53 protein-coding genes and 6 tRNA genes (1 of these 59 only partly in view) are annotated in these 55,680 nt (G+C 68.4%); 30 read left to right on the top strand and 29 right to left on the bottom strand.

Annotation, left to right across the window (positions count from 1 at the left end; translation table 11 throughout):
* Positions 1–299: the 5' end (the start) of a CDP-diacylglycerol diphosphatase gene (locus tag AC1DGC_RS13085; protein WP_478048186.1), read on the bottom strand. It extends 493 nt beyond the left edge of the window; only the first 299 of its 792 coding nucleotides appear in the window; the start codon lies at positions 297–299; its stop codon lies off the left edge, out of view.
* A gap of 19 nt (positions 300–318) precedes the next feature.
* Positions 319–942 (bottom strand): decarboxylase, encoded by a 624-nt coding sequence (locus AC1DGC_RS13080; RefSeq protein WP_394162246.1) that lies wholly within the window; start codon positions 940–942, stop codon positions 319–321.
* A gap of 123 nt (positions 943–1,065) precedes the next feature.
* Between AC1DGC_RS13080 and AC1DGC_RS13075 the strand changes: the two genes are divergently transcribed.
* Complete coding sequence (locus tag AC1DGC_RS13075; RefSeq protein ID WP_478048033.1) at positions 1,066–1,836, top strand: M949_RS01915 family surface polysaccharide biosynthesis protein; 771 nt, start codon at positions 1,066–1,068, stop codon at positions 1,834–1,836.
* Positions 1,837–1,843: 7 nt separating this feature from the next.
* Here AC1DGC_RS13075 and AC1DGC_RS13070 read toward each other — a convergent pair whose 3' ends face one another.
* Complete coding sequence (locus AC1DGC_RS13070) at positions 1,844–2,338, bottom strand: DUF1543 domain-containing protein (RefSeq protein ID WP_259202895.1); 495 nt, start codon at positions 2,336–2,338, stop codon at positions 1,844–1,846.
* Positions 2,339–2,447: 109 nt separating this feature from the next.
* On the opposite strand from AC1DGC_RS13070, the gene AC1DGC_RS13065 reads away from it, so the two are divergent.
* Positions 2,448–2,753: an I78 family peptidase inhibitor gene (locus tag AC1DGC_RS13065; protein ID WP_449334428.1), complete on the top strand. Its 306-nt coding sequence runs from the start codon at positions 2,448–2,450 to the stop codon at positions 2,751–2,753.
* Positions 2,754–2,818: 65 nt separating this feature from the next.
* Here the strand turns inward: AC1DGC_RS13065 and dld are convergent, their stop codons facing one another.
* From dld to AC1DGC_RS13035, 6 genes are all read right to left on the bottom strand, one after another.
* Positions 2,819–4,528, bottom strand: coding sequence for a D-lactate dehydrogenase (gene dld / locus AC1DGC_RS13060; protein WP_478048032.1), 1,710 nt, complete (start codon positions 4,526–4,528; stop codon positions 2,819–2,821).
* Positions 4,525–5,685, bottom strand: a complete 1,161-nt coding sequence (lldD, locus tag AC1DGC_RS13055; protein ID WP_394162254.1) for an FMN-dependent L-lactate dehydrogenase LldD — start codon at positions 5,683–5,685, stop codon at positions 4,525–4,527. The genes dld and lldD overlap by 4 nt, the downstream gene beginning before the upstream one ends.
* 5 nt (positions 5,686–5,690) lie before the next feature.
* On the bottom strand, positions 5,691–6,455 hold the full coding sequence (gene lldR / locus AC1DGC_RS13050) for a transcriptional regulator LldR (protein WP_478048031.1): 765 nt from the start codon (positions 6,453–6,455) through the stop codon (positions 5,691–5,693).
* Positions 6,456–6,706: 251 nt separating this feature from the next.
* The gene (locus AC1DGC_RS13045) at positions 6,707–7,144 is read right to left on the bottom strand and encodes a VOC family protein (protein WP_259202900.1); all 438 of its coding nucleotides are present in this window, start codon (positions 7,142–7,144) and stop codon (positions 6,707–6,709) included.
* A complete protein-coding gene (locus tag AC1DGC_RS13040) occupies positions 7,141–7,599 on the bottom strand; it encodes an MgtC/SapB family protein (RefSeq protein ID WP_310439164.1) in 459 nt (152 codons plus the stop codon). The genes AC1DGC_RS13045 and AC1DGC_RS13040 overlap by 4 nt, the downstream gene beginning before the upstream one ends.
* Positions 7,600–7,727: 128 nt before the next feature.
* Positions 7,728–8,486: an SDR family NAD(P)-dependent oxidoreductase gene (locus AC1DGC_RS13035; protein ID WP_478048030.1), complete on the bottom strand. Its 759-nt coding sequence runs from the start codon at positions 8,484–8,486 to the stop codon at positions 7,728–7,730.
* Between the two features lie 212 nt (positions 8,487–8,698).
* On the opposite strand from AC1DGC_RS13035, the gene AC1DGC_RS13030 reads away from it, so the two are divergent.
* On the top strand, positions 8,699–9,796 hold the full coding sequence (locus AC1DGC_RS13030; RefSeq protein WP_259202904.1) for an alkene reductase: 1,098 nt from the start codon (positions 8,699–8,701) through the stop codon (positions 9,794–9,796).
* 200 nt (positions 9,797–9,996) lie between these two features.
* Here the strand turns inward: AC1DGC_RS13030 and AC1DGC_RS13025 are convergent, their stop codons facing one another.
* The 3 genes from AC1DGC_RS13025 to AC1DGC_RS13015 form a co-directional block, all read right to left on the bottom strand.
* Positions 9,997–11,892, bottom strand: coding sequence for a CocE/NonD family hydrolase (locus AC1DGC_RS13025; RefSeq protein ID WP_478048029.1), 1,896 nt, complete (start codon positions 11,890–11,892; stop codon positions 9,997–9,999).
* Between the two features lie 94 nt (positions 11,893–11,986).
* Entirely contained in the window at positions 11,987–12,337 is a 351-nt protein-coding gene (locus AC1DGC_RS13020) for a DUF4440 domain-containing protein (RefSeq protein WP_478048028.1), read from the bottom strand.
* A 59-nt stretch (positions 12,338–12,396) separates the two neighbouring features.
* The gene (locus tag AC1DGC_RS13015; RefSeq protein WP_394162267.1) at positions 12,397–13,752 is read right to left on the bottom strand and encodes an MFS transporter; all 1,356 of its coding nucleotides are present in this window, start codon (positions 13,750–13,752) and stop codon (positions 12,397–12,399) included.
* Positions 13,753–13,859: 107 nt separating this feature from the next.
* On the opposite strand from AC1DGC_RS13015, the gene AC1DGC_RS13010 reads away from it, so the two are divergent.
* Positions 13,860–14,756, top strand: a complete 897-nt coding sequence (locus tag AC1DGC_RS13010; RefSeq protein WP_449334435.1) for a LysR family transcriptional regulator — start codon at positions 13,860–13,862, stop codon at positions 14,754–14,756.
* Between the two features lie 111 nt (positions 14,757–14,867).
* On the opposite strand, the gene AC1DGC_RS13005 is transcribed toward AC1DGC_RS13010, so the two are convergent.
* Positions 14,868–17,690: a beta-glucosidase gene (locus tag AC1DGC_RS13005; protein WP_478048027.1), complete on the bottom strand. Its 2,823-nt coding sequence runs from the start codon at positions 17,688–17,690 to the stop codon at positions 14,868–14,870.
* A 269-nt stretch (positions 17,691–17,959) separates the two neighbouring features.
* Positions 17,960–18,403, bottom strand: coding sequence for a winged helix-turn-helix transcriptional regulator (locus AC1DGC_RS13000; RefSeq protein WP_478048026.1), 444 nt, complete (start codon positions 18,401–18,403; stop codon positions 17,960–17,962).
* Positions 18,404–18,479: 76 nt separating this feature from the next.
* Between AC1DGC_RS13000 and AC1DGC_RS12995 the strand changes: the two genes are divergently transcribed.
* From AC1DGC_RS12995 to AC1DGC_RS12960, 8 genes are all read left to right on the top strand, one after another.
* Positions 18,480–19,658 (top strand): MFS transporter, encoded by a 1,179-nt coding sequence (locus AC1DGC_RS12995; protein WP_478048025.1) that lies wholly within the window; start codon positions 18,480–18,482, stop codon positions 19,656–19,658.
* A 243-nt stretch (positions 19,659–19,901) separates the two neighbouring features.
* Positions 19,902–20,519, top strand: coding sequence for a translesion DNA synthesis-associated protein ImuA (imuA, locus tag AC1DGC_RS12990; protein ID WP_394162277.1), 618 nt, complete (start codon positions 19,902–19,904; stop codon positions 20,517–20,519).
* A gap of 10 nt (positions 20,520–20,529) precedes the next feature.
* Positions 20,530–21,945 carry a Y-family DNA polymerase gene (locus AC1DGC_RS12985; RefSeq protein WP_478048024.1) on the top strand — a complete coding sequence of 472 codons (1,416 nt, stop codon included), beginning with the start codon at positions 20,530–20,532 and terminating at the stop codon, positions 21,943–21,945.
* Entirely contained in the window at positions 21,942–25,043 is a 3,102-nt protein-coding gene (locus AC1DGC_RS12980) for an error-prone DNA polymerase (RefSeq protein WP_478048023.1), read from the top strand. Before AC1DGC_RS12985 ends, AC1DGC_RS12980 begins: the two co-directional genes overlap by 4 nt.
* 180 nt (positions 25,044–25,223) lie before the next feature.
* Positions 25,224–25,730, top strand: a complete 507-nt coding sequence (locus AC1DGC_RS12975) for a hypothetical protein (protein WP_478048022.1) — start codon at positions 25,224–25,226, stop codon at positions 25,728–25,730.
* Between the two features lie 64 nt (positions 25,731–25,794).
* The gene (locus AC1DGC_RS12970; protein WP_478048021.1) at positions 25,795–26,574 is read left to right on the top strand and encodes a YggS family pyridoxal phosphate-dependent enzyme; all 780 of its coding nucleotides are present in this window, start codon (positions 25,795–25,797) and stop codon (positions 26,572–26,574) included.
* Positions 26,575–26,626: 52 nt separating this feature from the next.
* Positions 26,627–27,055, top strand: a complete 429-nt coding sequence (locus tag AC1DGC_RS12965; protein WP_394162287.1) for a hypothetical protein — start codon at positions 26,627–26,629, stop codon at positions 27,053–27,055.
* A 78-nt stretch (positions 27,056–27,133) separates the two neighbouring features.
* Positions 27,134–27,547: a hypothetical protein gene (locus tag AC1DGC_RS12960; protein WP_449334443.1), complete on the top strand. Its 414-nt coding sequence runs from the start codon at positions 27,134–27,136 to the stop codon at positions 27,545–27,547.
* A gap of 16 nt (positions 27,548–27,563) precedes the next feature.
* Here AC1DGC_RS12960 and AC1DGC_RS12955 read toward each other — a convergent pair whose 3' ends face one another.
* Positions 27,564–28,460: a LysR substrate-binding domain-containing protein gene (locus AC1DGC_RS12955; protein ID WP_394162291.1), complete on the bottom strand. Its 897-nt coding sequence runs from the start codon at positions 28,458–28,460 to the stop codon at positions 27,564–27,566.
* A gap of 99 nt (positions 28,461–28,559) precedes the next feature.
* On the opposite strand from AC1DGC_RS12955, the gene AC1DGC_RS12950 reads away from it, so the two are divergent.
* Positions 28,560–28,769 (top strand): hypothetical protein, encoded by a 210-nt coding sequence (locus AC1DGC_RS12950; protein WP_478048020.1) that lies wholly within the window; start codon positions 28,560–28,562, stop codon positions 28,767–28,769.
* Between the two features lie 24 nt (positions 28,770–28,793).
* Here the strand turns inward: AC1DGC_RS12950 and AC1DGC_RS12945 are convergent, their stop codons facing one another.
* Entirely contained in the window at positions 28,794–30,971 is a 2,178-nt protein-coding gene (locus tag AC1DGC_RS12945) for a translocation/assembly module TamB domain-containing protein (RefSeq protein ID WP_478048019.1), read from the bottom strand.
* Between the two features lie 210 nt (positions 30,972–31,181).
* On the bottom strand, positions 31,182–31,574 hold the full coding sequence (locus AC1DGC_RS12940; RefSeq protein WP_449334445.1) for a RidA family protein: 393 nt from the start codon (positions 31,572–31,574) through the stop codon (positions 31,182–31,184).
* A gap of 129 nt (positions 31,575–31,703) precedes the next feature.
* Between AC1DGC_RS12940 and AC1DGC_RS12935 the strand changes: the two genes are divergently transcribed.
* From AC1DGC_RS12935 to AC1DGC_RS12925, 3 genes are all read left to right on the top strand, one after another.
* Positions 31,704–32,630: a LysR family transcriptional regulator gene (locus AC1DGC_RS12935; RefSeq protein ID WP_394162299.1), complete on the top strand. Its 927-nt coding sequence runs from the start codon at positions 31,704–31,706 to the stop codon at positions 32,628–32,630.
* A gap of 34 nt (positions 32,631–32,664) precedes the next feature.
* A complete protein-coding gene (locus tag AC1DGC_RS12930; RefSeq protein ID WP_478048018.1) occupies positions 32,665–33,054 on the top strand; it encodes a hypothetical protein in 390 nt (129 codons plus the stop codon).
* An 82-nt stretch (positions 33,055–33,136) separates the two neighbouring features.
* On the top strand, positions 33,137–34,618 hold the full coding sequence (locus AC1DGC_RS12925; RefSeq protein WP_478048017.1) for a hypothetical protein: 1,482 nt from the start codon (positions 33,137–33,139) through the stop codon (positions 34,616–34,618).
* Positions 34,619–34,776: 158 nt separating this feature from the next.
* Here the strand turns inward: AC1DGC_RS12925 and AC1DGC_RS12920 are convergent, their stop codons facing one another.
* Positions 34,777–35,109: a winged helix-turn-helix transcriptional regulator gene (locus AC1DGC_RS12920; protein ID WP_478048016.1), complete on the bottom strand. Its 333-nt coding sequence runs from the start codon at positions 35,107–35,109 to the stop codon at positions 34,777–34,779.
* Positions 35,110–35,244: 135 nt separating this feature from the next.
* On the opposite strand from AC1DGC_RS12920, the gene gstA reads away from it, so the two are divergent.
* The 3 genes from gstA (at position 35,245) to AC1DGC_RS12905 (ending at position 37,487) form a co-directional block, all read left to right on the top strand.
* On the top strand, positions 35,245–35,889 hold the full coding sequence (gstA, locus tag AC1DGC_RS12915) for a glutathione transferase GstA (RefSeq protein WP_394162309.1): 645 nt from the start codon (positions 35,245–35,247) through the stop codon (positions 35,887–35,889).
* 192 nt (positions 35,890–36,081) lie between these two features.
* Positions 36,082–36,825, top strand: a complete 744-nt coding sequence (locus AC1DGC_RS12910) for a hypothetical protein (protein ID WP_394162311.1) — start codon at positions 36,082–36,084, stop codon at positions 36,823–36,825.
* Positions 36,822–37,487: a hypothetical protein gene (locus AC1DGC_RS12905; protein ID WP_394162313.1), complete on the top strand. Its 666-nt coding sequence runs from the start codon at positions 36,822–36,824 to the stop codon at positions 37,485–37,487. Before AC1DGC_RS12910 ends, AC1DGC_RS12905 begins: the two co-directional genes overlap by 4 nt.
* A gap of 68 nt (positions 37,488–37,555) precedes the next feature.
* Here AC1DGC_RS12905 and AC1DGC_RS12900 read toward each other — a convergent pair whose 3' ends face one another.
* A complete protein-coding gene (locus AC1DGC_RS12900; RefSeq protein WP_259202940.1) occupies positions 37,556–37,930 on the bottom strand; it encodes a hypothetical protein in 375 nt (124 codons plus the stop codon).
* Between the two features lie 185 nt (positions 37,931–38,115).
* Between AC1DGC_RS12900 and AC1DGC_RS12895 the strand changes: the two genes are divergently transcribed.
* Positions 38,116–39,240, top strand: a complete 1,125-nt coding sequence (locus AC1DGC_RS12895) for a sensor histidine kinase (RefSeq protein WP_478048015.1) — start codon at positions 38,116–38,118, stop codon at positions 39,238–39,240.
* Positions 39,237–40,022, top strand: coding sequence for a LytR/AlgR family response regulator transcription factor (locus tag AC1DGC_RS12890; protein ID WP_478048014.1), 786 nt, complete (start codon positions 39,237–39,239; stop codon positions 40,020–40,022). Before AC1DGC_RS12895 ends, AC1DGC_RS12890 begins: the two co-directional genes overlap by 4 nt.
* Positions 40,023–40,039: 17 nt before the next feature.
* On the opposite strand, the gene map is transcribed toward AC1DGC_RS12890, so the two are convergent.
* The 3 genes from map to AC1DGC_RS12875 all read right to left on the bottom strand — a co-directional run bounded on the left by map (position 40,040) and on the right by AC1DGC_RS12875 (position 41,517).
* The gene (map, locus tag AC1DGC_RS12885) at positions 40,040–40,807 is read right to left on the bottom strand and encodes a type I methionyl aminopeptidase (RefSeq protein WP_478048013.1); all 768 of its coding nucleotides are present in this window, start codon (positions 40,805–40,807) and stop codon (positions 40,040–40,042) included.
* Positions 40,804–41,016 (bottom strand): ParD-like family protein, encoded by a 213-nt coding sequence (locus AC1DGC_RS12880; protein WP_038687903.1) that lies wholly within the window; start codon positions 41,014–41,016, stop codon positions 40,804–40,806. Before AC1DGC_RS12880 ends, map begins: the two co-directional genes overlap by 4 nt.
* A gap of 69 nt (positions 41,017–41,085) precedes the next feature.
* A complete protein-coding gene (locus AC1DGC_RS12875; protein WP_478048012.1) occupies positions 41,086–41,517 on the bottom strand; it encodes a RidA family protein in 432 nt (143 codons plus the stop codon).
* A 145-nt stretch (positions 41,518–41,662) separates the two neighbouring features.
* On the opposite strand from AC1DGC_RS12875, the gene AC1DGC_RS12870 reads away from it, so the two are divergent.
* On the top strand, positions 41,663–42,127 hold the full coding sequence (locus AC1DGC_RS12870) for a DUF3806 domain-containing protein (protein ID WP_478048011.1): 465 nt from the start codon (positions 41,663–41,665) through the stop codon (positions 42,125–42,127).
* Between the two features lie 118 nt (positions 42,128–42,245).
* Here the strand turns inward: AC1DGC_RS12870 and AC1DGC_RS12865 are convergent, their stop codons facing one another.
* From AC1DGC_RS12865 to AC1DGC_RS12835, 7 genes are all read right to left on the bottom strand, one after another.
* Positions 42,246–43,148, bottom strand: coding sequence for a cation diffusion facilitator family transporter (locus AC1DGC_RS12865; protein WP_478048010.1), 903 nt, complete (start codon positions 43,146–43,148; stop codon positions 42,246–42,248).
* 28 nt (positions 43,149–43,176) lie between these two features.
* The gene (locus AC1DGC_RS12860) at positions 43,177–45,465 is read right to left on the bottom strand and encodes an Orn/Lys/Arg family decarboxylase (protein ID WP_478048009.1); all 2,289 of its coding nucleotides are present in this window, start codon (positions 45,463–45,465) and stop codon (positions 43,177–43,179) included.
* A 21-nt stretch (positions 45,466–45,486) separates the two neighbouring features.
* The gene (gene adiC, locus AC1DGC_RS12855) at positions 45,487–46,833 is read right to left on the bottom strand and encodes an arginine/agmatine antiporter (RefSeq protein WP_259202955.1); all 1,347 of its coding nucleotides are present in this window, start codon (positions 46,831–46,833) and stop codon (positions 45,487–45,489) included.
* Between the two features lie 51 nt (positions 46,834–46,884).
* The gene (locus AC1DGC_RS12850) at positions 46,885–48,345 is read right to left on the bottom strand and encodes a DcaP family trimeric outer membrane transporter (protein ID WP_449334454.1); all 1,461 of its coding nucleotides are present in this window, start codon (positions 48,343–48,345) and stop codon (positions 46,885–46,887) included.
* 380 nt (positions 48,346–48,725) lie between these two features.
* A complete protein-coding gene (dsbG, locus tag AC1DGC_RS12845; protein WP_449334455.1) occupies positions 48,726–49,544 on the bottom strand; it encodes a thiol:disulfide interchange protein DsbG in 819 nt (272 codons plus the stop codon).
* Positions 49,545–49,584: 40 nt separating this feature from the next.
* On the bottom strand, positions 49,585–50,385 hold the full coding sequence (locus AC1DGC_RS12840; RefSeq protein WP_478048008.1) for a TlpA family protein disulfide reductase: 801 nt from the start codon (positions 50,383–50,385) through the stop codon (positions 49,585–49,587).
* Positions 50,386–50,562: 177 nt separating this feature from the next.
* Positions 50,563–51,630: a GlxA family transcriptional regulator gene (locus AC1DGC_RS12835; RefSeq protein WP_259202959.1), complete on the bottom strand. Its 1,068-nt coding sequence runs from the start codon at positions 51,628–51,630 to the stop codon at positions 50,563–50,565.
* Between the two features lie 219 nt (positions 51,631–51,849).
* On the opposite strand from AC1DGC_RS12835, the gene AC1DGC_RS12830 reads away from it, so the two are divergent.
* The 8 genes from AC1DGC_RS12830 to AC1DGC_RS12795 all read left to right on the top strand — a co-directional run bounded on the left by AC1DGC_RS12830 (position 51,850) and on the right by AC1DGC_RS12795 (position 55,644).
* A complete protein-coding gene (locus AC1DGC_RS12830; protein ID WP_478048007.1) occupies positions 51,850–52,248 on the top strand; it encodes a heavy metal-responsive transcriptional regulator in 399 nt (132 codons plus the stop codon).
* On the top strand, positions 52,245–54,671 hold the full coding sequence (locus AC1DGC_RS12825; RefSeq protein ID WP_478048006.1) for a heavy metal translocating P-type ATPase: 2,427 nt from the start codon (positions 52,245–52,247) through the stop codon (positions 54,669–54,671). The genes AC1DGC_RS12830 and AC1DGC_RS12825 overlap by 4 nt, the downstream gene beginning before the upstream one ends.
* Positions 54,672–54,774: 103 nt before the next feature.
* Positions 54,775–54,850: transfer RNA gene (locus tag AC1DGC_RS12820), tRNA-Ala, on the top strand.
* Positions 54,851–54,902: 52 nt separating this feature from the next.
* Positions 54,903–54,978, top strand: a tRNA-Glu gene (locus tag AC1DGC_RS12815).
* Positions 54,979–55,124: 146 nt separating this feature from the next.
* Positions 55,125–55,200, top strand: a tRNA-Ala gene (locus tag AC1DGC_RS12810).
* 50 nt (positions 55,201–55,250) lie between these two features.
* Positions 55,251–55,326: transfer RNA gene (locus AC1DGC_RS12805), tRNA-Glu, on the top strand.
* Between the two features lie 118 nt (positions 55,327–55,444).
* Positions 55,445–55,520 (top strand) — tRNA-Ala (locus tag AC1DGC_RS12800).
* A 48-nt stretch (positions 55,521–55,568) separates the two neighbouring features.
* Positions 55,569–55,644, top strand: a tRNA-Glu gene (locus AC1DGC_RS12795).
* Positions 55,645–55,680: the final 36 nt, after the last annotated feature.

The following is a 55,680-nucleotide window of genomic DNA, read 5'->3' as shown; positions in this document are numbered from 1 at the left end:
TAATTGGGCGCGCCGGCGCGCAGCAACGCGGGGTTCTCGATGCCGCTCACCTTGTCCAGCGGCATCAGCAGGAACTGGTAGTCCCCGTGCGCGTCCTTGAACACCACGTCGCGGCGCGCCGGCGCTGTCTCCACCGCCAGGCAATCGCCCCGGGGCGTGCCCGGCCCGATGCAGTCGCGCTGGATCAACCCCCACAGCGCATCCGGGTTCGGTGGCGGCTTGGCCGGCGCCACCGGCGCGGGCGTGGCACAGCCCACCAGCCACGCACACGCGATCAACCACACCGAACGTACCCTCACCATCGACCCCCTCGCCCGCTCAGTAGGTACTGAACGGCACTTCCACCACCAGCGCCGGGGCGCTGCCGGCGGGCTGCAGGGTATAGCGGTCGAGCGCACCGTTCTCGTCGGCGAACGGCAGCGACGTGAACTGCAGGCGGTAGCGGTCCGCGCCCAGGGTGAGCGTGCCGGACGCGTCCATGCCGGCATCGGCCGGCAACAGCAGCCCGCCCAGATCGCTGTAGGCCTCGGGTGCATCGCTGTAGGCATAGTCGACCAGGTCGTCCACGCGCTTCATCGCGTAGACGTGCGGTTCGCCACGGCGACGGTTGTAGGCCTCGTCCCCGGTCAGGTCGGCGATCCAGACGCCAGGCAGGCGGTAGCGGGTTTCAAGCGCGATCGCGTCCAGCCGCGGGCTGTCCACCACCAGGCAGCACACCACGCGTTTGGACTCGCGGTCCAGGATGGCGAAGCGATCGCCCTCGGTCGCCGCGCGCGGCAACACCGCGAACGGCACGTCGCGCAGCATCGGCTCGGCCCCACTGGCCGAATGCAGGTTGCGCCAGCCGCCCACCAGCGGCTCGGCCGCCGACGCGGCGGAGGTGCCCACCAAGGCAGCAGCCAACAGCAGGGCCAGGCGGCCTGCGAACATCCCCTCGAACATCATCATCATCCATCGCGTCTTCACATTGCCGCGACACTATGCGCCAGCGGCTCGGAGGGAGCAATGCTGGCGTGCCGGGCACCGTTCGCGCGATCATCGGCGCTGCCACGCAACGGATTGCCCATGCCCCTTCCCCACCCGCTCCGGATGCGACTGCATCCCGCCTGTCTGTCACTCACCGCGGCGATGCTGCTTGCCAGTTGTGGTGCGGCACCGTTGCCGCCGCCGGCGCCGGCGACAGTGCCCGCCGGGGCCGCGACCGTGCCCGCGACTGCGCCCGCCAGTGCGGCCTTCCAGACCTTGCCTGGGTTGTCCGCCGCCCAGGCGCAGGCGCTTGGCCTGGGCGGGAAGCGCATGCCGGTGCGCTTCCGCGATCGGCATGGCGAGGGCCTGCTGGTAGTGGAACGCGCCGACCGCGAAGAAGCCGACCCGGACACCCCCGGCGACACCCTCGCCGTCGCCGTGCTGAGCGCCACCCTGCTCGAGCGCACCGACGCGCCGGGCTACCGCCAGCGCTGGCAGCGCGAGATCCGCGTGCCCTGCCCGGGGCTGGACCTGGACGCCGGCTGGCTGCTGGACCAGGTGGGCGCCACCGATCTGGACGGCGATGGGCAGGCGGAAATCACCCTGGCCAGCCACACCTTCTGCGGCGGCGGCGTGGACCCGCAGGCGATCCACATCACCCTGATCGACGGCGCGCGCAGCTACGGCATCGAAGGCGAGTCGCTGGTCAGCGTCCCCGGGGAGGAACCGTTCGGCGGCGAGCGCCAGGACGACCCCGCGCTGGCCGCGGCGCCGATCGCGTTCCGCCAGCACCTGGACGCCGTGTGGGACGCGGTGCGGGTGCTGCCGGTGCCAGACGGCGACAACGACGGCAACGGCGACGCCCCGTAAGCGCCCGTCAGCCGATCACGATGTAGTCGCTGGCCAATGCGATGCCCAGGTGCGGGCCGGGCAGCAACTGTACGTAGCGGCCGCCGACCTGGTCGATGGCGATGCAGTCGTCCACGTCCAGCAAGGCGTCGGTATGCGGCTTGATCCAGCTTGCATCGCGGCGCTGCCGGGCCTTGCGCCGGGCCTCCCCGTCGTCGTCGGCGACCAGCAGCAGGTAGTCGTGCGCTTCGCCGAGCGAGTGCGGCACGTAGCCGCCCAGGTTGACGAAGTACAGGCGCGGCGCGCCTGCGGCCGGCGCGGCATCGCCGAAGCGCACCTGGTAGCCGTCGATCCCGTCCACCGCCAGCCAGCCGTCCACGTGCAGGCCCTTGGCCTGGCCGAACCAGTCGCGGCGCAGCTGCGGGTAGGCGTCCTCGATCCGCTCGACGTTGGCGAAGGCCACGTCATGGATTTCGATCCGCGCCTGGGGGTGGCGCCCGCCCAGCATGAACACGTGCAGCACTGCGCTGTCTCCCGGAGTGTTTCCAACGGGCCGTAGTGTAGCCCCGCGCCCACGCGACGCAGGGGCCGGCGGTGGTATCTTCGGCAGCAGACCCCGCAGGAGCGACCGCATGCCAGCCCTTCCCCGCCTCGTGGCCCCCACCCTCGCCGCCCTGTCCAGCCTTGCGCTGGGCGCCTGCGTCAGCACCCCCGGACCGGAGGTCAAGGGCCCGGGGCTGTGCAAGGGCGCCGGCCTGGACTGGGCCGTCGGCCAGCCGGCCAGCGAAGCCACCATGCGCAAGCTCTCCGCACAGAGCGGCGCCGGCCTGGTCAATCCGATCGGCCCCGGCACGATCACCACCCGCGACCTCCGCCAGGATCGCCTGCGCGTGTTCATCGACAAGGACAACGTGATCACCGCCGTACGCTGCGAGTAGCGCCACGCCACGCGTGGCTGCGCCATCCGGCGTCGGCGATCCCCCGCGGCCCCCAAGGGGCGGCGCTACGGCTTGCAGCCGCCCCAGCCGTGCGTCTTCGGGGTCTGGCCGATGCCGGGATTGAACACGTTGGTGGGGTCCAACCCGCGGTAGAACGCCGCCAGCGCCGGCTTGGCCGGATACAGGTGGCCGACATTGTGCTCGGCCGGGTATTCCGCGCCGCGCTGGTCCAGCAACGCCCACATCGCGTGTTCGATCGCCAGCGGATCTTCGCCCTTGCGTACGATGTAGTCCTGGTGGAACACGTGGCAGAAGAAATGCCCGTAGTACAGCTTGCCGGCCAGCCGCGCATCCAGTTCGGCCGGCAGCTGCTCCACCCACTGCCGGTCGTCGCGGCGCAGCGCCACGTCCAGCGCCACGATGTCCTGCACCGTATCGCGATGCACCGCGCGATAACGCACCGCCGCGCCGGCGACCGCGAAACGATGCAGGAAGGCCTTGCGTCCTTCCTCGGGCGTACAGCGGAAGAAGTCACCCTCGCGCTGCTCCAGGCAGCTGCGCAGGAACGCCTCGGTGGCCGCCGCATCCAGCGCGGAGACCTTCAGCAGCAGGTGGTGCTCGTAACGGTCACGGAACTGCGTCATGCGTGGCGGCAGGTGGTCCGGCAGCCGCCGTACCAGCGCCTGGATCACCCGGTCGGTGACGCCGCGCAGACCGATCGACTCGAACGCCCCGTCGATCCGGCTCTTCAGCGCGAATGCCGCCGGCACCCGCGCCGTGCCCAGCCGATCGATCAGCAGGAAGGTGTCCTTGCCATAGCGCGCACCGATGTCGAAGGCCTCCCGATGCAGGTATTCGCCGGAAATCGGCAGGCGCTCGAAGGCGGTCAGCAGGTGCCGGCGGATCCCGGTCAGATCCTCCATCGCGTTGCTGCCGATGTAGAACACCTCCGCCGGCTCGCGCGCGAAGGTATCCAGGCGCACCGCGAACACCGCCAGCTTGCCAGCCGAACCGGCCGCTTCGTAATGGCGCGAGGGATCGGCGTTGTAACGGGCCGGCGTGGGCGCGTCGACCTGGCGCACCTGCGCGGCGTACCGCGGATCGGCGGCGGCGCGTCCCGTGGCATTGTCGACATCGGCCTCGCGGTAGTCGCCGCGCTGCAGCCGGTCCAGGATCTGCTCCGGTTCATCACCCAGGGCGATGCCCAGGTGGTTGACCAGCTGCAGCCGCCCCTGCGCATCCACCTGGGCGAACAACGCCATCTCGGTGTAGGCCGGCCCGCGCCGCACCAGCGCACCACCGGAGTTGTTGCAGACCCCGCCCAGGACCGAGGCGCCGATGCAGGACGACCCGATCACCGAATGCGGCTCGCGGTCCAGCGGTGCCAGCACCTGCTCCAGCCGGTCCAGGGTGGCACCGGGCAGGCACACCACCTGGTGGCCCGCGTTGAGCAGCTGGATGCCGGTCAGGCGCAGCGTGTTGATGATCACCACCGGGCGATCGTAGTCGCTGCCGTCCGGCGTGGAGCCGCCGGTCAGCCCGGTATTGGCGGCCTGCATGATCACGATTGCCTGGGCCGCCACGATCGCCTGCAATACGCGCCACTGCTCCACCAGCGTGCCGGGGCGCACCACCGCCAGCACCGGGCCGTCGCCGAAACGGTAGCCCGTGCGGAACCGCCGGGTCGGCCTGTCGCCGCTCAACACGTGCGCGGCGCCGACGATGTCGCGCAATCGCGCCAGCAATCCCGCCGTGCCGTCGCCCGCACCGCTCATGGCGCACCTGCGGCGCGGCGGCTGGCGTCCACCAGGGAATCCCGACTGATCTCGGCGATGGTGCGGGCGCCGGTCAGCGTCATCGCCACGCGCATCTCCCTGGCGAACAGGTCCAGCAGATGGGCCACGCCCTCCTCGCCCCGCGCCGCCAACGCGTAGACGAACGCGCGACCCAGCAGCACGCTGTCGGCCCCCAGCGCGAGCATGCGCACTACGTCCAGCCCGTTGCGGATGCCTGAATCGGCCAGGATCTTCAGCTCGCCCTTGACCGCATCGGCGATCGCCGGCAGTGCCCGCGCACTGGACAGCACGCCATCGAGCTGGCGCCCGCCGTGGTTGGAGACCACGATGCCGTCAGCGCCGAAGCGCACCGCATCGCGCGCATCCTCGGGATCCAGGATGCCCTTGATCACCATCGGCCCGGTCCAGAATGCGCGGATCCATTCCAGGTCCCGCCACGAAATGGAGGGGTCGAAGTTGTCGCCCAGCCAGCCGATGTAGTCGGCCAACCCGGTCGGGCTGCCACGGTAGGTGGAGATGTTGCCCAGGTCATGCGGGCGGCCACGCAGGCCCACGTCCCAGGACCAGCGCGGATGGGTGAGCGCCTGCAGCATGCGCCGCGCCGCGGCGTTGCGACCACTCATGCCCGAGTGTGCGTCGCGGTAGCGCGCGCCCGGCGTGGGCATGTCCACGGTGAACACCAGCGTGGTCACCCCGGCCGCCCTGGCTCGCTCCAGCGCGTTGCGCATGAAACCGCGGTCCTTGAGCACGTACAGCTGGAACCACATCGGCCGCTCGATCGCCGGGGCCACTTCCTCGATCGGGCAGACCGACACGGTGGACAGGGTGAACGGGATGCCGCGGCTGGCCGCCGCACGCGCCGCCTGCACCTCACCGCGACGCGCATACATGCCGGTCAACCCGACCGGCCCCAGTGCCACCGGCATCGCCAGCCGCTCACCGAACAGCTCGGTCTCCAGGCTCAGCGCGCCCATGTCGCGCAGCACCCGCTGGCGCAGCGCGATATCGGCCAGGTCGGCCACATTGCGGCGCAGCGTGTGTTCGGCGTACGCGCCACCGTCGATGTAATGGAACAGGAACGGAGGCAGCCGGCGCTGGGCGGCGGCACGGTAGTCGGTGGAGGCGGAGATGATCATGGCGGTCAACGGTGGGCAGCAGGGAGCCGTGAGGCGCGTGCGCGCCGGGCGTCGTTGTCGTCGAGCGTGCGCAGCGCGGCGTGCACGTATTCCAGGTGCGCATGCGCGGCGGCACGCGCACGCTCGGGGTCGCCGGCCAGCACCGCCTCCATCATCTCGCGGTGCTGCGCCGACAGCGGCTCGGACGTGCGCGGGGAGGCAAAGAGCATGGCGCGGCTCTGCGAGATATTGGTCTGCAACAGCTCGAACAGGCCGCGCATCACCTGCAGCAGCACCAGGTTGTGCGCCGCCTCGGCGATGGCCAGGTGGAACCCGGCATCGGCGCGCGCCTCACCCGCCGGATCGTCCCGGCCATGCGCGGCCATGAGCGTGTCGAACGCGGCGCGGATACGCGCATGATCGGCATCGGTGGCGCGCAACGCGGCATGCCAGGCGGCCGCACCTTCAAGCGCGTGGCGGATCTCGAGCACGTCGAAACGGTAGGCTGGATCGCCCTGGAACACCGGCAGGTACGGCAGCAACGGGGCATCGATGGCCGCGCGCGCCTGCGCCGTCGGCTCGCTCACGAACGTGCCGCCGCCCACCCGGGCGGTGAGCAGGCCCTGGCTGGACAGCTGCGCGATCGCCTCGCGCAGCGCGGTGCGCGACACGCCCAACTGCACGGCCAGCGTGCGCTCGGCCGGCAGCCGGTCGCCGGGCTGCAACTGTTGCGCGTGGACCAGCGAGCGCAGCTGCGCGGCCACCCTGTCGGAGACGCGATCGGCCTTCATGCCCGCACCGGCAGGCGCGTGCGTCCATGGCTGGGAGGGGTCACATCCAGGACGTGGCGGGACTGCATCGGCGGATCTCATCAGAAACGGAGGGCGGCCGGTGCGCGAGGACACCGGCCGGGATGCCCGCCGGGCCCCGTCATTGGTATTACCAATAATCCGCGTTACCCGGGGGGCGCCCGCGAAGCATGTCGACTTCGCGGCACCCACCCATTAAACCACAGCGCAGTCGCCCGTTATTGGTAGGACCATTAACTACAGCCGCAGTCGCTCGCCGGCCCTTTCAACTCCACGCCATTGCCGTCGGGATCGCGCAGGTAGACCGACACCCCATCCCCTTCCGCGCCGAAGTGGCTCTCCGGCTTGCCGCTCAATGCCACCCCGTGCGTCTGCAGGTGCGCCCGCAATTGCTCCACATCGAAGGGCTCCACGCGCAGGCACACATGCTCCAGGTTGCGCCCCTCGGCACCCGCCGCCGCCCCGCCCGGCTTGCCCAGCTTTCCATCGATGCCGATCAGGTCGATCATCGATGCCCCGGCATGCAGGTGCACCATGCCCAGTGATGGCCGCTCGCGCGCCACCGTGCAGCCGAGCACATCGCGGTAGAAGGCCACGGCACGGGGCAGGTCCTGCACGCGCAGCACCACGTGGTCGATACGTTGGATCTCGAAGGGGCGATCGCTGCTCATGAGGACTCCAGTTTCTTGGCGACACGGCTGAAGACCGCCAGCACGATCAGGCACAGGATGCTGACGCCGATGGCGATCACGTACTCACCGATACCCACCGCGATGCCGATCGCGGCGGACATGATCAACGAACTGGCCGTGGTCAACCCACTCACCTGGTCATCGCGCGTGCCGCGCAGGATGGTGCCGGCGGCGACGAAGCCGACGCACGCCACCACCGCTTCGATCAGTCGCACCGGATCAACCTGCAACAGGTCGCGGTAGCGCTCCTGCTGGAAGTGTTCGGCAATGCTGTCGCCCAGGCCCACGATCAATGCCGCAGCGCCGGCGATGAGCATGTGCGTGCGCAAACCCGCCGCATGCTTGCCCATCTCGCGCTCGATGCCGATCAGCCCGCCGAACACCATCGCTGCACCTATCCGCAGCAATATCGATAGATCCTGTTCCCATCCCATCCGCACGTCCTCGCCTGTTCGCTCCAGCCTTGCGCGAGCGCCGTGGCAAGCCCGTGAAGGGACGTGTGAGGTAGGCGTGCACGGTCATGCGGCGTTGTGGCTGAAGCATGACCGGTGCGGGACCCGGCTTACTGCGCCAGGTAGCCGCCGTCGATGGCGTAATAGGTGCCGGTGGCGAAGCTCGCATCGTCACTGGCCAGCCAGGCCACCAGTGCCGCCACCTCGTCGGGCTGGCCGAGCCGGCCCAGCGCATGCTTGCCCTCCAGCGCCTTCTTTACCGTCGGGTCCATCTTCTCCAGCAGCGGCGTGGCGATGAAGCCCGGGCCCACCGCGTTGACCCGGATCCGGTCGCCGGCATGCTCCCAGGCCGCGGTCTGGGTCAGCCCCACCACACCATGCTTGGCCGCCACGTAGGCGGCCGAATTGTTGAAGCCCACCTGGCCCAGGATCGAGGCCATGTTGATGATGCTGCCGCCCTTGCCGGCCGTGCGCATCGCCTGGATCTGCGCGCGCTGGCACAGGAAGACGCTGGTGAGGTTCACATCGATCACCCGCTTCCAGCCGTCCACCGGATAGTCGCCGCTGCTGGCGGACGGACCGCCGATGCCGGCGTTGTTGACGGCGATGTCCAGCCCGCCCAAGGCCTGCACGGTCTGCTTGACCGCCGCCTCGACGGCCTGCTCGTCGGTGACATCCAGTGCGATGCCGATCGCCTTGGCACCCTTGGCGCGCAGCGCGTCGGCCGTCTTCTGCACCGCGTCGTCCTTCAGGTCCCACACCGCCACCGCCGCGCCGGACGCGGCCAGCAGTTCTGCGGCGGCCAGGCCGATGCCCGACACCCCGCCGGTCACGATCGCCACCTTGCCCGTGAGCTGATAATCAATCATCGCGTTGTACCTCTGGTTGGAAACTGCCGGCAGGCATCGCCTGCACCTGGCACGACGGTACGCCTGCGAGGCGTTACAGAACGTGCACGCGGGACGTCGCAACAATGCTTCCCATCGCTGCAACGCAGCTGCCCCTATGCTGGTTCGCGTACATCCACATCCTGTCTGTCCACGCTGCACATCCGGCAGCGCCCTCCCCCAAGGTATTGCACATGACTTCTTCCAGTGACGGCCCGTTGTTCACCCCCACCCGCCTCGGCGCGATCGCGGTGGCCAACCGCATCGCGATGGCACCGCTGACCCGCAATCGTGCCATCGAAGGCCGAGTACCCAATCCGCTCGCCGTCCAGTACTACGCCCAGCGCGCCAGCGCCGGCCTGCTGATCGCCGAGGCTACGCAGATCAGCCCGCTCGGCCAGGGCTATCTGGACACGCCCGGGATCTACAACCAGGCCCAGATCGATGCGTGGAAGAAGGTCACCGATGCGGTGCACGAGACTGGCGGCAAGATCGTGCTGCAGCTGTGGCACGTGGGCCGCATTTCGCACACCAGCCTGCTGCCCGAAGGCCAGGTGCCGGTGGCGCCGAGCGCGCTGCAGGCCAAGGCGAAGACCTTCACCGCCAAGGGCTTTGAGGATGTCTCGGTGCCGCGCGCACTGGACCTGGCGGAGATCCCGGCGTTGATCCAGGACTACCGCCAGGCCGCACGCAATGCCATCACCGCCGGTTTCGATGGCGTGGAAGTGCATGCGGCCAACGGCTACCTGATCGACCAGTTCCTGCGCGACGGCAGCAACCATCGCACCGACGCGTACGGCGGCAGCATCGAGAACCGCACCCGCCTGCTCGATGACGTCGTGCGTGCGATCGCCTCGGAAATCGGCGCCGAGCGCACCGGCGTGCGCCTGTCCCCGGTGACCCCGGCCAACGACGCCCACGATTCGGACCCGCAGCCGCTGTTCGAGCGCGCCGTCGAGCGCCTGGACGCGATCGGCCCGCTGGCCTTCATCCACGTCATCGAAGGGGCCACCGGCGGCCCACGCGACAACATCGCGTTCGACTACGCGGCGCTGCGCGCGAAGTTCAAGGGCGCGTGGATCGCCAACAATGGCTACACCAAGGACACCGCCGAAGCCGCCATCGCCTCCGGCTATGCCGACGTGATCGCCTTCGGACGCCCCTTCATCGCCAACCCCGACCTGGTCGAACGCCTGCGCCTCGGCGTAGCCCTGTCCGAGCTGGACCCGGACACGCTGTACGGCGGTGGCTCGCACGGCTACACCGATTACCCGAGCGTCTCAGGGGCATGACACGGCCCCAGACCCCGTAGAGCCGACCGTTGGTCGGCTGCGCCCATAAAGCCAACCGTCGGCCGGCCGTACCCCGTAGAGCCGACCGTTGGTCAGCTGTACCCGTAGAGCCGACCGTCGGCCGGCCGTACCCCGTAGAGCCGACCGTTGGTCGGCTGCGCCTATACCCGCAAAGCCAACCGTCGGTCGGCTCTGCGCACTCAATACACCGGCAGCGAAATGAAACTCGCCTGCTGCGGTGCGTGCCACACCTGCTGCGTCGCCTTCTGGTAATCGCCCGGCTTGGCCAGGTAGATGTTCGGCACGAAGGTCTGCGGATTGCGGTCGTACAGCGGGAACAGGCTGGACTGCACCTGCACCATCACCCGATGGCCCGGCTGGAACACATGGTTGGCCGTCGGCAGGCCGAATCGGTAATCCAGCACCTGGTTGCTCGCAATCGCCTTCGGATCGCTGAAGCTCTCCCGATAGCGCCCCCGGAAGATCGCCATCGACACCGCCAGTTCGTAGCCGCCCATCTCCGGCGTGGACGGCGTCTGGTCGGGATACACGTCGATCAGCTTCACCACCCAGTCGGCATCGGTACCGGTGGTGGAGGCCTGCAGGTTCACCTGCGGCGCGCCACCGATGCGCAGCGGCTCGGTCAGTGGTTCGCTCACGAAGGTCAGCACGTCCGTGCGCCCATCCACGAAACGCTGGTCCTTGACCAGCCAACTGGTCCACATGTCACGATCGGCGAAGCGCACCGGCCGCGGCACGAACGGTACCGGCTTGGCCGGGTCGGCCACGTACGCCTCGTAGGTGGCCTCGCCTGGCTGCGGTGCCTCGAACGACAGCTTGCCGCCGGCGCGCAGGTACAGCGGCTTGCTCTGTGCGGCGGTGCGCGGCCACTGCTGCAGCGTGTCCCAGTGGTTTTCACCGGTGTTGTAGATCAGCACCGGCGGCGTATCGGCCTTGGCCGCGCCATCCACCAGGTATTGGTCGAAGAACGGCTTGAGCACGTCGCGCCGGAACTGCAGCGCGGTATCGCCCTCGAACTTCAGCGCGCCCAGGTTGCTGCCGTCGTAGTTCACCTGGCTGTGCCGCCATGGGCCCATCACCAGGTAATTGAGCGTGTTGCTGCTGTCGCGTGGTTCCATCGCCGCATAGCTGTGCACCGCGCCCCACATGTCTTCCTGGTCCCACAGGCCCTGCAGCCACATGGTCGGTACCTTCAGCGGCGTCTTGGCCATCTGCGCATCCAGCGCCTGTTCCTGCCAGAACGCGTCGTACGCCGGGTGTTCCACCAGTTTGTGCCACCACGGCAACTGGTCCAGCCCGTTGGCCTTGGCGTAGTCCCCGGCCGACCCGGCACGCAGGAAGGTGGTGTAGTCGTCGTAGCCCACGCTGGGAATCGACGGACCCTTGCCGCGTTTGGCGAGTTGCCCGGTGAAATAGCCGAAGTTGACCTGGCGGAACGCACCGTAGTTGAGCCAGTCGTCGCCCATCCAGCCGTCGATCATCGGGCTCTGCGGCGCGGCCACCTTCAACGCCGGGTGCGGGTTGGTCAGCGCCATCACCACGGTGAAGCCTTCATACGATGAGCCCAGCATGCCCACCTTGCCGTTGCTCTCCGGCACGTGCTTGACCAGCCAGTCGATGGTGTCCCAGGCGTCGGTGGCATGGTCCACCTTGGTGCCGTTGAGCGGGCCGCGCAGCGGCCGGGTCATCACGTAATCGCCCTCGGAGCCGTATTTGCCGCGGATGTCCTGGAACACCCGGATGTAGCCGCCGTCGACAAACACCTCATCACCCTGCGGCAGGATGTCGCGCATGTTGGGTGAGTCGATGCGCTTGGCGCGGTTGGCCGCGTCGTAGGGCGTGCGGGTCAGCAGGATCGGGGCGTTCCTGGCGCCCTTGGGCACCACGATCACCGTGTAGAGCCTGGTGCCGTCGCGCATCGGCACCATCACCACGCGCTTGTCGTAGTTGTCGTTGGCCGTGGGCGTCACGAAGCCCTTGGCCGGGATGTCCGGGGTCATCGGCGAGGTCTGCGCCGACACACTGGCGGCAACCATGAGACTCAACAACACGACAGGCACGACACGGACACGCATGGGCTCTCTCCCGGCAGGTGGTGACGACGAACCTTGGCAGCCTAGCGCCGGGCGCGCCGCCCGGGTAGGTGCCAAAGGTCGCCGTTAGGCGCATTCAGCCGCCAACCGACGTTTCCTGCAAAGCCGTCCAGTGCAGTTCACCCCCGGGGCCGATGACCAGCACCGCCAATGCCTCGCGCCGCGTCGATAGCCCCGCGGCGTCGGTCTGGTCTTCCCGGTAGCGCACCGCACAGGCGTCGCCCGGCAACGCGATCGCCGCCAGCTCGGCCACCTCGATGCGAAGGCCTGGCCGTCCGCCATGCGCGCTGGCGAAGAAGCGCGCCAATGCCGGCTTGTCCAGGCGCATCCCGCCGATGCCGACCATGCTGAAGTCATCGCTGAAGCGCGCCAGCAATCGTTCCAGATCACGGGCCGGCACGCGCGCGTTGAACCAGTCTTCGATCATCACGTGCAGCAGGCGCACCTCGTCGAAGGCGGCGTGGGAGAGAGCATGCGTTGCAGGGGTCATGGTGTGGCTCGCAGGGAAAGGGACGCTGCCGGTATCCGCCACAGCAGCGGCAGGGGCAGCAGGGTCATGCCGCTGGCCAGCAGCAGCGTGAGGGCAAACGCGTGTCCGGGCAGCACGGCGGTCAATGCACCCAGCACGCACGCCAGCAATGCGGCGGCCAGGCAGAAACTGAGCTGGCGATTGAGATTCCACAGCGCGCTGCCCGGCATCAGTTCTTCATGCGCCAGGCCCTGGAACGCCAGCGTCTGCGCGGTGCTGCTGCACAGGCTGCCGCCCAGCCCCATCAGCACGAACGCCAGCACCGCCAGCAGCGGTTGCGACGGCTGCACCGCCAGCAGCAGCGCGATGCCGATGGCCTGGCAGGCCATGCCCGCGCTGAGCAGCACGCGCGGTCCGATCCGCGGCAACGCGCTGCGGGTGGTGGCGATGGCACAGGCCGAGGCCAGCGCCCATGGCAGCATGAAGCCGCCGATGCTGGCCGGGTTGTAACCGAGCCGGCTGAGCAGCAGGGTGGCCACCAGCTGGGTGCCGATGAAGGTGCCGGGCACCAACAGGTAGATCAGCATCGCCAGCCGCAACGAGGGATGCCGCAGCAGCGTCCACTGCAGCACCGGCTCTGCGGTGTGCCTGGCCGTGCGTGCATAGACGATCAGAATGCCTGCGGCCGCGGCCAGCATCGCAACGCCCAGCGCACGTTGCGGCGCCTCGGCGATCAGGCTCAGGGCCACCAGCAGCAGGCTCAGGCCCAGCGAGCCCAGCACCAGCCCGCGCCGGTCCAGGCGCGGCAATGCCAAGGGCGGTTCGGACCGAATCCACAGCGCCGCCAGCACCAGCGCCAGCACCGCCAGCGGAACGCTGGCCCACAGCACCCAGCGCCACGATCCCAGCCCGACCAGCCACCCGCCCAGTGCAGGCGACAACGCCGGCACCAGCAGCGCTACCGCCATGATCCGTGCGGTCAGCCGGCCGCGCTCGGTCGGCGGGCAATGCCGATAGGCCAGCGCCTGCCCGACCGGTATCAACAGCCCGCCGCCCAACCCCTGGAGGAAGCGCCAGCCGATCAGCGCCTCGATGCTCGGCGCACTGCCGGCCAGGATCGCCGCCAGCGCGAACACACCCAGCGACAGGCACAGCAGCGCCCGCTCGCCCAGCCGCGCGGCCAACCAGCCGCCCAGGGGAATCACCAGCGTCAGCCCGAGCATGTAGGCGTTGCCGATCCATGCCAACTGCGGCACCGAGGCGTGCAGCTCGGCCGCGAGCGCCGGATAGGCGACGTTGCCGATGAACATGTTGACCAGGTCCAGCGAGAACCCGAGCAGGTACAGCCCCTCCACCTTGGCCCGGTAAGTCATGGCGCGCTCCGTTGGTGAGGACGCAGCATGCGCGCCGGCACGCGCTGGATAAACCGAACATTCAATGCAAGACTGTCAAATCATTTTTGACATTCAAAGGCGGGGCAATGGTCAGCCTGGACCGCTTCGAGACGTTCAAGGCGGTGGTCGACGCCGGCAGCCTCACCGCCGCCGCGCAGCGGCTGGGCCAGAGCAAGGCAGTGGTGAGCTTCAACCTGAAGCGGCTGGAACAGGAACTGGGTGTCACCCTGCTGGTGCGCAACACCCGCAGCCTTGCGCTCACCGAGGCCGGCGAGCGTTTCCACCAGCATTGCGTGGCCATGCTGGCCACCGCCGCGCAGGCCATCGAGGAAGCGCGCAGCGAGCAGTTGCAGCTGCGCGGCACGCTGCGCCTGACCACCACGCCCGAATATGCCAGCGCCCGGCTGGTGCCGCTGCTGGAAACATTCCGCGCCCAGCACCCGCAGTTGCGCCTGCATCTGTCGACCTCGCCGGCACATGCCAACCTGATTCCCGAGCGCTTCGATCTGGCGATCCGGTTGGGGCGCATGGCCGACTCGGAGCTGCGCGCCACCCTGCTCGATGAGCATGCCTTGTGCGCGGTGGCCGCGCCGTCCCTGTTGTCTGCATTGCCCGACGAGGCCGCCCGCGACGAGCCGGACTGGATCCGCACGCTGCCACGGCTGGGTTATCCGCGCCTGGCCGACCTGCCCCTGGTCGCGCCCGACGGCAGCGACCAGCTGTTTGCCAGCAACCCCGCCGATGCGGTGGTCACCGTGGACAATGCGTCCACGCTGCGCGCCTTCGCACTGGCCGGGGCCGGGGCGACGGTATTGCCACAGTGGTTGATCGCCGATGACCTCGCCGCCGGCCGGCTGCTGCCGATCCTGCGTGGGCATCGCTTCCCGCGCCAGGGCGTCTACGCGGTGTTTCCCAACACCGCCCATCCCTCGCGCCGGGTGCAACTGCTGCTGGCGCACCTGCGCCAGCAGCTTCCGGGCTGAATCAACAGCGGGCACGACCCGTGGTCGTGCCCTGCCCGGTACTCCAGGACCGGTACCGACCGTGGGTCGTCCGCCCCATGGGTACCGACCATGGGCCGGTACCCGTCCTGCTCAGCGCACCACGCCGCCGCTCAGCACGATCGGCGTGCTCTGCAGCGGCTCGCCGGCCGCGCGCGAGAGCTGCAGTTCGTAACGGCCCTCGGCGATCTTCCACTGCTTGTCGGCAGTGTCGAAGCTGGCCAGCGTCTTCGGCTCGGCCTCGATGCGGATCCGGCGCGATTCGCCCGGCTGCAGCATCACCTTCTGGAAGCCCACCAGGCGGAACGGCGTGGCGCTGCCATCGGGCAGCTTCAGGTACAGCTGCGCCACGTCCGCGCCGGCCACCTTGCCGGTATTGCGGATGTCCACCGTGGCGACCAGGCGCTGGCCCTGCGACACCGCGCTGAGGTTGTCGTAGCTGAACTGCGTGTACGACAGGCCGTGGCCGAACGCGAACTGCGGGGCCAGGCCCTTGGCGGCGAACCACTTGTAGCCGACGTTGGCGCCTTCGATGGTGTAGTCGATGGTGTCGTCCGGCTTGTGCTTGGGATTGAAGCCCAGGCCGTTCACTTCCGGGCGCGGCAGCTGGCTGGCATCCACCGGCCAGGTCACCGGCAGGCGACCGGACGGATTGACCTTGCCGGTCAGCAGCGCGGCGATGCCTTCGCCACCGCGGATGCCCGGGTACCACGCCTGCAGCACCGCCGGTACCTGCTGCAGCCACGGCAGCTCGACCGGGCCGTTGGTTTCCAGCACCACCACCGTCTTCGGATTGGCCTTGGCCACCCCGGCGATCAGCGCGTCCTGGTTGTCGGGCAGCTTCATGTGCGGCAGGTCGACCGACTCGGCCGACCACTGCGTGGCGAACACGATGGCCACATCGGCCGCGGCCGCCGCGCGCGCCGCAGCGGCGACATCACGACCATCCACGTAGTCGATGCGCGCATCGGGACGCTCGGCGCGCAGCGCCTCCAGCGGCGAGGACGGGTGGAAGATCACCGGGCCCGGCCAGGTGGTCGGCAGCACGCCCGGCACCGCGTTGGTGCCCTTGGCGGTCCAGCCCACCATCGACGAACCACCGCCACCGATCACGCCCTTGTCGGCATGCCCGCCGATGACCACGATGCGCTTGACCTCTGCACCCAGCGGCAGCACGTCGTTGGCATTGCGCAGCAGCACGCTGCCCTCTTCCACGGTGCGCTGAGCGGCGGCGAAGCCGGCAGCATCGTCGATCGGCTGGTGCTGCGGCGGCAGGTCGAAATTGCCGTTGGCGAACATCGCGCGCAGGATCCGGCGGACCATGTCATCCAGGCGCGCGCGCGGCACCACGCCACCGTTGACGGCCAGGCGCAGCGGTTCATCGAAGAACACCGCCTTGTCGAACACCTCGCCGGCCGACTGCTGGTCCAGGCCGGCCAGCGCCGCCTTGGAACCGCTGTGCACGCCGCCCCAATCGGACATCACGAAACCGGGGAACTTCCATTCCTGCTTGAGCACCTGGTTCATCAGGTAATCGTGTTCGCAGCCGTAGGTGCCGTTGATGCGGTTGTAGGAGCACATCACCGAGCCGGGCTTGCCGATGTCCAGCGCGATCTCGAAGGCCAGCAGGTCCGATTCACGCATGGCCTGCTCGCCGATCTCGGCACTGTGGAAATTGCGCGAGGTTTCCATGTCGTTGAGCGCGAAGTGCTTCATCGTCGAAATGACGTGCTGGCTCTGCACGCCACGGATCGACTCGCCCACCAGGCGACCGGCCAGCAGGGGATCTTCGCCGGCGTATTCGAAGTTGCGGCCATTGCGCGGGTCGCGCTGCAGGTTGACGCTGCCGGCCAGCAGGATGTTGAAGCGCTGCTGCCAGGCCTCGCGGCCCATGGTGGCGCCACCGGCGAAGGCCACTTCCGGGTTCCAGCTCGAGGCGGTGGACGGGCCCGACGGCATCGCCGTGGCGTGGTCGCCCTTGCGGATGCCGCCCGGGTTGGTCACGCCCACGCCGGCATCGGCCGACTGCTGCGACGGGATGCCCAGGCGCGCCACGCCTGGCACGAAACCGGCCGAACCGACCGCGCCTTCCGGCAACGGCCCGCCATCCTTGCCCAGCCCGAAGTAGCTGTGCAGCATCTGGAATTTCTCATCGTCGGTCATCTTCGCCACGATCAGGCGGGCGCGTGCATCGGCGTTGAGCGCGGTATCCATCCACGGCGTATCGCCACCGACCGGGGCGGCGTAACCGAGGGTCACCAGGGTGCCCTTGAGCGCGGTCTTGCCGGCATCCATGCGCAGCTTGACCGCGGTGCTGGAGGAGGACTGGAACCCCTGGGAATAGGTGGCATCGCCACTGGCCTGGAAGCCGGCGGCCTGGGCGCTGGCCGCATCGGCCCCGAGCAGCACGGCCGGGGCGCCCACGCGCGAGGCGTCGACCAGTGCCTTCAGGCCGCTGCTGTCCTCGGCGCTGCGGGTGTACAGCGCCACCACGTGGCGGCCGTCGTTCAAACGCAGGTAATCCAGGCCCGGTGCTTCGACGCCCGAGGTCCCTTCCACCGGCAGGCGCGCGATCACGATGCTGCCGCGACGTTCGGCCGAGGCCGGATCGGCGCTGATGAAACGATAGGTGTAGCCCAGCTGGTCGGCCAGCGCCTCGAGCGGATCCGGCACGTGGCTGGTGTCGGCGGTATCGGCGGGGCGGTGCACGTTGCCGACGGTCAACGCATCCACGTTGAGTGCCTGCAGCTGGTCGGCCACCTGCTGGATATCCAGGTGCGCGGGCGCCTGGTCCAGGCGGAGCACGGTGAAGGCATCGCCGCTGTCGGCAACCTTGGGCGAGGACGCCCAGGCCGAAGCGGTGAGCGAGAGCGTGATGGCGGCCGTCAGGGCCAGTGGCTTTGAAATCGTTTTCATGAGCGGGCGAAACACCTTTGCTTGCGCAAAAAATCCAGGGAGTCGTGCCGCAGAAGGGTGCAGCGCCAAGATGGCGGATCCCGACCTTTGCAGGCCGGTATCGGGTACCAGCGGGCCGGCACGGCTACGACCAGGCCCCTCCGCCCGTCGATACAGCCATGCTGTCCGGTGGGCGCCGCAGGCGGCACCCATCCGGTGAAGAGTCGTCCACCCTGTTCATGCCTGTCAACAGCGCGTTCAGATTCGCAGGCGTATGCGGCCGCCGCCGATTACCCTGCGGTGGGCTTCACCACCTGGGTGGCCGCCGCCTCCAGCACCTGCCCATCGGCGTCGCGCGGCAGCAGCGGGGCCAGTCCCCGGCCATCGGCGATCGTCAGCAGCTGCGAACGCGGTTCACCTTCGGCGAACAGGAAGCCCTCGCCCCATTGCCGCAGCGCCACCACCAGCGGGAACAGCGCCCGGCCCTGCGCCGTCAGTACATAGTCGTGATAGCGGCTGCCATCGGCGGCCGCCTGCTGCGCCAGCACGCCGGAATCCTGCAGGGCCTGCAGGCGCTGGCTGAGCATGCTGCGCGACATGCCCAGGCTGCGTTGGAAATCGCTGAAACGGCACACGCCGTCAAAGGCGTCGCGCACGATCAGCAACGACCAGCGGTCGCCCACCACGTCCAACGCACGCGCCACCGGGCAGCTCAGGTTCGGATCGTCATGCATGGCGGGCCCTCCAGAAGTGGTTTCATTTTAGAACCATGTGCGCCAGAATCAACTGGTTCTATTTTGAGACCACCGTATGTCGCACGCCGCCTCCCTGCCCCGCACCGCCACGCCCCTGCTGCTGTTGTTCGCCTGCGCCGCCGGCCTCAGCGTGGCCAACGTCTACTACGCCCAACCGCTGCTGGATGCGCTGGCCGCCGACCTGCACATCGGCACCGCGCGGGTCGGCGCGGTGATCGCCGCCACCCAGCTCGGCTCGGTGCTGGCCCTGCTCTGGCTGGTGCCGCTGGGCGACCGCCGCGACCGGCGCCGCCTGATGGCGGTGCAGAACGCGGCGCTGGTGCTGGCCCTGTTCGGCGTCGCCTGCGCCGGCAACGCGCTGGCGCTGTTGCTGGGCATGCTCGCGCTGGGCCTGCTCGGCACCGCGATGACCCAGGGCCTGATCGCCTATGCGGCCGCCGCCGCCGATGCGCACGAGCGCGGCCGCGTGGTCGGTGCCGCCCAGGCCGGGGTGGTGATCGGGTTGCTGCTGGCGCGGGTGGTGGCCGGTGGCGTTGCCGACCTGGCCGGCTGGCGCGCGGTCTACCTGCTGTCGGCCGCGCTGATGGTGATCAGCGGCGTGCTGCTGTGGGTGCGCCTGCCACGCTTGCCGATACCGGCCGCAACGCCGCGGCTGTCCCTGCCCGCGCTGCTGCGCCAGCACCCGGTGCTGCGCCGGCGCGGCGTGCTCGGCATGTTGATGTTCGTTGCATTCGGGCTGTTCTGGAGCAGCATGGCGCTGCCCCTGAGCGCCCCACCCCAGGCGCTCAGCCACACCGCGATCGGCGCGTTCGCGCTGGTCGGTCTGCTCGGCGCGCTGGCCGCCTCACGCAGCGGGCACTGGAGTGACCACGGCCATGCCGAACGCGTGACCGGCGCGGCGTTGCTGCTGTTGCTGCTGAGCTGGGCGCCGCTGGCGGGGCTGTCGCTGCACCTGGGCTGGCTGGTGCTGGGCGTGCTGCTGCTCGATCTGGCCGTGCAGGCCCTGCACGTCACCAACCAGAGCCTGATCCTGGCCGCCGCGCCGCACGCGCAGGCACAGGTGATCGCCGCCTACATGCTGTTCTATGCCGCCGGCAGCGGGTTGGGGGCGGTGCTGGGCAGCGCGGTGTATGCCGCGCACGGTTGGCATGGCGTGTGCGGCGTGGGCGCCGGGGTATCGGCTGCCGCGCTGGGTCTCTGGCTGTCGATGCGCCGCCCGGATCCTGCCCGGTAACGTCTGCGTTCCGGGCGATGGCTTCTGTCAGCCATGCAGGCGTGGCGCCACCGGAGGTGGCAGATGAAGCATTCATCACCCCGACCGGGTTCAAAACACGGCTATCGAATGCGTTAGCATTTTTACTAATTGCGGGTAGGATTGTCGGTCTCAGCCCCTGACACGCGCCCTGCCGATACTCGCCGCCATGCCCCGGTTTCCCGCCCGCTTCCGCCTGTGCCAGCCCCGTCGGGAGGTGCGCTGATGGGCGCGGTGGTGGCCCTGGACCAGCTGCTGGAAACCCGCCAGGTCTGGCGCGGCAGCCCGCGCACGGTGCTGCCGGCCACTGCCCTGCACCCCACCGGGCACCCGGCACTGGACGCGCGCCTGCCGGGCGGCGGCTGGCCGCCGTCGGCCCTGTCCGAAGTACTGCTGGCCGCCCCCGGGCAAGGCGAGCTGGCCTTGGTCTGGCCCACCCTGGCGCGGTTGAGCCAGCAGCAACAGACCGTGGTCCTGATCGCCCCGCCCTACCTGCCGCATGCGCCTGGCTGGGCCGGCGCCGGGGTGGCGCTGGGCCAGGTCCAGGTGGTGCAGGCCAGTCCGCGCGATGCGCTGTGGGCGGCCGAGCAATGCCTGCGCTCCGCCGCCTGTGCGGCCGTGCTGTGCTGGCCGCAGCAGGCCGACGACCGTGCCCTGCGCCGGCTGCAGGTGGCCGCCGAAACCGGCCAGTGCCTGGGCTTTGCCTTCCGCGACCTGCGCCAGGCCCGCAACAGTTCGCCGGCGCCGCTGCGCCTGCAACTGCAAAACGGCCAGGTGCGCGTGCTCAAGTGCCGCGGCGGCATGGCCCCTGCGCAGCCCTTGCCGCTGTCGCTGGCGCATTGAGCGGCCCGCCGTGCACTGGGCCTGCCTGTTGTTGCCACAGTTGGCGCTGGATGCGGCGCTGCGCCAGCAGCCCGATCCATCGGTGCCGCTGGTGCTGCTCAGCGGCCCGGCGCAGCGCCGCGTGCTGCATGCGGTGAGCCCGTCGGCCCGTCGGTTGGGGTTGCGTCGCGGCATGCTGCTCTCGGCGGCGCAGGTGCTCACCCGCGACATGCTCACCGTCGAACATGACGCGCGCGCCGAGCAGGCCACCCGTCAGCTGCTGGCCAGCTGGCTGTACGGCATCAGTTCGCAGGTCAGCCTGGCCTTTCCGCACGCGCTGGCGCTGGAGATCGGTGCCAGCCGCGCCTTGTTCGGCGACTGGCCGGCGATCGAGAAACGCCTGTGCGATGGCTTGAAGGACCTCGGCTTCCGCCATCGCCTGGTCGCCGCGCCAAATCCGCATGCGGCCTGGGTATTGACCCGCGTACATGCACGGCTGGGGGTGGAGGCCGGCCAGCTCGAGGCCACCCTGGCGCAGTTGCCGATCGAGCACAGCGGCCTGCCGGCCGAGGCGGTCACGGTATTGGCGCGCTCGGGCCTGCGCACGCTGGGCGCGGCCTTCCAGTTGCCGCGCGAGAGCCTGGCCCGGCGCTTCCCGCCGCAGGTGCTTGCCCACCTGGATGCGCTGCGCGGGATCAGCACGCCGCCGTTGCGCTATTTCCAGCCACCGGACCGCTTCGATGCGCGCATCGAGTTCGATTACGAAATCGAGTCTACCCAGGCCCTGCTGTTCCCGCTGCGCCGCCTGACCGGCGATCTGGCGGCGTTCCTGTGCTCGCGCGATGGCGGCGTGCAGCGTTTCGATCTGTGGTTCGAACACGACCAGCACCCGGACACCTGCCTGAGCATCGGCCTGCTCGCCCCCGAGCGCGATGCGGCGATGCTGTTCGAGCTGGCCCGCAACCGCGTGGACCACCTGCAGCTGCCGGCCTGCAGCCGTGGTCTGCGCCTGCAGGCCGAGCACCTGCCGCCGTTCGTCCCCGCCGCGCGCGACCTGTTCGACCCACGCCCACAGCAGGCGATGCCGTGGGAGCAGGTGCGCGAACGCCTGCGCGCGCGGCTGGGCGATGAGGCCGTGCAGGGCCTGGGACTGCGTGCCGAGCACCGCCCGGAACGGGCCAGCGGCGATGCGCACGGCGCGCCCAAGGGCCCACCGCCGCCGCTGCCGCTCCGGCCGGGCTGGCTGCTGCCGCGCCCACAGCCGCTGCTCGATCCGCACCTGCGCATCCTGTCCGGCCCCGAACGGATCGAATCGGGGTGGTGGGACGAAGGCGATATCCGCCGCGACTATTACGTCGTGCAGACCGCACAGGGCCAACGTGGCTGGGCCTATACCAGCGCCGATGGGCGCGGGGGGCCGTGGATGCTGCACGGCTGGTTCGCATGAGCGCCGCCCTGCCCGGCTACGCCGAACTGCACTGCCTGTCGGCCTTCAGCTTCCAGCGCGGCGCATCGATCGCCGAGGAACTGTTCGCGCGTGCCAAGGGCCAGGGCTACCGCGCACTGGCGATCACCGACGAATGCTCGCTGGCCGGCATCGTGCGCGCCTGGCAGGCGGCGAAGAAGCACGACCTGGCCCTGATCACCGGCGCCGAATTCCAGCTGGACGACGGCCCCAGGCTGGTCCTGCTGTGCACCGACCTGGCCGCCTATGCCAGCCTGTGCCAGTTGATCACCACCTGCCGCCGACGCGCGCCCAAGGGCGAATACCGCTGCCTGCGCGAGGACTTCGATGCCCTGCCGGCCAGCCTGCTGTGCCTGTGGCTGGACCGCACCCCCGGCGCGGAAGATGCGGCCTGGCTGCAGGCGCGTTTCGCCGGGCGGCTGTGGCTGGCGGTGGAACTGCACCGCGAGGCCGACGATGCGCAACGCCTGGACGCGTTGCAACGCTTCGGCACGGCACATGCCATCCCGCTGGTAGCCAGTGGCGATGTCCACATGCATGTGCGCCGCCGCCGCGCCCTGCAGGACACCCTCACCGCGATACGCCACCATTGCACCATCGCCGATGCCGGCTGGCGCCTGTTTCCCAACGGCGAACGCCACCTGCGCACCCGCCAGGCGCTGGCCGCGCTGTACCCGCCGGCCTTGCTGGCCGAGACCCTGCGCATCGCCGACCGCTGCCAGTTCGATCTCAAGCAACTGCAGTACACCTACCCGCGCGAACTGATCCCGGCCGGGCACGACCCGGCCAGCTGGCTGCGCACGCTGGTCGAGGAAGGCATGCAATGGCGCTGGAAAAGCGGTGCCACGCCCAAACAACGCAGGCAGATCGAACACGAACTCGACCTGATCCACACCAAGCAGTACGAGTCCTACTTCCTGACCGTGCACGACATCGTGCGCTTCGCGCGCAGCCAGCAGATCCTCTGCCAGGGCCGCGGCTCGGCCGCCAATTCGTCGGTGTGCTACGTGCTGGGCGTGACCGAGATCGACCCCAGCGAGATGGAGCTGCTGTTCGAGCGCTTCATCTCCGAAGAGCGCGACGAACCACCGGACATCGACATCGATTTCGAACACGAGCGCCGCGAGGAAGTGCTGCAGTACGTGTTCAACCGCTACGGCCGCGAGCGCGCCGCACTCACTGCCGTGGCCATCAGCTACCGCGGCCGCAGCGCGGTGCGCGACGTGGCCCGCGCGCTCGGCCTGCCACCGGACCAGGTCAACGAACTGGCCGCCTGCCTGGACCGTTGGAGCAGCCACGAGCCGCTGCCCGAGGCACTGCGCGAGCGCGGCTTCGACCCGGACACGCCGCTGATGCGGCGGGTGGTGGCGCTGACCAGCGAGCTGGTCGATTTCCCGCGCCACCTGTCCCAGCACCCGGGCGGTTTCGTGATTTCCGAACACCCCCTGTCCACGCTGGTGCCGGTGGAGAACGCGGCCATGGCCGACCGCACCGTGATCCAGTGGGACAAGGACGACCTGGACGCCACCGGGCTGATGAAGGTCGACTGCCTGGCGCTGGGCATGCTCACCGCGGTGCGCAAGTGCCTGGCCATGCTGCACGCGCATGGCGCGCCGAAGATGGGCATGGCCGATATCCCCTCCGGCGATGAGCCCACCTACGACATGATCTGCCGCGCCGACACCCTGGGCGTGTTCCAGATCGAGTCGCGCGCGCAGATGGCCATGCTGCCGCGCATGCAGCCGCGCTGCTTCTACGACCTGGTCATCGAGGTGGCGATCGTGCGCCCCGGCCCGATCCAGGGCGACATGGTCCATCCGTACCTGAACCGCCGCAAGAAGCTCAAGGAAGAAGGCATCGAGGAAATCGACTACCCGCCCGCGCTGGAGAAGGTCTTCAAGCGCACCCTCGGTGTACCGCTGTTCCAGGAACAGGTAATGCAGCTGGCGGTGGCCGCCGCCGGCTTCACTGCCGGCGAGGCCGATGCGCTGCGCCGCTCGATGGCGGCGTGGAAACGCCACGGTGGCTTGGAGCCGCACCGCGCCAAGCTACTCGCTGGCATGGCCGCCAACAACTACAGCCGCGAATACGGCGAGCGCCTGTTCGAGCAGATCAAGGGCTTCGGCAGTTACGGTTTCCCGGAAAGCCACGCGGCCAGCTTCGCGCTGATCACCTATGTCAGCTGCTGGCTCAAGTGCCACCACCCGTCCGCATTCGCCGCCAGCCTGATCAACAGCCAGCCGCTGGGCTTTTACACGCCAGACCAGATCCTGCAGGACGCGCGCCGCCACGGCGTGCCGGTGCTGCCAGTGGATGTGCGCCACAGCGACTGGGACTGCACGCTGCTGCCGCCCACCACGCCGGGCCGCCCGTTCGGCATCCGCCTGGGCCTGCGCCTGATCGACGGCTTCAGCGAAGACGTCGCCATCGCGCTGGTGCAGGCACGCGCACGGCTGCCGTTCGAGAGCGTGGCCGATCTCAGCCAACGCGCGCGGCTGGATCGCCGTCACCAGGGCCTGCTTGCCGATGCCGGTGCATTGAAGGGGCTGAGCGGGCATCGCCATCGCGCGCGCTGGGAAGTGTCCGGCGTGGAAAAACCGCTGCCGCTGTTCGACACCGCGCGCGCCACCGTCGAAGCCAGCGTGCCGCTGCCGCTGCCCAGCGCCTTCGAGGACATGCAGGCCGACTACAACAGCACCGGCACCACGCTGGGCCGGCACATGGTGTCCTTCATCCGCCCGCAGCTGCGCCAGCGGCGCTGCCAGCGCTCGGACGAGCTGGCCGCGCTGCCGCACGGGCGCAGCGTGCGTTTCGCCGGGCTGGTGCGCATGCGCCAGCGCCCGCAGACCGCCAGCGGGGTCACCTTCCTCACCCTGGAAGACGAATGCGGCATGGTCAACGCCGTGGTCTGGCGCAAGATCGCCGACCGCCAGCATCGCGTGCTGGTCGAAGCGCGGATGATGCAGATCGATGGCCGGCTCGAACGCGTGGACGGCGTGCAGCACCTGATCGTGCGCCAGATGCACAACATCGATGCGCTGATCGACGGCGTGCGTACGCGCAGCCGCGACTTCCACTGACGGCAGCGCGCCTTACCACATGCCCTCGCGCACTGCGCTGTGCAGCGCGCTGCACGACCCGCGCGACGGCCCTCAACGCGTGATCTACTTCACGATAGATGTAAATACAGAGTTTCCCGACTGGCGTCGCAATTGCCCCTTCCGCTATTGTCGCTGCCTTCCAAGGATCTGGAGCCGCTCGTGTCCCGCGCACTCACCCTCACCACGCTGATCGTCTCCAGCCTCGCCTTGGTCGTCTCCGGCTGGACCGCCCTGCGCCTGCACCAGAGCCAGGCCGAGGACCGGGTGATCACCGCGCGTGGCCTGGTCATCCAGGACGGCAGCGGCCAGGCCCGCGTGATCCTCGGCGCGCCGGTCCCCGATCCGTTGAGCAAAGGGCTGTCGCAGGGCCCGCGTGCTTCGCCGCTGTCCGGCCTGATCCTGCTCGGCGCCGATGGCTCCGAACGCGGCGGCTACGGCACGGCCGACGTCGGCGATGAAGCCATGCTCACCCTCGACGATGCCAGCGGCACCACCGAAGTCTTCAAGGTCACCGCCAATCCCGATCGCGGCGCCACCCTGGTGATCAAGCACCAGAACAGCACCGGTGCCATGCTCACGTCCTGGCAGGGCAAGCCGGAGTTGATCTTCGTGGGCGACAACGGCCAGTCGCACTACGTCCGGCCCAGCGCGCCCAGCGCGCCCTGAGGTGCGCGTGCCATCGGGCCGCGCGGATATGCCACCATACCGGCCGAGTTTCCCGGAGTACGCGATGTCCAACCCACGCCCTGATTGGCCGCAGGCCACCACCGCCGCGGAGATCGCCGACAACCTCGTCGCCGTACGTGCACGCATCGCCGACGCCTGCGCCCGCGCGGGCCGCGCGCCATCCAGCGTGCGCCTGCTGCCGGTAAGCAAGACCGTGGACGAAGCACGGCTGCGGCTGGCCTGGCAGGCAGGCTGCTACGAACTGGGCGAGAACAAAGTGCAGGAAGCGCAGGCCAAGGCAGACGCGATGGCCGACCTGGGCATCCGCTGGTCGGTGATTGGCCACCTGCAGACCAACAAGGCGCGCGACGTGGCACGCTTTGCCAGCGAGTTCCAGGCACTGGACAGCCTGCGCGTGGCCGAGGCCCTGGACCGGCGGCTGACCCTGGAGCAACGCACGCTGGATGTCTTCGTGCAGGTCAACACCTCCGGCGAGGCGAGCAAATACGGGCTGGATCCGATCGAGGTCGCCGATTTCCTGCACCAGTTGCCCGCCTTCACCCGGTTGCGTGTGCGCGGGCTGATGACCCTGGCGCTGTTTTCGCCGGATCCGGACCAGGTGCGCCCGTGCTTCGTACGCCTGCGCGACCTCCGCGATCGGCTCCGCCCGACTCTTCCCGCCGGCATCGCCCTGGACGAACTGTCGATGGGCATGTCCGGCGATTTCGAGATCGCCATCGAGGAAGGCGCCACCGTGGTCCGCATCGGCCAGGCGATCTTCGGTGCACGCGCCACCCCGGACAGCCACTACTGGCCGACGCCGGATCCCGCGCTGCAGCAGTAGTGACTGCCCCCCGCCACGTGCCCTCGCCACCGCGTTGGAAAGAAGACAGCAGATGGACGGTTATGTCGTGATCGCAAAGTACCTGACCATTTACGCCGAACTGGGCGCGCTGGCGGTTCTGGGCCTGCAGGTGGCGGCCTATCGCCATCACCGCCATCCCAGCCTGCTGGTGCTCATCATCTCCTCGGTGATCGGGATGGCCTACGGCGCCCTCGCCAGCCTGCCGTACTTCATGACCCACCCCTGGTTTCAAGGCACCCCGTTCGCATTGGCCTGCGCCGCGCTGGCCACGCCGGCCACCGCCATCAGCATTGTCGGCGTGGCCCTGCTGTTCCGGTCATACCGCCAACTGGTCGACGGCAATGCGAAGGCACAGGCCCGGATCCGTGAACTGGAATCGCGCCTGCCCTGCCCGGCCCTGCCTGCATCGCATGGGACGGACGCCCGCGATGACGCCTACACGCCACTGGACAAGCGCTGAGCAGCCAGCGCTACTATCAGGCGTGGCATATCACTTACCCCAGGGGGCGCAATGAAGTCTATTTTCCTTGTTATCGGCATGACCGTGGCGGTGTGCGCATGCGCGACCAAACCGATCAACACCCGTACCGCGCGTTCGACACCCGCCGACCGCATCTTCGCCCCCGAGCTCATGCAGGCTGCGGAAGATCGCGTGGAACTCATCGTCGCGCGTGATGCCGGCGCCATGGGGAGCGGCTGCATGACGGCGGTGTATCTGGATGGTCGCAAGGTGTCGACCATCGACAACGCCGAGAAGGTCACCTTCCACATCGCACCGGGCCGCCACATCCTCGGCACCGGCCCGAATCCGGAAGGCAAGGCGCTGTGCCGGTTGGGAGCCGAACGTGCGCGACGCGAAACCGAGATCATCGCCGAGCTCGGCAAGCCGCTGAAATACCGCCTGGCACTGAGCGCCAATGGCGAAATCTCGGTCATGCCCACCGCGTTCTGAGCCGGGCACCGTCGCCTCACCCCCGTTGCTGCATGTGCAGGTCGTGCTCCCGCGCCTGTGCATGCAACCATGCACGAAACGCCAGGAACCCCTGGTGTGATGCAGAGCGTGGCGGATACACCAACCAGTGCGACCAGCGCGTCTTCAGCCGGTGCGGGGACAGCGCGATCAACTGCCCGGAGTCCAGCAGCAGCCGGGCGCGGGTCACCCGTCCCAACGCCACCCCGAAACCATCCAGCGCGGCACGGTGGTGTGCTTCTGAATCGTTGAGCAGGGCCACGTAGCGCGCCGGCGGGGTGTCGCCGGCCAGCGCGAACCAGCGCTGCCACTCGCCATCCGGGTCACCCAGCAGCGGCCATTGCGACAGCGGCCGCCCTGCCACCCCGCCCATGCGCTCGACCAGCGATGGGCTGGCCATCGGCACCAGCCATTCGTCGAACAGTGGCTCGGCCTGCAGGCCCGACCACTGCCCCGCGCCTACGCGCAAGGCCGCATCGATCTGAAGGTGGCGTTCGAAGTCGGTGAGGCGCTCGCTCGACTCCAGGCTCAGTTCGATCTCCGGGTGCGCGGCCACGAACGAGCCCAGCCGTGGCACCAGCCAGTTCGACGCCATCGATGGCAGGGCGCTGACCGTCAGCACCCGGTCATGCCGCGCGGCGAACGGTTGCACCGCCAGCCCGATCGCATCCAGGTGCGGCCCGATCTGCTCGAGCAGCCGCTGGCCTTCGGCCGTCACCGCCACCCCGCGTGGCTGGCGCAGCAATACCGGGTAACCCAGTCGCTGCTCCAGTTGCCGCATCTGGTGGCTGAGCGCGCTGACGGTCAGGTTGAGCGTTTCCGCCGCCCGGGTGAGGTTGCCCAGGCGTGCGGCGATGACGAAATGCTGCAGGGCCTGGAGGGGAATGCGGGACATGGCGACTTGAATCCCATTCAAGGCAAGGTTGCGGATATGTCGCTTTTTCGTTCCGCATCCTGCACCTATCGTCAACTCCACTCAAGTGGAGGCGCGCACATGACTATCTTCGGCGACCTGCTGTTCCTGCAGGGCCACATCACCAATGTCGACCTGGCACGGCGTCTGGCGGGCACGGCCGAGGCTGCTATCAGCGGCGATGCGCCGGCCGACCTGGCCCAGCGAATCCCAGCGCCCGGGACATGCCCCGCGCAGCCGGGTGAACAGCCTGCTGCGCCTGCAGGCGGGCTGCCTTGCCGCAGTGCCTGAGCCCGGCAGCGCGGCGGGCTGCGCCTACGGCGCCGGCCCGCTGGCCGGCAACACGCGCGGCTGCTGCTCGTACCATTCGCGCGCGCCGGCCAGGTGCCACTTGCGCTGCTGGCCATCCATCTCGATCCCCGCCCCCAGCACGCCCCAGCGCACGTACAGGTTGCCTCGCCGCTGCGCGCGGGCGAGGTCGAGCCGCGCGCGCAGCGACAGCCGTTCGTTCTCGGCCTGCAGGTCGTCCACCCACAGTTCGCCACTGCGCCAGCGCAGCTGGCCGCTGGCCTGCACCTCACCCGAGTCCAGCAGGCCCAGTACCCAGCGCGGGTAGCTGCTGCGCTCGGCGAACACGCCCAGCAGCGGCCCGGCATCGCGCAGGCGCAGGTCGGCCTGCGCGGTGACCTGGAACGGTGCTGCCGCATCGATATGGCCCTGGCGCAACGCCACGGTGCCCCACCAGTTGTCGGCCCCGGCGGCATCGCCGACGCGGATGTTGCGCAGCTCCACGGTGGTGCCGCCCAGGTCGAATTGTTTTGCCTCGAAGTCGGCCCGCCGCACCCGCGCCTTCAATTGGGCGTCGCCGCGCATCGCCAAGCCGGCCACCTGCAGCCGTGCCCCCCGCCCGCGCAGGTCGGCGCGACCGGTGCCGACGCGGCCGGCCGAATCCATCTCGACATCGCCGCTGAGCAGCCCGGTGCCCCCGAGCAGACGCACGTTGTCGCCCCCCAGGTAGCGGTTGTAGGCGGTCAGGTCGGGGACCCGCGCATCGTTGAAGCGCAGCTGCGCGCGCATGCCATCGCGCAACTGCTGCAGCCGCGCATCGCCCCGCAGGGTCAGGGCCATGTCGCGACCGTCAAACAGCAACGATTTCGGCGCGGCCGTGGGCGCGGCACGGAACTGCGGAATCTTCACGTCCAGCTGTGCCTGCGCCGGTGCGCCGGCCACGATGCGGCCATGCGCGTTGGCATCGCCGCGCAGGCGGACGCCCGCCACCTCCGCCACCGCGGCTACCTGCGGGATATCCAGCGTGCTGCCCGGCGCGAGCTGGCCGTCGGCGATCTTCAGGTCGCCTTCGAGCAACCCGCCACCGTCGAGGTGGAACCAGGGCTTGCGCACGAACAGATCGGCGATCCAGTTCAACGACTCGAACTTCCACGCGCCCTGCACCTGCCCGGACAACCGCGGCAGCAGCTCGGCCGGCGCCCGGAACGGAATCTTCGTTCCGGTCACGCGCAGGTCGGCGTGCAACTCGCTGCCGGTCTCCGGATCGCGCGGCAGCCGGGCCTGCACGCGCATGTCCTGGGCCACGTCCAACTGCAGCGACAGCAGCCCACGGTCATCGGCATCCACACCGGCATGCACCGGCACCCGCCACACCACCCGGCTGCCCGGTTGCAGCGCCCCCTTGTCCAGCACCACGTCGGCGTTCAACCGCGCCGTGGAGGGCACGCTGCCCACTTTGACGTGCGGCCCGCCCGTGTCGATCTCCAGCGCCTGGCTGCGTGCATCGACCTGCAGCTGGGCGTAGGTGATCTCGAACTTGCGCAGCCCCGGTGCTTCATCACGGTAGTGGCGTGGGAAATGGAAGCGCGCGGCCAGGTGCGCGTCATCCAGTACTTTCAGCCCATCCACGCTGACCGTGGCCTGCTCGAAGCCGGCTCGGGAATCGAACAGTTCCGACGGGCCGCCCTTCAATTGTTTGAGGAACCCGACCGTGGCATGGCCCTGGCCGGCGATCAGCAGCGTGCCGAAGCGACCACTACGGATCGAGTCGCTATGGATGGCATCAAAGCGCAGCGTCCAGCCACGATCGCCACGCGGCGGAGGCGGGATCGCCTTGTCCACCCGCTGGATGTCCGCTTCCACGCCCGTGGCATCGATGCGCGGTATCCGCACCTCGCGACGGAACAGCGCCACCAGGTCGATCCAGGCGCTGGCGCGGTCGGCACGGAAGACGTACACGGTGCGGTTGGCCTGGCCGCGCATGCGGATGTTCCACACCACCGCCTGCCCGGGCAGCAGGGTCAGCGCCGGGCCGGTCTGCATGCTGAACTTTTCAGGCTTGCGGTTGGTGACCGCGTCGAACAGCGGCGTATTGAGAAACACGTTGCCGGCGACCAGGTACAGCGCATACAGCGCCAGCAGCGAGAGCAACGCGACGCGCCATGGCCGGGGCCAGCGCCGGACGCGCTCGGGAATCAGGGGCATGGAAATAGGCGCGCGGCAGCAGAATGACCCCTGCACTATCCCCATCCGGCCGACGCAGTCGCGTGAAGGCCCGCCGCGTAACGGCGTAGGGCCACGCCATGCGTGGCTGGCCTTCCCCGCGGCGTCATGACCGTTGCCAGCCATGCCAGGCATGGCTCCACCGCCAGTACACCACCTCACGGTTGAAGCCGGCGCGCGCCCCTACCGCCCTCAGTCCGGCAGCTTGGCGATCACCTTGATCTCCACGTCGAACCCGTACAGCCAGGTCACCCCGATTCCGGTCAGGGTCGGGTACGGCGCCTGGCCCCAGTACTCGGGCACGATCGCCCACACCCGCTCGAAAATCCGCTCCGGATCGACCAGGAACACGGTCACGTCGAGCACGTCATCGAAGCTGCAGCCGGCCGCGCCCAGCACCGCGTTGAGGTTCTCGAAGGCGCGCCGCACCTGGTCCTCCAGCACCGGTTCGGGCGAGCCGTCCTCGCGGCTGCCGACCTGGCCGGACACGAACAGGAAGCCATTGGCGCGCACGGCGGGCGAATAGCGGTTGCGCTCATACAGGGCCTGCCGCCCCGGCGGAAAGATTACGTCACGGGTTGCCATCGTTTTCTCCCGGGCCGGCGGCCCGTTGTTGTGATGTGGTTACGGTAGAGGCCGCACCGGCCCGGATAAACGCCCCAGACCGGCCATCACTGTTTGTAGAATCCAAACAATCCCCTCGAAAGGCGCCCCATGGACAGGTTCGATGCGATGCAGGCCTTCGCCCGCGTGGTGGAGACCGGCAGCTTCACCAAGGCCGCCCAGACCCTGCAGGTGAGCAGGACCACCGTCACCCAGCTGGTGCAGCACCTGGAAGCGCGACTGCGCGTGCGACTGCTCAACCGCACCACCCGCCAGGTCAACGTCACCGCCGACGGCGCGGCCTACTACGAGCGGGTGGTGCGCCTGCTGGCCGACCTCGACGATGCCGACACCAGCCTGTCCGGTGCCGCCGCCGAACCGCGCGGGCGCCTGCGCATCGACGTGCCGGCACCGCTGGCGCGGCTGCTGCTGGTCCCGGCGCTGCCCGGCTTCCTCGCCCGCTATCCGGACATCCAGCTCGACCTGGGCGCAAGCGACAGGAACATCGACCTGATCGGCGAAAACGTGGACGCGGTGATCCGCGGCGGCGAGGTCACCGACCCGTCGCTGGTCGCGCGTCGCATCGGCGACCTCCAGGCCGGGCTCTACGCCGCGCCCGGCTACCTGCGCGAGGCCGGCATTCCCGACCACCCGGCAGTGCTGGCCGACAGCCACCACCGCGTCGTCGGCTACCTGCGCTCGCGCAACGGCCAGGTGCTGCCGTACACCCTGCAGCGTGGCCAGGACCGCATCACCGTGCAGGGCCGCCACCGGCTGGCGCTGGACGATGGCAATGCGTACCTCGCCGCCGGCCTGGCCGGGCTCGGCGTACTGTGGCTACCCGACTACATGGCCGCCGCGCACGTGGCCCGCGACGAACTGACCCGCGTCCTCGCCGACTGGCGGGTGGCGCCGATGCCGCTGTATGTTGCGTTTCCACCGAACCGGCACGTCAGCGTCAAGCTGCGGGTGTTCATCGACTGGGTGGGCGCGCTGCTCGCCGAGCACACGCCGGTCGAATCGATGCGCCCGCGCTGAGCGAACCACGTTCCATTCCCCAGAAAGGCCCTGCATGCACGCCCGTTCCCGCCCCGCCCTGGTCACCGCCCTCGCACTGCTGGCCCCCGCCATCGCCCTCGCCCAGACGACCGCACCCGCAGCCGCCCCGGCGCAGGATCCGCTGCTGACCGCCCTGCTCGATTGTCATTTCGGCTACGCACAGCGGCATTTCCGCAGCAGTGCCAGCGCCACCGAGATCGCCACGGCGGCGGCCTCGTATTGCGACCCGGCGTTGCAGGCGGCCGGCCTGGATACCCTCCAGCGTGCCCTCGCCGCCGGCCTTCCCGCCGACGCCGCCGAACAATCGCGGCAGCGCATGCTGGCCGAACTGCGCGCGATGCTGCCGGGCTTCACCCTCGACAAGGTGATCCAGTTCCGCGCCGACGACAGCGACACGCGGTAACGCACTGGCGTTGCCAGATGGCTGGCGCCGCGGCCCGCGTCCGGCATATCCTGCGTGGCAGACGATCACGGATGATACGGCGATGACCAACCTGCTCACGTTCCATGTCCCCAATGTCCGCTCCAAGGCATCCATCGATTTCAAGCTGGATGCGCGACCGTTCTTGTCCACGCAGTTCCAGCCGCTTGTACCCGCAGAGACGCTGCCTGCACCAAACAGTGTCGAGATGTGGGCTGCAGCGCATGACTGTGGCTACGGGGTGAGCTGGGACAAGCGCGTCGAGTGCAGCGGCAAGGAATGGCAGGCACTTCATCGGCATCTGTACCAGCGCCTGCGGTTTCATCTCACCCTGCTGGAGAACGCAAGCCCCTTGGGCACACCTGCCGCCTGGAAGCGCGCTGCGTTCGCCTCGTTGCTGGAAACCACGGAAAGATCGGCACTTTCCTACGCCTTGGGTGCGATCTACTGCCGCATCGCCACCGGACGCTGGCGTACCCGAAGCCATGCCTGCCACGCCGGATACCTGCGGCGATTCTGGCATTACAAGATAACCGCCCATCCAGCGGTCACCCTGGGAGGCGGCGGAAACGCCATGAAAGGCATACAGAATCCGGACTACATGGCGCAGTGCAGTTGCGAAGCATGGTCGGCCGTGGAAGCCAAGGGCACGCTGGAGCAACTGGATCGTGGCGAATTGAAAAGGGGATTGGGTCAGGCGATGAAATTCTCGACCCTCTCGCTGTATTCGCTCCATAAGTCGTCACCCTCGACCAAGCCGATCCGCTCCAGTGTGTGCGTGGCCACCTATTTCGACAGCAACGCGTTGCTTCAGGTCCTCCATCTGGACCCACCCAATCCGCAGGCTGCAGCACTGCCAGAACGTGAATCAGGCCCGATGGTCGTCACCGAGTTCGCCGACCTGGTGCACTTCGAACACGCCCTGCACCAGCACCAGAGCTATGAAGCAGGCGCCCTCACAGACGACGATCACGGGTCCGGCTCCGTGGAATGGCGTGGCACCCCGGACCTTCCCGAGCTACGGTTCGGCATGGCAGTGCAGCAGGTGAAACTGCAGGCGCGCTTGACGTGGGCAATAGATGCGCTGAGCAGGATCATGCCGGTGATTGCAGCCGCACGTACAAAGGGCTGGCCTGGCTCACGGCTCCGTAATGCACTGCGACGGCAAGCAAGGAGGATTCAGTACGACACTGCGCGCACGGGTGATCCTGTCGACGCTGCGGACACTGCATGGAAGGAATTCGCGCTCTGGATCAAGCAAGAAGCAGTGGGGGAACAGGTGGACTGGAGCGCACTTCTCACCCGCCTTTGGACGGCCCCCATTCTCTCCGCATTCGGCGGAGAGGCCGCGAAATCCCTGCAGGGGTTGTGGTGGGATCTCCACAGGCTACGGCGTGCGGGGCAACTGGATGCCAGGCTTCGGCAGCCCGCCGGATCCGTATCTGAAGGTCCTGTCCCGTCGATGGCGATCACGACATACGGACTCATCGTTGCTTCCACGGATTTCAGTCCACGTCTCCCAGTTCTCTCCAGGCTCAGGTTCTAGCTTGCCGTTCGCCAGTGAGGCCACGACGTGCGGCGCATGCCCTCACCGGCTACCTTGACCGATTCCCCCGCGGAAGAGCGCCGCACATCGCGCAGGTGCCGGGTGCCCGGGTTTCGGGTGATGAAGCGACGCATCCGGCGCTTACGGCCAGACGGACGCTACATCGGAGTGTCTGCGCCGCGCGCCTTCACCCACAGCCCGAATGCCTGCATGACCTCCACCACGGGCTGCAGCCGCCGCCCATCGTCGGTCAGCTCGTACTCCACCTTGACCGGCACCGTCGGAAACACGGTCCGACTGACCAGCCCGGCCTCCTCCAGTGCCCGCAGGTCCAGGGTCAGCATGCGCTGGGAAATGGCGGGAATTTCGCGGCGCAGATCGTTGAACCGCCTCGGGCCATCCAGCAGGTAAGAGGCAATCAGCAACCGCCAGCGGCCGCCGAGCAGGCGCATCGCTTCTTCCACCGAGCAGCCGGAGACGTTGTCTTTCATCGAAGGGTTCAGAAGGTGGCAGGTAACCATTATGTACCTACACCACAGGATAGTGCCTTCTTCCGTTTTTATACCGCGCTCCTAGAATGCGCCAGGACGCCTCACCTGGAGGCCCCTCCCGTCCTGGACACCGCAATGAAGCTCTATTACCTGCCCGCCGCCTGCTCGCTCGCGCCGCACATCGTGATCAATGAACTGGGTCTCGCCGCCACGCTGGTCAAGGTCGATCACCGCACCCACCGCACCGTCGACGGCGAGGACTACCTGCAGGTCAATCCGCTGGGCTACGTGCCGGCGCTGGCACTGGACGACGGCAGCGTGCTCCGCGAAGGGGCGGCGATCCTGCAGTTCCTTGCCGACCAGCATCCGGCCAGCGCCCTGGCACCGCCGAACGGCACGCTCGCGCGCTATCACCTGCAGGAGTGGCTGAGCTTCCTCGCCACCGAGATCCACAAGGGATTCATCCCGCTGCTGTACGCCACCGCCGCCGGCAAATACGTAGACACCGCACGCCCGAAGCTCGCGCAACGTTTCGCCTGGATCGACGCGCAGCTGGCCGAACGCGCGTACCTCACCGGCGACACCTTCAGCATCGCCGACGCCTACCTGTTCGCCCTGGTCGGCTGGGGCCAGGCGACGTGGCTGACCTCCTACTACAAGGCCGATATCCACTTCGACGCGCTGACCAATCTGCAGCGCTGGTACCAACGCGTGCAGGCGCGCCCGTCGGTACGTGCTGCGCTGGAGCGCGAGGGACTGACGCGCCCGGCTGTGACCTGATCCGCAGCCGCCGGCCAACCGCCACGGCCCCCCTCTGGTGCGGCGCGCGGCGCTCGGCTACGCTGCCGCCGGCCCGGACGCATCCGGGCTGGATCCTGGGGGGAGGATCTGCCAGTCGCGGGGGCGGCTGGTCTTGCGTAGCCATGCATGGCGGGCTCTCTCCGGGCAATTTCATACAGGAGGGATTCGTCCATGAAGTTTGCCGCTTTCCAGCGTGTGTGCGTGGGCCTGGCCATGATGGCCGCATTGACCGGCTGCGTCAGTCTGCCACCCCAGCAGGCGTACAACCGTGACGCCACGCCACCAATCAAGACCATCGTGGTGCTGCCCGTAACGCCGATCGAACCGAACGTGTTGATGATGAACCACCCCGGCGCCAACTTCGGCCTGATCGGCGGGCTGGTGGCCGCCGCCAACATGGCCGGCAAGCGTGACCGGTTGCAGGCCGCATGCGACGCGGCCAAGTTCGACCCTGCGGTGTACTTCAGGGAAAGCCTGACCCAGCGCATGGCCGAACGCGGCTACACCCTGGTATGGCCCGGCGCGATGGTGGAACCCAAGGGCAGCAAGACCGCCCGCGGCGTGTTCGGTCTGCGCAAGGCCTATACCCACCAGCCCCAGGCCGATGCCCAGCTGGACCTCAGCGTGAACTTCGTCGGTTACGCCGCCGCCGGTGCAGGTGACGATGCGCCCTACCGCCCGATGCTGAGCGTGGCCGCGCGCCTGGTCAGCCAGGACGGCAAGCAGAACTACTTCACCGACTTCGTCGTCTACAACAACGTACTCAACCAGGCCAAGGTCATCACCCTGGAACCGGAGGCGCAGCGCTTTGCCTACGCCGATTTCGATGCCCTCGAAGACGCCGGTGCCGAAACCGTGGAAGGCATCAAGCTGGCCATCGACCGCACCAGCGACGCCCTGGTCAGGCAGCTGTGAGCCGGCTGACCACCATGGTCCTGCTGGCGATGGTCGCCAGTGGACTGCCGGGGTGCGCCCACCAGGCCTACAAGGCCACGGTGCCCGATACCCGCCTGCACTGCGTGGGCAGCCTGCCGGAAGTGACCAGCCGTCCACTGAATTACCTGGCGCCCAGGGAAGATGCCGAGGACCGACGCCTGGAGTTCGCCGAGGTGGCAGCCTGCGTCACCCTGGCCGGCGCTGCGTTGCCGGTGGCGTTGTACCGGCTGGACGCGTTGGAAGGCGCCTCGGAGATCGACATCCGCGTGTCGCTTTCCGAAGGCGGCACCTTCGCCGCCAGCGCCGAACTGCTGGATGCGGGCTTCCAGCCAATCAAGCAGTATCGGTTCACCGACTTCGTCCGCCGCACCAACGAGTACTCGCTGAGCGTGTTCGTTGACCGCAGCCGTCCGACGCCGCCGGTGTACCTGCTGCTGCGCCCCGATGCCAGCCACGTGGGCAAGCAGGACACCACGATCACCTCGCAGTCCTCGGCCTTCATCACGCCCGGCGGGGGCGCCTATCGGGTCGGCACCGAGGTCAGCCGGATGCGTCCGTTGCTGGGTGCGGGCAAGCTGCAGGTAGTGGCCTATCGCGCCCGTCGCGCGGCCTTCGAGGAAGGCGCAACGCCGCACAAGTGAGCCTCGCGGGACACCCACCGATACCCGCACGCTCGGCAACCGGTCGTCAGCACTGACGACCGGCGTGCTCAGCGCGACTGCACGGCAACCGCCACATCGTCGCGGCCGCGTGGCAGCGGTGCGATCGCCAGGGTATCGCCGGTGCACACATCCACCCCGTGATAGATAGCGCGCCGGCCATTGCGGAACTGCAGCCGTATGTCGAACCGGCAGCCGGCCTCCCCCAGGCGCACGGTGATTGCGCCGCCGCCCCCGTCGAGCCTGTCGATCGGTCGGGCGACGTAGGCATCGCTGCCGGCCGGGGCCACCTCCAGCGCCACGACGCTGTCATGGGCGCGGTTGAGCAGGCCGAGGTAACGTGCCTCGCCGGCCTGCGCCGGGGCGGCCGCCAGCAGCGGCATCAAGCACAGCGAAGCGATCAGGACAGGGCGGATCAGGAACATGGCGGCGTCTCCGTAGCGGTGAAGGACGTCCGCATCAGGCACCGGCCATCGCCCCGCGCCAACCGATCCGGGACCAATCGTCGCCACGCGCGGGCCAATCGTAATGGGCCGTCATGGCGCTTCCCGCCCGCCCGGGGCCTGCCTAAGATGGGGCTCGCCAGCGATGCCTGGCCCTGGACGCCCGCATGAACATCCGCCTCGGCAGCACGCAGATCCGCCTGTCACGCTATATCGCCCTGTGGACGCTGGTGGCGATGGTGTTCGCCGTGCAGAACGCGATCAACGTCGGCCTGCCCCGCACCCACTGGCCGTTCTGGGACCTGGCCCGCTGGTCGCTGATCCAGTGGTACACCTGGGCCGCCCTGGCCCCCACCGTCTTCCGCCTCGCCGAGCGCTTCCCCGTGCGCGGCACCCTCCGCTTCCACGGACTCGGCGCGCAGGTGCTGGCGAGCCTGTGCGTGACGTTCGCGGCGATGGTGCTGGGCGCGCTGGTCTCCACGCTGTTCGAGCCCAGCGGTTTTGCCGAACAGCTGGGCTACTTCCTGGAACAGCACTTCGCCATCGGGCTGCTCACCTACTGGACGCTGTTTGCCATCCAGCAGGCCATCCACTTCCACGCTGAAAAGGCCCGGCGCGAACTGGAAGCGAGCCAGTTGGCCACCGAGCTGGCACAGTCGCGCCTGCTCGCCTTGAAGTCGCAGTTGCAGCCGCATTTCCTGTTCAACACGCTGCACGCGATCATCACCCTGCTCGACGAAGACAAGCTGTCGGCCGAGGACATGCTGCTGCGCCTGAGCGAGCTGCTGCGCGCCTTCCTGGAGGATTACGACGGCCAGGAAATCAGCCTGCGCCAGGAGCTGGACCTGATCGAGCTGTACCTGGGCATCCAGCGCGTGCGCTTCAAGGACCGACTGACCACCCGCACCTATATCGCCCCCGATACGCTGGACTGCGCCGTGCCCAGCCTGATCCTGCAGCCGCTGGTGGAGAACGCGCTGCGCCACGGCATCGGCCAGCGCGTGGGCAGCGACACCATCGAGATCGACGCGCGACGCGACGGCGATGTGCTGTGCATCGAAGTGCGCAACCGCAACAGCACGCTGTCGGCCGAACCGACCGCCTCGGCCGGCCACGGCATCGGCATGGCCAACACGCGTCTGCGCCTGCGCGAACTGTACGGCGATGCCGCCGAGGTCCGCCTGGACATGATCTGGCCCGAAGGCGTGGCGTGCCGCATCCGGGTGCCGTTCCGCGTGCTGGAAAGCGCCGAAGACGCGCCCGAATTCACCCCGGGACTGTCGCCGGCATGAGCCTTACCGCGCTGGTGGTCGATGACGAACCGATCGCGCGCCGCGCGATCGTGCGCCTGTTGGCCGATGACCCGGACATCGAGATCCTCGGCGAATGCGGCGACGGCGTCTCGGCCGTGGCCGCCATCCGCAGCCAGTCGCCGGACCTGGTGTTCCTGGACATCCAGATGCCGGCGATCAACGGCATGGACGTGGTCGCCACCATCGGCGCCGAACGCATGCCCGCCACCGTGTTCGTCACCGCCTACGAGCAGTATGCGGTCAAGGCCTTCGAGGCCAACGCGGTGGACTACCTGGTCAAGCCGTTCAGCCGCGAGCGTTTCGCCGCCACCCTGCACCGCGCCAAGCAGCGGCTGTCGATGGCCGGCGCGGTCGGCAGCCAGGCCTCGGTGCAGATCCTGCAGGCACTGGACGCACTGCGCCAACGCGAGGATTACCTGCAGCGCATCCCGGTGCGGGTGGACGAGCACGTGGTGCTGATCGCCGTGGACGACATCGTCTGGGTCAAAGCCGCGCGCAACATCGTGGAGATCCACCTGGCCGACCGCGTGCACGAGCTGCGTGAAACCATGGCCACGCTGGCCGCCCGGCTGGACCCGCGCCATTTCGCCCGCGTGCACCGCTCGGCGATCGTCAACGTGCGTCGGGTCAAGGCAATCCATCCGTGGTTCAACGGCCACCACGTGGTGACCCTGGATACCGGCCAGCAGCTGCGCATGAGCCGCTACCAGAACGAGGCGTTCCTCAAGCTGGTGTCCACGCGCAGCGGCGACATCGGGTAGCGCCGGGCCGGTTGCCATCAGCGTCCGGTCTGCTCACCCGCACGCAGCGTCAGTACTTCCACCCCGTCGGCGGTCACCATTACCGTATGCTCGGCCTGCGCGGACAACTTGCCGTCGCGGGTGGTCACCGTCCAGCCGTCGTCGCTCATGTCGATGGCCGCGCGACCCTGGTTGATCATCGGCTCGATGGTGAAGGTCATGCCTTCCTCCAGTGCCAGTCCATCGCCGCGCCGACCGTAATGCAGCACCTGCGGCTCTTCGTGCATTTCCCGGCCGATGCCGTGACCGCAGAACTCCTTGACCACGCTGTAACCGTGCGCCTTGGCATGCTGCTGGATCGCAAAGCCGATATCGCCCAGCGTCGCGCCCGGACGTACCACGTCGATGCCTTTCCACATCGCCTCGCGGGTGACCCGCACCAGGCGTTTGGCCGCGTAGTCCACCTCGCCGATCAGGTAGGTCTTGCTGGAATCGGCGATGTAGCCGTTCTTTTCCAGGGTGATGTCCAGGTTGACGATACTGCCGCTGCGCAGGATGTCATCAGCCGATGGCACGCCGTGGCAGACCACCCGGTCGATCGAGCTGTTCAACACGTAGGCAAAGCCATACTGCCCCTTGCTGGCCGGGCGCGCGTGCAGCTCATCGACGATGAAGCGCTCCACCCAGTCGTTGACCTGCAGCGTGCTCATGCCTTCCAGCGGCAGCGTATCCAGCGCCTCGAACACCTGTGCCAGCAGGCGCCCCGATGCGCGCATCAACGCCTGCTCTTCGAGGGTCTTGATCATGCCTCGGCCACCCGCAATGCCCCCGGCGCGACCCCGGCGGCACGCAGCTCGCGGCTGACGATTTCCTGGTAGCTCATGCCGGGGTTCATCTCGCACAGCATGCCGATCTTGATCCAGAACCCGGCCTGGGCATTGATCGAACGGCCGGAGACGCCACTGGCGCGGCGCAGATTGTCGTGCAGTTCGTCGTCGATGTTGACGATGCCCATGGGGATGCCTCGGTCACAAAAGGTATACACATCATATACGATGCGTATATTCCACACCAACCGCCCGGCTCACTCGCGGTACGCGGTGGCCTCGATCTCGAACAGCATGCCGTCCAGCGCCAGCCGCGGCACCGGGATCAGCGTGCAGGTCGGGGCGCGGCCCAGTGGCCAGCGCCGACCGATCTGATCGGACAGGATGCCGAGCCGGTCCTGGTCATGGTCGACCACCAGCACGGTCAGCTTGGCCACGTCGGCCAGGGTGGCACCGGCCGACGCCAGCGCGAGGCTGAGGTTGTCCAGTGCCTGTGCAACCTGCACCTCGAAGCGCGGCGACAACGCGCCATCGGCGGTCTCACCGCCCTGCCCGGCGATGTGGATCACCCGCGCCGGCAGGCGCACCACGGCTACGTGCGAATAGCCGTTCGCGCTCGGGTCGTACAGACCGGACGGATTGATGAAACCAAACAGGCCGGCAGGCGCAACAGGGGCATCGGTCAACATGGGGGAGGCGTCGTCGGGGAGTGAGTGCGCAGTCTCCGGCCTCAACCGCGGTTGAGGTCAACGGCGCACACTGCAACGTTGAGATTCGCCGTCGCATTGCCCGTGCAGAGCTGCCAGAATTGCGACCGGGCATCCGGAGAACCACATGAGCGACAAGGACGTGGCATTGGCCGGGTTTTCGGACCGGGAAAGCGCGTGGGCACAGGAATCCAGGGATCTGGGCCGACAACTGCTGACGATCTATGCCGGCACGAGCGAGGTCACCCCGAACGCGCTGGACACGGCCTTCCGGCGTTGGAAGGCCGACGAAGTCGCCCAGCGCCCTGCCGACAACGTCGTGGCGTGCGGGCTGGGCATCCTCTTCGGTGATTACGTGATTGCCCATCGCGGCGGCGATTGGCGCATGCAGACCGACGCCTATGGCACCGATGCGGTAGTGGTCGGCCCCGCCAAGCTCAAGCTGTTCCCGGTGGCTTCGGTCTCCAAGCGGATGGCCCCGGACAATGAGGACATCGCCTTCTTCGAGCCCATCTGGGCCAGCCTGCCCGCGGCTCACCTGCCCGACCCGACGCCGCCCGTGCCCTGGTGGCGCCGCCTTTTGGGGCGATAAGCGGCACGCGGTACGCGTCATCCACGCACGTTTTCGTGGTGTCCCTGCCGCAGAACGCAGCGATGATCGCCGGGACCACCACTGCCCAGGCCGCCCCCCCTGAGTTCCGTCCCCGGCCTCAGGTCCAGGCCGGGTCGGCCGTGAAATCGATCGTCAGCCAGAACTCACTGCCGCGCGCGTCCAGGCGTTCGGCGATCTCATCACGCAGCCGGTCCACGTTGCCGATGTCGCCGATGACCGTTTCCGGATGGGTCAGGATGTGGATCTCCACGAAACGCATGCGTCCCATCTTGGCCACGTGGCTGGTGAAATCCAGATAGCCGTGTTCGGCCACGAAATCCTGCATGACCGCCTGCACGCGCGCGTCCAGCGTGTCCGGCGCCACCTGCAGTACCTCGCGCATGGCCTTCCAGGCGCTGCGCAGCGGCACCGGCAGCACCGCCACGCTGATCGCCGCCAGCACCAACGGGTCCAGGTACGGAATCCAGTGGGCGTGCGCGCCGCCGCGCAACAGCAGGGCGATCACGAATGCCAGCACCACCGCCAGGCTCATCAGCCCGCTCAGCAGCCAGGCCCGCACATCCAGCCACAGCAAGGATGATCGCAAGCGCAGCGCGCGGGTCCGCACGAACGCCGCCATGCCGAGGTTGCTCACGCACAACACCGCTGCCCACAGCAGCGCAGGGCCCGCCTTGACCTCGTGGCCGCCGGTCGTCAACCCGATGACCGAATTGGCCAGCGCATAGATGCAGGCCAGCGACAGGATCGCCCCGCCCAGCGCCTCCACCATCGGCTCCAGGTGCCAATACCCGTACTGGAAGCGCGGGCTCCCTTCCCGCGCCACCAGCCGCAGCACCGCCAGCGCCACCAGGGTCAGGGCCACGTCGACCAGGCTGTACACGCCATCAAACAGGATGGCCTGCGACCCCACCAGCAGGCCGCCGATGAAGCCGATGGCGCTGACCGCCACCGTCACCCCGATCGACAGTTTCAGGACCCGCTGCTCGCGTGCTGTATCCATCGCCCGCCGAAGGTCCTGCGCGTGGGCGTCAGACCTTCAGCACCTCCACCTTGTAGGTCGGCACGTCGCCGTCGCGGTCGATGATAAGCCCGTGCACGTCCGACTCGAAACCCGGGAAGCGCGCGTTCTGCTCGCGGGCGATGCGCAGCGACTGGATGATCGGCTCGTCGCTGGCGCCGAACCGCTCGCCGGGCATGATCGTCGGGATGCCCGGCGGATACGGCACCAGCATGGTGCCGGCGATACGGCCGCTGATCTGCTCGATGTCGACCCGCTCGATCTGCCCGCGCACCAGGTGGTCGTAGGCCTCGGCCGGGGTCATCACCGGCTCGGGCAGGACCACGTACATCGCGCGCATCACCTGGGCCACCGCGAACTCGCGGTTGAATTCGTGCAGCGCGTGGCACAGGTCGCGCAGGCCCCAGCCGGCGTAGGCCACCGGATAGTCCGCGGCCAGCCCCGGCAACGCCCGGGTCAACGGCGCGTTGGCATCGTACAGTTCCTTGAACGCCATCAACTCGGTGACCAGCGTGCTCCACTTGCCCTTGGTGATGCCCATCGAGAACAGGAACAGCACCGAGTACAGGTTGGTCTTCTCCACGGTGATGCCACGGGTCCACAGGAACTTGCTCAGTACCGCCGCCGGGATCCCGCGCTGGCCGACCGCGCCGTCGATCGACAGCCCCGGCGTCAACAGGGTCACCTTGATCGGATCGATCAGCACGTAGTCCTCGACCAGGCCGTCGAAGCCATGCCAGTGCGCGTCCGGCTGCAGGTACCACTCGCTGCGCTTGGCCACCATAGGCGCCGGCGTATCGCCCTTGGCCAGCGAACGCTCCAGCTTGTCCGGCTGCCATACGCTGAACCACCAGTCGTCGCGACCCAGGTCCTCGCGCACGTGCAGCATGGCGCGGCGGAAGGCGATCGCCTCGTCGTGCATCTCCTGCACCAGCGACTCACCGGCCGCCCCTTCCATCATCTTCGAGGCCACATCGCACGCGGCGATCACGCCGTAATGCGGGCTGGTGGTCGTGTGCATCATGAACGCTTCGTTGAAGCGCTCGGCATCGAGCTCCCGGCTGGCGGCGTTGCGCACGTGGATCATCGACGCCTGCGAGAACGCGGCCAGCAGCTTGTGCGTGGAATGGGTGGTGAAGATGATCGCATCCTGTTCGCGCGGCTTGCCCTTGGCCATGCCGTAGTGGTTCTCGTAGAACGGATGGAACGCGGCGTAGGCATACCAGGCCTCGTCGAAATGCAGGAAGTCGACCGCGCTGCCGATCTCCTCGGCGATCTTTTCGGCGTTGTAGCACAGCCCGTCATAGGTGGAATTGGTCACCACCGCGATGCGCGGCCTGGAGCCGGCCTTGAAGGCCTTGCTGGCCAGTGGGTTGGCGGCGATGGCCGCCTGCAGCGATTCGGGGGTGAACTGGTCCAGGCTGATCGGCCCGATGATGCCGTGCGCATTGCGGCTGGGGGTGAAGTACACCGGAATGCCGCCGGTCATGATCAGCGAATGCAGCAGCGACTTGTGGCAGTTGCGGTCCACGAACACCACGTCGCCACGGCCTACCGTACCGTGCCAGACGATCTTGTTGGCGGTGGAGGTACCGTTGGTGACGAAGAAGGTGTGGTCGGCGCCAAAATTTCGCGCAGCCTCGTTTTCCGCTTCCTTGATCGGGCCGCTGTGGTCCAGCAGCGAGCCCAGCTCGGGCACCGAGATCGACAGGTCGCTGCGCAGGGTGTTCTCGCCGTAGAACTGGTGGAACGCGCGTCCCACCGGCGACTTGGTGAACGCCACGCCACCGGCGTGCCCCGGCGTGTGCCACGAATAGTTCGACTCGGCGGTGTGGTGGATCAGCGCCTTGAAGAACGGCGGCAGCAGGTTGGCCATGTAGTCTTCGGCCGCGCGCATGACCTGGCGCGCGATGAAGCTCTTGGTGTCTTCGAACAGGAAAATGTAGCCGTGCACGAACTTGAGCAGCTTGCTCGGCACCTTCTCGATGGTGCGCCGCTCGCCGTACAGGAACACCGGCAGGTTGGCCCGGCGCGCGCTCTGCTCGCGCAGGAAGCCCAGCAGGCGCTGGAACTGCTCCGGGTTCTCTTCGGTGCCATCGATGGAGATCAGTACCGCCGACGCGGCCACGTAGGTGCGCGCACCGGCCTGGGCGTCGGCCAGGGTCAGGCCGCACAGGACGCGCTGGTCGCTCTTGCGCAGCTCCTCGACCAGCGCGCGGATCAGGATGCCGCCGATGCGCGGGGACTCGTAATCGTCGTCGATGACGATGATCGGGTAATCAAGGGACTTGAAGTACACAGGCATTCTCCTGGGGCAATATCACGAAAGCGTCGTGCGGACGGCGGCATCCAGCGCAGGCAGGCCGCGCTGGCGGCGGCGCTCTTCGCTGAAGAACGGGTAGAACACCGTGATGAACAGCACGAACAGGAAGGCGTACTGGACGATGCTGCCGGACGAACCGAAGATCGCCCACAGGCAGTACACCACCGTGACGCTGGTCAGCAGCCAGAACGCACCGGTATGCACCAGGGTGTGCGAGCGCTCGACCACGAAGTAGCAGGCCACGCAGGAATAGATGTAGGGCAGCAGGGTCAGGACCACCGCGGCCGAGGTGATCACATCGAACTGCGCCGAGGCCGTCTCCGAGGTGGAGGTGACCAGCACCGCCAGGGTCATCAGAACCGCCACGATCAGCACGCCCTTGACGGGCACGTCGTCCTTGTTGGTCTTGCTGAAGATGCCTGGGAACAGGCCGTCATCGGAGGCCGCCTTGGCGCTCTGCGCGGTCAGCAGGATCCAGCCGCCGAGCGAGCCGGCCGCGCCGACGAAGGCGCACAGGCTCACCAGCGCCCCGCCCCAGCCGCCCACCGCGTTGGCCGCGGCCAGCGCGAACGGCGCATCGGACACCTGCAGCTCGCCGTTGGGCACCATGCCCATGATCACCGAGGAACTGGCGATGTAGGCGATGGCCGCCAGGAACACACCGGCCAGGGTGGCGCGGGCCACGTTCTTCTCCGGGTTCTCCACCACCCCGGCCGTCACCGAGGCCGATTCCACGCCGATGAACGCCCACAAGGTCAGGGCGGCCGCACTTGAGATCGCCCCGAAGTTGGACTCCCCGGACACGTTGTAGGCGCCCTTGAACAGGGTCGGGTCGAAGAAGAACCAGCCGAAGATCGCTATGCCCAGGATCGGCACCAGCGCGAAGCTGGTGGTCACCGTCTGCAGCTTGCTGACGAACGAGGGCCCGATCACGTTGGCGAAGCTCAACGCCCATACCAGGGCCAGCACCGCGATGCAGCGCGGCAGCGGCTCGGACAGGATCGGGAAGAAGTAGCTGAAATAGCCCACCGCCGCGATCGGGATGGCGACGTTGCCGATCCAGTTGGCGAACCAGTAGATGGTGTTGGTCTGGAAGCCCATGTACGGGCCGAACCAGTCGCGTGCGTAGGCGTAGGGACCACCGGCCTTGGGCGCCAGCTTGCCCAGCTTGGCGAACACGAAGGCCAGCAGCAGCGCGCCGGCCGTGGTGACCAGCCAGCCCCAGATCGAGGCGGTACCGATCTTGGCCAGGCTGGAGGGCAGCAGGAACACGCCCGAGCCCATCATGTTGCCGGCCACCAGGAAGGTGGCACCGACCACCCCGATCTTCTTCGCTTTCGCCATGACGCTGTCTCCTTTGCCTGGCAGGAACCCGGTCGCGCCGGGCGTTGGGGTCTACTTGATGAAGTTGTATTGCAGGCTGCCCTGCAGCCGCACCGTGTCGCCACGTTGTCCGCCCTGCTGTTCCAGCTGCCCGTACAGCAGCTCCATGCCCATCGTCCAGGACGGCGCCGGGCTCCAGATCAGGTTGAACACGCCATAGCGGCTGCGTCGGAAGGCGTCGGCGGCCAGCGCGTCGTTGCGTTCGCTGTCGAGCTGCCCGTAGATCAGGTTGGAGCGCCACAGCGGCGACCAGTAATGCGTGTAGCCGACGAAGCCGCCGCGCAGCGAGAGCAGTTCCAGGCGCCCGTCGGCGGTCACCACCGCATCCATGCCCGAGCCGGTCAGGTCGGCCGTGTACCGGGCCAGGCCCTTGCCGCCCAGCGCGCCGAACAGCAGCAGGTCCTGGTCGCCCATCGCGGCCGAGCCGCTCAACTGCAGCCCGCCGCCGATGCGGCGGTCATCGCCGGCAGTGCCGTCATAGCCCAGGCTGCGCGCCACGGCACCCAACTGCAGGTGGCCCCAGCCGCGCTCCATGCGCGCGGTGACCGTCACATCCGGTGCCTGGTTGACCGCGCTGATGCCGTCGCCCGGCGCGCTCAGCTGTGTGTCCGGGTCTTCGGCGGCGAAGGTCAGCGTGTTGCCCTTGCCCATCGGCACGCTGTGATGGATGCCGGCCACCAGCAGGTAGCCGGCGCCACCAGGTCCGGCAAAATCCAGCGTGTCGGGCAGGCTGTCGGCGTCCATGAAGGTCGCATAGCCGTAGCCCGCGTACGTGTTGCCGAGCTGACCGTAGGCGTGGCGCAGGCGGAACGTGTAGCTGTCGCTGCTGCCGAAGAAGTCGTTCTCCAGGTAGAAGCGCAGGTTGCCATGCGTGGTCGGGCGCCGCGCTTCGAAGCTGAAGCGGGTCTGCTTGGCATGCAGGGTGAAGTTGGAGACATCCCGGTGTGCACCGCCGACCGGAATCGAAGAAGTGACGAACTGTTCCTGGTCACCGGCCGCGCGCGCATCGGCAATCGCATCGAGCTTGGCGTAGCCGCCGATGCGGATCAGGGTGTCGGTGCCCGGGATGGCGAAGAAGCCCTTCAGCTCGGGATCGGTCGGGCCGGCAGCGCTGTCCGGGCGCGATGCAGCCGAAGACGGATCGGCCACTGAATCACGGGGCGGCAGGATGGCCTGGCCGACGCCGGGCACCTGTGAGGCACCGGCCTCGGTGAGCGCGCGGGGGGACGTGGCAGGTAGCGGTGCGGTCGTTGCGGCGATCGCGGGAATGGCGGGACTCGTGGTGCTCGCAGCGCTCGACGCGGTTGGCGGAGGTTTGTTGGACTCCAGCGCATCCAGGCGCTTCTCCATCGCCTCAAGCGTGTGCCGCAGCGACCGGATCTCCTGCCGCAGCGCGTCCGCCGACGCCTGTGCATGGACTGGCGCAGACGACAGCGCCGCCACGCAAGCAAACGTTACGACAGCCAGGCGCATCACGTTCTCCATGAACCGCGAACAGCCTTGCCGGCCGTTTCCGCCGCGCATGCGCGAGGGAATCCGGTCGACAACCCGGTACTGCACTGCAGGTGCGGGATGCCCTCCTCATCCCGGGCGGCATGGCGGGGTTGACCCGCGCGCCAGCGCCTTGAGTAACAATCGCCGGGTGAGACATTCGTGAAGCGTCGCGAACGCAGCAGCCGCGCGGTCGTCGTGCGGCAGAGGATCGGGAGCGTGGGACGTGTGGGCTGCATGCGTACAGGCTAGTACGCATGTCGTTTTTGGCCTTGATCTAGATCAACCGCCAATGATGCAAAGTGTGACGTACAGCGCGCCGGCAGTGCACCGGCGCGCGAATCATGCGTCGGCGCGTGCGCTCAGCGCGCCCCCATCACCCGCTCCATGTCCTTGCCCTGCGGCAAGCCGGAGAGGCGGTCGACCATCCCCTTGTCGTCCTTGAACAGGATCCCCGGCGTGCCCTGGAAGCCCATCTCCAGCATCAGCTCCTGGTTGGCATTGAGCTTGTTGGCGATCTCCGGGCTCAGCTTGGACGCCGGCTTGATACCGCCCTTGTCGAAGCCATGCTCGTTCTCCAGCAGGGCCGCACTCGGGTTGGGCGCGGTCAGGATCGCCGCCGCCTTGGCCGGGCTGTCCTCGCGGATCACCCCGACCATGATGTGGCGCAGCTGTACCTTGCCGCTGTCCACCCACGGCCGCGCCGCTTCCCAGAACGTGTGGCAATAAGGGCAGTTCGCGTCGCTGAAGGTGTAGACCACGCGCGGCGCATCCGCCCGACCGTCACGCACCCAGGCGCTGGCGTCGAGCTTGTTCCACATCCGGTCGGACATCGGCTTGGCCGCCAGCTTCTCCAGCGCGGCCGCGCCGACTTCCTCGCCGTTCTCGTTGAACAGGCTGCCCACCAGCACGTGCTTGCCGTCCGGGGTCACATAGGCGGCGGCAGGCTGCTGCCCGCCGACCACACCGGCAAAGCCACGCAAGCCACCGGGCGCGTCGAACTCGCCGAGCACCTCGAAGCCATGCTTCTGGATGCCCTTGAGCACGGCCGGCTGTTCCCCGGTTCTGGTCGCGGCGGTGGCCGGGGCCTTGGGCGACTGCGCCTGGCTGCACGCGGCCAGGCTCAACAGCAGGCCCGTGGCAAGCAGGGAACCCAACGGGCGTGGGGATATGAACAACATGGCAACTCCTGGTGTCGGCAAAACGGAAAGCAACGCGTACTCAGCGCAGCGTATCAAGCCTGGCCTGCAGGCCGGCGGCACTGAGTTCCCCCATGTGCAGGCCCTGCAGGCGGCCGTGCGAATCGAAGAACAGGGTAGTCGGATAGGCATGCACCTGCAGTCGTGTCGAGGTCAGGCTGTCGGCATCCAGCAACACGTTCTGCAGCGACAGGCGCTCGGCGCCCAGGAACCGGCGTACCTCGTCGGCGTCCTCGCCCTGGTTGACGAACACGAAACGCACCGCCGGCGTACGTCGCTGCGCCTCGGCGAAGACCGGCATCTCGCGCCGGCAGGGGCCGCACCAGCTCGCCCACAGGTTGACCACCAACGGCGTGCCGCCCTGCCCGGCCAGCGCCACTGGGGCGCCCTCCATCGATTGCAGGGTGAGCTCGGGCACCACGATGCGCGCCTGCTGCAACTGCGCCATGCCCAGCGACAGGGCGAGCCAGCACAGCAGGCCGGCCACCGCGCCGGACCAGACCGCGCGCCGGGCGCCGGGCCAGCGGCGCAGCCGCCATATCGCCCAGGCCGCGGCCACCAGCACCCCCGCCCACCACAGGAAGCCGCCGTCGCCCACGCGCAGGACCGCCCACGGATCCGCCAGGTAGGTGCGCGCATGCGCCATCACGAAGCCGATGCGGCCCCCCAGCAGGGCCAGCAACAGCATGTCCAGCAACAGCGCGCTCGGCGCCGGCTGGCCTTCCCGCGGCGTGGGCCGCAGCCAACGCGCCACGCCCACTGCCAGTACTCCTCCCACCACCACCCACACGACACCCAGCGGAACCGGGCCGATACTGCTCATCATCCATCCATCTCCGGCCCAGCCGCACCCCGCGCGGCCGCACCCAGCTGTACATCACCCCGTCGGCATGGTCACCGCCCCAGGCCCATCGGGCAAGCCGCACCTGCACAGGCGACAACGGGAGGCCGCATCCCCGGCCTGCCGTTGTCGTGGGAGTGGATGCGCAGCGCGCAGCGGTCAGGCAGCCGAGCGCAACGGCTCCTCGACCTCGCACGCCGCGGCGGTACGGGCGCGCCCTGCGCGCCGCTGCGAGATGATCTGCCGGCGGTAGCGCGCAGGGGTCACGCCGACGATGCGCAGGAACAACCTGCGGAACGCGCTCTGGTCCGAATAGCCCACCGCCCAGGACACTTCGTCCACGATGCCGCCGGCCTGCAGCAGCAGTTGTGCCTTGGCGATGCGCAGGCGCTGGCAGTACTCGATCGGGCGCAGGCCGGTGGCCTTCAGGAAACGGCGCTGCAGGGTGCGCGGCTCCAGTCCGGACGACTCGCAGATGTCCTGCAGGCTCACCCCGCGCGCGGCGATGGTGTGCAGCCAGCGCTGCGCCTTGAGGATGCCGCGGTCACCGTGGGCGAAATTGGGGCTGAAGCGCTCCAGATCGTCCTGCACCGCGCGCGGGATCACCAGCTGCAACTGCTGGATCGCCTCGACCATCACGGCATGTCCGTACACGCGGGCCAACAGGCGCAGGCTGAGGTACTTCCAAGCATCGGCACCGGAGGTGGTGAGCACATCGCCGTCATCCACCAGCGCGCGGTCGCCCTGCGACCAGCTGGCCACGGTGGAGGCCAGCGACGGGCAGCGGGCGATATCGGGCAGGCTCACCGTGCGCCCCGCCAGCACCCCACTGCTGGCCAGCAGCAATGCGCCCTCGTCGCAGCCCGCCAGCACCGTGCCGGCGTCATGGCAGTCGCGCACCCACGCCAGCATCCGCTCGTCCGGCGGCGGCAGCGGCCAGCTCGGTTCATTGCCCGGCACCACCACGATCGCCGGCGGCGCATCGCCGAACAACTCGGCACCGGCCACCCGCTGCATGCCGCGCGCAGACAGCGTCCAGCGCGTGACCAGCATGCGCGCGCCCGGGCGCCGGCCAGCGGCTGCGGTGCGGTTGCAGCGCTGGGCCAGCTCGGACAGCACCGGAGCGGCCGCACGCAGGCTGCCGGGGTATTCGAGCACGGCCACTTCCATCAGCGCCGGGGTCGCCGCCTTGGGAAGGGTCGGCGGGGGGGAGACACGTGCATGCATAGACAAACTCCTCGAACAACGTCCGTAACCAGCGAAACCCACGCAGGGAAAGGGGTTCGCGAACGTGTCCGAGCGTACGGAGGGCCTGCGGCGCGAGCTATGAAACAAGTTGTATTTTCCGGCCCGTCTGCGACATCGGACGGCTGGGCTTCAGCAACCCTTGACTCTTGACCAGAATCCAGGGTTTACGCTTCCGTCCAGCTCTTCAACGAGGTGGCAATGAACATCGGACAGCTCGCACGCCAGGCCGGCGTGCCCATCGACACCGTGCGCTATTACGAGCGCCAGCACCTGCTGCCCACCGCGCGCCGCAGTGCCGGTGGCTATCGCGTCTTCGACCATGGCGACCTGACCCGGCTGCAGTTCATCCGGCGCGCCAAGGCGCTGGGCTTCACCCTGGAGGAGATCGGCGAGCTGCTCAGCCTGAGCGACCAGCGCGGCCAGGACATGGCCCAGGTCCGCGAAACCGCCGTGCACAAGCTGGCCGACATCCAGCAGCGCATCACCGAGCTGCAGCGCATGCATGCCGCGCTCGAACAACTGGTCGATGCCTGCCCCGGGCATGGCGACCTGCAGCAGTGCCCGATCCTGGCGGCGCTGACGGAGCCCCGCCCATGAGCCACACCCATCACCACGATCCCTCCCACGGCGGTACCGGCGGCAATTGCTGCGGCGGCACGCCCGCCACTGCGCCGGCAGCGGCACCGGCCAGCACCGGCGGCTGCTGCGGTGCCAAGGCGCCAGGCGGCGCCCCCACGGTGAAAGACCTGGTCTGCGGCATGGACGTGGACCCGGCCAGCACCGCCCACCACGCGCAGCATGCCGGCAGCGCCTACCACTTCTGCAGCGATGGCTGCCGGCGCCGGTTCGTCGCCGATCCGGCGCGCTACCTTGACCCGGCCTCGCACATGGCCGCCCCGGCCCCGGCAGGCACCCTGTACACCTGCCCGATGGATCCGCAGATCGTGCAGGAGGGCCCGGGCACCTGCCCGATCTGCGGCATGGCGCTGGAGCCGATGATGCCCAGCCTGGACGACGGCGAGAACCCGGAGCTCACTGACTTCCGGCGCCGTTTCTGGTGGAGCCTGCCGCTGAGCGTGGCCACCATGGCACTGGCGATGCTGGCCATGACCCCGCTGCTGCACGGGCTGTCGCCCGATGTGCGGGTGTGGATCGAACTGGCCCTGGCCAGCCCCGTGGTGCTGTGGGCCGGCTGGCCGTTCCTGCAGCGCTGGGCGCAGTCGATCGGCAACCGCAGCCCCAACATGTGGACCCTGATCGGCACCGGCGTGCTGGCGGCCTATGGCTACAGCGTGGTTGCCACGCTCGCGCCGGACCTGTTCCCGCCGTCGTTCCGACAACACGGCCATGTCGGCGTGTACTTCGAAGCGGCCGCGGTGATCATTTCGCTGACCCTGCTGGGCCAGTTGATGGAACTGCGCGCACGGGCCAAGACCTCGGCGGCGATCAAGGCGCTGCTGGGCCTGGCACCGAAGACGGCGCGCGTGCTGCGCGAGGACGGCAGCGAAGCGGACGTGGACATCGCCCAACTTCACCCCGGCGACCGCGTGCGCGTGCGCCCCGGTGAAAAGGTGCCGGTCGATGGCACGGTGCTGGAGGGGCGCTCGTCGGTCGACGAGTCCATGCTCACCGGCGAACCGGTGCCGGTCGGCAAGACCGTCGGCGACGGCGTGATCGGCGCCACCCTCAACGGCACCGGCAGCCTGGTCATCCGCGCCGACCGCCTGGGCGACGACAGCATGCTGGCGCAGATCGTGCAGTTGGTGGCGCAGGCACAACGCTCACGCGCCCCGATGCAGCGCATGGCCGACACGGTGGCCTACTGGTTCGTGCTGGCGGTGCTGCTGGCGGCGACACTCACCTTCTTCGGCTGGGGCCTGTTCGGCCCGGAACCCTCCTGGACCCACGCCGTGCTCAGCGCAGTCGCCGTGCTGATCATCGCCTGCCCGTGCGCATTGGGCCTGGCCACGCCGATGTCGATCATGGTCGCGACCGGCCGCGCCGCCCAGCACGGCGTGCTGTTCCGCGACGCCGAAGCGATCGAGGCGCTGCGCCAGATCGATACGCTGGTGGTGGACAAGACCGGCACGCTCACCGAAGGCCGCCCGCACTTCCGCGACGTGCAGGCCGTGGCGCCGTCTGTCGCCGACGACGTACTGCATTGGGCGGCCAGCCTGGACCAGGGCAGCGAGCATCCGCTGGCGGCCGCGATCGTGGCCGAAGCGCGGCAGCGCGGGCGCGCGCTTGCCGTGGTGGAGGCGTTCGATTCGCTGACCGGGATGGGCGTGCGCGGCACCGTCGAAGGCAGGGCCCTGCTGCTGGGCAACGCCGCCCTGATGCAGGAACACGGCATCGCGTTGGACGTGCTGCACGACCGCGCCGATGCCCTGCGCCGCGACGCGGCCAGCGTGATGTTCCTGGCCGCCGACGGGCAACTGGCCGGCCTGGTCGCCGTGGCCGATCCGATCAAGGCGTCCAGCGCCGACGCGATCGCGCAGTTACGCCGCGACGGCCTGCGCATCGTGATGGCCACCGGCGACGGCAACGCCACCGCCGATGCGGTCGCGCGCACGCTGGGACTGGACGAGGTCCATGGCGAAATGCGCCCGGCCGACAAGGCTGCGCTGATCCGCAGCCTGCAGGCGCAGGGCCGCAAGGTGGCGATGGCCGGCGATGGCATCAACGATGCGCCCGCACTGGCCACCGCCGACGTCGGCATCGCGATGGGCAATGGCACCGACGTGGCCATGTCCAGCGCGCAGGTGACGCTGGTCAAGGGCGACCTGCGCGGCATCCTGCGCGCCCGCCAGCTGTCCACCGCCAGCGTGCGCAACATGCGCCAGAACCTGGGCTTTGCGTTCCTCTACAACGGCCTGGGCATACCCGTCGCCGCCGGCGTGCTGTATCCGTTGGGCATCACGCTGTCGCCGATGCTGGCCGCCGTTGCGATGAGCCTGAGTTCGGTATCGGTGATCAGCAATGCACTGCGCCTGCGTCATCAACGCTTGCCCGATGCATGAGCGGATCGGCGTGAGTGAAGTTCATGCAACGGATGAAGAAATTCCTGCAGTTTTCTCTTGCCAATCGAAAACACCGTCGCTATGATTTCGCTCCTCACGACGTGGGGCCATAGCTCAGCTGGGAGAGCGCCTGCATGGCATGCAGGAGGTCGGCGGTTCGATCCCGCCTGGCTCCACCACTCCAATCATTAGGCCGATTGAAGTGCAGTGACAAAATATGAAGTTTCGTGCGTCCCCATCGTCTAGAGGCCTAGGACATCACCCTTTCACGGTGGCGACCGGGGTTCGAATCCCCGTGGGGACGCCAATTGAAAAGCAGGAAAGCCTCGACCGCGGTCGGGGCTTTTTTGTTGTGTATCACCGGCGTTCTGCACGCACTTTTTTCTTCGTTGCGACAGAAAAAAGACTTGGCGGGAGCTTCACATCCGCGTAGAATTCCGCCTCCAGCATCGTGGGGCCATAGCTCAGCTGGGAGAGCGCCTGCATGGCATGCAGGAGGTCGGCGGTTCGATCCCGCCTGGCTCCACCACTCCTGACCTTAGGCCGTCAGGATGGCTGAAAACATTGATGAGTTCATGCGTCCCCATCGTCTAGAGGCCTAGGACATCACCCTTTCACGGTGGCGACCGGGGTTCGAATCCCCGTGGGGACGCCACTCATCAACGACATCAGGCCCGGTTTGCCGGGTCTTTTTGTCACCGCCTCCCGCGGTTTCGTTTGGTCTTCCACAAACGTGAACAGGCAGGTATACTAGGCGGCTCGCGGTACAACGTGGGGCCATAGCTCAGCTGGGAGAGCGCCTGCATGGCATGCAGGAGGTCGGCGGTTCGATCCCGCCTGGCTCCACCACTTCTCCGGACACAGGCCGTCCGATAGAAGACAAATTCGGTTTAACGCGTCCCCATCGTCTAGAGGCCTAGGACATCACCCTTTCACGGTGGCGACCGGGGTTCGAATCCCCGTGGGGACGCCAGCTTCAAACAAACAGCCCTGACTTCGGTCGGGGCTT

Source organism: Stenotrophomonas sp. 05N37 (assembly GCF_056397365.1).
The sequence above is the reverse complement of the archived record's forward strand: the minus strand, read 5'-3'. Positions and strand labels throughout refer to the sequence as shown.

Excerpts from the sequence above, each read along its gene's own strand:
- AC1DGC_RS12875 (WP_478048012.1), bottom strand. The coding sequence starts at position 41,517 with ATGTTGACCGATGCCCCTGTTGCGCCTGCCGGCCTGTTTGGTTTCATC.
- AC1DGC_RS13030 (WP_259202904.1), top strand. The coding sequence starts at position 8,699 with ATGACTTCTTCCAGTGACGGCCCGTTGTTCACCCCCACCCGCCTCGGC.
- imuA (WP_394162277.1), top strand. The coding sequence starts at position 19,902 with ATGGGCGCGGTGGTGGCCCTGGACCAGCTGCTGGAAACCCGCCAGGTC.
- AC1DGC_RS12955 (WP_394162291.1), bottom strand. The coding sequence starts at position 28,460 with ATGTCCCGCATTCCCCTCCAGGCCCTGCAGCATTTCGTCATCGCCGCA.
- AC1DGC_RS12900 (WP_259202940.1), bottom strand. The coding sequence starts at position 37,930 with ATGTTCCTGATCCGCCCTGTCCTGATCGCTTCGCTGTGCTTGATGCCG.
- AC1DGC_RS12965 (WP_394162287.1), top strand. The coding sequence starts at position 26,627 with ATGGACGGTTATGTCGTGATCGCAAAGTACCTGACCATTTACGCCGAA.
- AC1DGC_RS12925 (WP_478048017.1), top strand. The coding sequence starts at position 33,137 with ATGACCAACCTGCTCACGTTCCATGTCCCCAATGTCCGCTCCAAGGCA.
- AC1DGC_RS13025 (WP_478048029.1), bottom strand. The coding sequence starts at position 11,892 with ATGCGTGTCCGTGTCGTGCCTGTCGTGTTGTTGAGTCTCATGGTTGCC.
- AC1DGC_RS12825 (WP_478048006.1), top strand. The coding sequence starts at position 52,245 with ATGAGCCACACCCATCACCACGATCCCTCCCACGGCGGTACCGGCGGC.
- AC1DGC_RS12935 (WP_394162299.1), top strand. The coding sequence starts at position 31,704 with ATGGACAGGTTCGATGCGATGCAGGCCTTCGCCCGCGTGGTGGAGACC.
- AC1DGC_RS12865 (WP_478048010.1), bottom strand. The coding sequence starts at position 43,148 with ATGGATACAGCACGCGAGCAGCGGGTCCTGAAACTGTCGATCGGGGTG.
- AC1DGC_RS13020 (WP_478048028.1), bottom strand. The coding sequence starts at position 12,337 with ATGATCGAAGACTGGTTCAACGCGCGCGTGCCGGCCCGTGATCTGGAA.
- AC1DGC_RS13010 (WP_449334435.1), top strand. The coding sequence starts at position 13,860 with ATGGTCAGCCTGGACCGCTTCGAGACGTTCAAGGCGGTGGTCGACGCC.
- AC1DGC_RS12940 (WP_449334445.1), bottom strand. The coding sequence starts at position 31,574 with ATGGCAACCCGTGACGTAATCTTTCCGCCGGGGCGGCAGGCCCTGTAT.
- AC1DGC_RS12835 (WP_259202959.1), bottom strand. The coding sequence starts at position 51,630 with ATGCATGCACGTGTCTCCCCCCCGCCGACCCTTCCCAAGGCGGCGACC.
- AC1DGC_RS12870 (WP_478048011.1), top strand. The coding sequence starts at position 41,663 with ATGAGCGACAAGGACGTGGCATTGGCCGGGTTTTCGGACCGGGAAAGC.
- AC1DGC_RS12970 (WP_478048021.1), top strand. The coding sequence starts at position 25,795 with ATGTCCAACCCACGCCCTGATTGGCCGCAGGCCACCACCGCCGCGGAG.
- AC1DGC_RS12830 (WP_478048007.1), top strand. The coding sequence starts at position 51,850 with ATGAACATCGGACAGCTCGCACGCCAGGCCGGCGTGCCCATCGACACC.
- AC1DGC_RS13040 (WP_310439164.1), bottom strand. The coding sequence starts at position 7,599 with ATGGGATGGGAACAGGATCTATCGATATTGCTGCGGATAGGTGCAGCG.
- lldD (WP_394162254.1), bottom strand. The coding sequence starts at position 5,685 with ATGATCATCTCCGCCTCCACCGACTACCGTGCCGCCGCCCAGCGCCGG.
- AC1DGC_RS13045 (WP_259202900.1), bottom strand. The coding sequence starts at position 7,144 with ATGAGCAGCGATCGCCCCTTCGAGATCCAACGTATCGACCACGTGGTG.
- AC1DGC_RS12880 (WP_038687903.1), bottom strand. The coding sequence starts at position 41,016 with ATGGGCATCGTCAACATCGACGACGAACTGCACGACAATCTGCGCCGC.
- AC1DGC_RS12850 (WP_449334454.1), bottom strand. The coding sequence starts at position 48,345 with ATGCGCCTGGCTGTCGTAACGTTTGCTTGCGTGGCGGCGCTGTCGTCT.
- AC1DGC_RS12890 (WP_478048014.1), top strand. The coding sequence starts at position 39,237 with ATGAGCCTTACCGCGCTGGTGGTCGATGACGAACCGATCGCGCGCCGC.
- lldR (WP_478048031.1), bottom strand. The coding sequence starts at position 6,455 with ATGAAGGCCGATCGCGTCTCCGACAGGGTGGCCGCGCAGCTGCGCTCG.
- AC1DGC_RS12980 (WP_478048023.1), top strand. The coding sequence starts at position 21,942 with ATGAGCGCCGCCCTGCCCGGCTACGCCGAACTGCACTGCCTGTCGGCC.
- map (WP_478048013.1), bottom strand. The coding sequence starts at position 40,807 with ATGATCAAGACCCTCGAAGAGCAGGCGTTGATGCGCGCATCGGGGCGC.
- AC1DGC_RS12995 (WP_478048025.1), top strand. The coding sequence starts at position 18,480 with ATGTCGCACGCCGCCTCCCTGCCCCGCACCGCCACGCCCCTGCTGCTG.
- AC1DGC_RS12920 (WP_478048016.1), bottom strand. The coding sequence starts at position 35,109 with ATGAAAGACAACGTCTCCGGCTGCTCGGTGGAAGAAGCGATGCGCCTG.
- adiC (WP_259202955.1), bottom strand. The coding sequence starts at position 46,833 with ATGGCGAAAGCGAAGAAGATCGGGGTGGTCGGTGCCACCTTCCTGGTG.
- AC1DGC_RS13015 (WP_394162267.1), bottom strand. The coding sequence starts at position 13,752 with ATGACTTACCGGGCCAAGGTGGAGGGGCTGTACCTGCTCGGGTTCTCG.
- AC1DGC_RS13065 (WP_449334428.1), top strand. The coding sequence starts at position 2,448 with ATGCCAGCCCTTCCCCGCCTCGTGGCCCCCACCCTCGCCGCCCTGTCC.
- AC1DGC_RS12960 (WP_449334443.1), top strand. The coding sequence starts at position 27,134 with ATGACCGTGGCGGTGTGCGCATGCGCGACCAAACCGATCAACACCCGT.
- dsbG (WP_449334455.1), bottom strand. The coding sequence starts at position 49,544 with ATGTTGTTCATATCCCCACGCCCGTTGGGTTCCCTGCTTGCCACGGGC.
- AC1DGC_RS13035 (WP_478048030.1), bottom strand. The coding sequence starts at position 8,486 with ATGATTGATTATCAGCTCACGGGCAAGGTGGCGATCGTGACCGGCGGG.
- AC1DGC_RS12895 (WP_478048015.1), top strand. The coding sequence starts at position 38,116 with ATGAACATCCGCCTCGGCAGCACGCAGATCCGCCTGTCACGCTATATC.
- AC1DGC_RS12930 (WP_478048018.1), top strand. The coding sequence starts at position 32,665 with ATGCACGCCCGTTCCCGCCCCGCCCTGGTCACCGCCCTCGCACTGCTG.
- AC1DGC_RS12945 (WP_478048019.1), bottom strand. The coding sequence starts at position 30,971 with ATGCCCCTGATTCCCGAGCGCGTCCGGCGCTGGCCCCGGCCATGGCGC.
- AC1DGC_RS13080 (WP_394162246.1), bottom strand. The coding sequence starts at position 942 with ATGTTCGAGGGGATGTTCGCAGGCCGCCTGGCCCTGCTGTTGGCTGCT.
- AC1DGC_RS12910 (WP_394162311.1), top strand. The coding sequence starts at position 36,082 with ATGAAGTTTGCCGCTTTCCAGCGTGTGTGCGTGGGCCTGGCCATGATG.
- AC1DGC_RS13075 (WP_478048033.1), top strand. The coding sequence starts at position 1,066 with ATGCCCCTTCCCCACCCGCTCCGGATGCGACTGCATCCCGCCTGTCTG.
- AC1DGC_RS13000 (WP_478048026.1), bottom strand. The coding sequence starts at position 18,403 with ATGCATGACGATCCGAACCTGAGCTGCCCGGTGGCGCGTGCGTTGGAC.
- dld (WP_478048032.1), bottom strand. The coding sequence starts at position 4,528 with ATGAGCGGTGCGGGCGACGGCACGGCGGGATTGCTGGCGCGATTGCGC.
- AC1DGC_RS12950 (WP_478048020.1), top strand. The coding sequence starts at position 28,560 with ATGACTATCTTCGGCGACCTGCTGTTCCTGCAGGGCCACATCACCAAT.
- AC1DGC_RS12840 (WP_478048008.1), bottom strand. The coding sequence starts at position 50,385 with ATGAGCAGTATCGGCCCGGTTCCGCTGGGTGTCGTGTGGGTGGTGGTG.
- AC1DGC_RS13005 (WP_478048027.1), bottom strand. The coding sequence starts at position 17,690 with ATGAAAACGATTTCAAAGCCACTGGCCCTGACGGCCGCCATCACGCTC.
- gstA (WP_394162309.1), top strand. The coding sequence starts at position 35,245 with ATGAAGCTCTATTACCTGCCCGCCGCCTGCTCGCTCGCGCCGCACATC.